Raw genomic sequence first — 57671 nt, forward strand, 5'->3', positions numbered from 1 at the left:
GTCCGCGCGCAGTGGGCGGGGGCGCCGATGCTCTGGCACATCTATGTGCAGGAAGAAAACGCCCACTGGGAAAAACTCGAAGCGTTTCTTGGCCATTATCGTCGCGGCTTGTCGGACGCTGCCGCAGGGGCTCTGAGCGATTTGTGGCGCGCCTGGAACATGGATCAAGACATGGCCCAGGCCTGGCAAGCGCTGCAACCGCACTGGCCGCAGTTGCGCCAGCATGCCCGTGACTGGGCCGCAGAACAGGCCACTCGGCCGGACCTTGCCACGGCGCTAGTACACTTTTACCGAAATTCGCTATGATACGCGGCCTCGATTTTTATAAATCCATCCAGATTCGGATACTTCGCAATGAAAACTGGTAAAGAAATCAAACCTGGTACCGTTCTGCGCATCGATAACGATCCGTGGTTGGTTCAGAAAGCTGAATTCACCAAATCGGGCCGTAACAGCGCGATCATGAAGACCAAGCTGAAGAACCTGCTGACCGGCTACAAGACTGAAACCGTCTACGGTGCCGACGACAAGCTGGACGACGTGATCCTGGATCGCAAAGAAGCCACCCTGTCGTTCATCAGCGGTGACCAGTACACCTTCATGGACACCACCGACTACACCATGTACGAACTGAACGCCGAAGACATCGAGGCCGTTCTGCCGTACATCGAAGAAGGCATGACCGACGTTTGCGAAGCCGTATTCTTCGAAGACCGTCTGGTATCGGTAGAGCTGCCAACTACCATCAGCCGTAAGGTCGTCTACACCGAGAACTCCGCTCGTGGCGACACTTCGGGCAAAGTCATGAAGCCTGCAAAGCTCTCCAACGGCACTGAAGTGCAGGTTGCTGACTTCATCGAAATCGATGAAATGATCGATATCGACACCCGCGACGGTAGCTTCAAGGGCCGCTCCAAGAAGTAATCACTTCTTGCGACCCGCAAAAAAACCCGGCCTTGGCCGGGTTTTTTTGTGCCTGAAACAGTGTGAGGGCTGCTATTTCACACGGTCACATGCAGCCGCACATCAACATTGCCACGGGTGGCGTTGGAATACGGGCAAACCTTGTGCGCCTTCTCTACCAGGCCTTCAGCTTCAGCCTGTTGCAGGCCAGGCAGGTTGATCTGCAGATCGATATCCAAGCCAAAGCCACCTGGGATCTGACCAATGCCAACCTTGGCAGTGATCGAGGCATCGGCCGGCAGTTGTTTCTTCTCTTGCCCGGCCACGAACTTCAGTGCGCCGATGAAGCAGGCCGAATAGCCAGCGGCGAACATTTGCTCGGGGTTGGTGCCTTCACCGCCTGCGCCACCCAGCTCTTTGGGGGTGCTCAGCTTGACTTCCAGCTTACCGTCGCTGGAGCGGGAGGTGCCGTCGCGACCACCGGTGGAGGTTGCCTGGGCGATGTACAGGGGAGTGACCTTTTGCATCTTGAGCCTCGCTTGTGTGCTGTGCGCCGTGGCGCAGGGTGAGTACGGGATTTAAGTTAGCGCGCAATTATTTAGTGCGCAAGATAAATCTTTCACCGTTCATCCGAACGGCCATTTCACAGCATAGTCCTCAGAGGCTCTTTTGCAGGCTGGCGCGCAGCTCCAGCAAGTCGGCTTGCAGCTGTTGCAGGCGCTCCAGGTCTAGCCCGCTGGCTTGCACGATGCACTGCGGTACGCGCTGGGCCTCGTCCTGCAAGGTGCTGCCTTTATCGGTGAGTTGCACCAGCACCACCCGTTCATCCTCGCGGCTGCGGGTGCGCTTGAGCAGACCCTCGCTCTCCAGCCGCTTGAGCAGCGGGGTCAGTGAGCCGGGGTCGGTGAGCAGGCGCTGGCTGATTTCACCCACGGTCAGGCCGTCCTGCTCCCACAACACGAGCATCGCCAAATACTGCGGGTAGGTCAGGCCCAGGGCCTGCAGCAAGGGCTTGTAGACCTTGGTCATCAGCAACGAGGTGGAGTGCAGGGCGAAGCAGACCTGGTTGTCCAGCAGCAGCTCGGTGCAAGGGGCTTTATTGTCGGCGTTCATGCAGGTCCTTGAATTAATTCTGGTGAAAATTTAGCACGCTGATGGTTAGCGCGCTCATGACCAGCGTAATCCACTGCGCAACGCCTGATCCCAAGGTGGAACCGGGCTGAAGCGGCTCTTGAGAAATTCGAGCAGCAATCGACTGCGAGAGTTCGTTTCATGTTCCAGGCGTAGTGCATAGACGCCACTGGTTTCCGGCTGCGGCAAGCCGTTTTGGCAGAACAGCGGCAGCAATTCTCCGCGCAGCAGGTAGTCGCTGATCAGCCAGGTGGGCAGGTGCGCGATGCCTAAGCCGGCGAGCGCGCCGAACAGCAGGGTTTCGGCGTTGTTGGCCGACATGCGCATGCGTGCCGGGCGATACAGGCGGGTCTGGCCGTCCACGGCGAAGCGCCAGGCGAACGGCGGCGCCAGGCCGTCCCAGTCCAAGCCATCGTGTTCTGGCAGTTCGCTGGGGCAGGCCGGTACGCCGCGGCTGGCCAGATACCCCGGGCTGGCGCAGGCAATGCGCACCATGTAGGCCAACGGCGTGGCGACCAGGCGCGTATCGGCCAGCGGGCCTGCCCGCAGCACCAGGTCGACTTCGCCTAAGTGGCTGCCATGCAGGTCGACGAAGCTGTCGATCAGCCGCAGTTGCACGTCCAGGCCCGGGTAGGCCACGAGGAAGTCGGCGATCGCTGGGGCCAGGTGGCGCCGGCCAAATGCTGCTGGGGCATCGATACGGATCAAACCTTCCGGGGCGTTGCTCAGTGACACCGCCTCGGCGCGTGCCAGGCGTAATTCTTCAACGATGCGCCGGGCGCGTTCGGCGAAAGCCTTGCCAGCCGGGGTCGCGCGCACCGCGTGGGTACTGCGTACGAACAGCCGGCTGCCTACGGCGCTTTCCAGGTTATCGATGCGTCGCGCCACCGCTGAGGGGGTCAGCGGATGGCGGCGGGCGGCCGCGGAAAAGCTGCCTGACTCCAGCACATCGAGGAACAGGTTCAATTGTTCGGTCAGGGTATCGGGGCTCATGCTTGGTCTGCTTATGCGAGTTACGCATAGCCATTGTGCGTTGCTGTGCGTTTCCCCGCTAGCCTAGTGTGGGTAGCATGCGCGCATCGTGTAACCGGCGGATGAGGCCCTGATGATCGAGTGGTTGATGTATATCGTGTTGGGCGCCGCACTAGGCACCCTGGGTGGTTTGTTCGGGATTGGCGGCGGCTTGATCGCCATTCCGGCCCTCGGCGTGTTGTTTGGCCTGGATCAGCAACTGGCCCAAGGCACGGCGCTGGTGATGGTGGTGCCGAATGTGTTGTTGGCGCTGTGGCGCTACAACCAACGCAACCGCATCGAACTGCGCCATGCGCTGCCGTTATCGTTGTGCAGCTTGCTGTTTGCCTGGTTGGGCTCGATCTGGGCGGTGGGGATCGACGCTCACTCGATGCGCCTGGGCTTTGTCGGCTTCCTGGTGGCGTTGGCGGTGTGGAACGTTGCGCGGATGTTCATGCGCGTTACCCCGCCGAGCAGTGCGTTGCGCTATGCCTGGCCATGGCTTGGGGTGCTGGGCAGCTTTGCCGGAACCATGGGCGGGCTGTTCGGCGTAGGTGGGGCCGTGGTGGCGACGCCGATTCTGACCAGTGTGTTCGGTACTACCCAGGTGGTCGCGCAAGGGCTGTCGCTGGCACTGGCGGCGCCCAGCACGATGGTCACGCTGCTGACCTATGGGCTGCACCAGAGTGTGGTCTGGCAGGTGGGTGTGCCGCTGGCGGTCGGCGGGTTGCTCAGCATCAGCTGGGGGGTGAAGTTGGCGCATGCCCTGCCGGAAAAAGTCCTGCGCACGATGTTCTGCGTGTTCTTGGTGGTGTGCGCGGTGATGCTGGCTTACGAGCTCTAGAATTGATTGTGCTGTCAGTGCTGGCCCTATCGCGGGGCAAGCCCGCTCCCACGCGAGAAATGAACTGCGCCCCGCGATAGGGCAGTACTACACCGCAAACCCTTCGGTGATGTAGTCAGCCATGCAGTCAGTGATCGGCGACTGAGTCTGCGCATTGCGCAGCAACATCACATTGGCCAGCGGCAGCTGGGGTAGGCCGTCGGCTTCACCGAGAATGCGGATGTTGCCGCCGACCAGGCTCTGCAACTGCGCCGTCACCGCCAGGCCGGCCGTGACAATGGCAAAAATTGCCGCAAGGCTGGGGCTGGTATAGGCGATGCGATAATCGATGCCCTGGCTCTCCAGCGCATTGCAGGTCCAGGCCCGGCAGAAACAATCGGTGTTGAACAGCGCCAACGGCATCGGCCGCTGCTCCTGCGGACAAAAGCCCTGTGCCGCGGCCCAGACCAAGCGCTCCTGGCGCAGCAGCTGGCCTATCTCATTACCCGGCTCGCGGGTGACGATGGTCAGGTCCAGGTCCTGGCGCAGCATCAGCTGTTTCGACGAGTCGCAATGCACCTCGACCTGAATCAACGGATAGGCCTGGGCGAAGCTGGAAAGGATGCTCGGCAGAAAGCGCATGGCGTAGTCGTCAGGCGTGCCGATGCGCACCACCCCGACCATGTGCGGCATGCGCAAGGTGTTGAACACTTCGCCATGCAACTTGAGGATGCGCCGGGCATAGCCAAGCAGCACCTGGCCTTCGGCGGTCAGGCGCACCTGGCGGCCGTCGCGCTCGAACAGCTGGCGCTGGAGGATGTCTTCCTCAAGGCGCTTCATCTGCATGCTGACCGCCGACTGGGTGCGATTGACCACTTCGCCTGCGCGGGTGAAGCCGCCTTGCTCGGCGATGGCGACGAAGGTGCGTAGGACGTCCGAATCGAGGCTCTGGTACTGGGACATTGCATCAATCTCCGAGATGCATGGCATCAGAAACATTCGTTGGATTGATCGTATGCCTGGCGCGAGACTGAAGCCATCAACACGGAGGGCTTCACGATGAAAGGTCATGTCAGCATTACCCAGCAACCTGTCTTTTCTGTCGGCCACCTGCTGCATGAGGTGGGGCACCGGTTGGCGCGGTGGCATCAGCTGTATCGTCAGCGCCAGGAGCTGGCCGGGCTAAGTGATGCGACGCTTGCCGATCTGGGGTTGAGCCGGGCGGATATCCAGCGCGAGGCCGAGCGGCCGTTCTGGGATGATCCGCTGCGTAAGTAAGTGTCAGTACCGGCCTCGTCGCGGGGCAAGCCCGCGCCTGCACCCGCGATGAGGGCCGAACAATCGCTACAAAGATGATTGCCAGGCCTTAGCTCAGCGGCGCACCTGCTTCAGCGTCTCGGCAATCAAGAACGCCAGCTCCAGCGACTGATCAGCATTGAGCCGCGGATCGCAATGGGTGTGGTAGCGATCCGACAGCCCATCCTCGGTAATCGGCCGCGCCCCACCAATGCACTCGGTGACGTTCTGCCCGGTCATCTCGATGTGAATCCCGCCCGCATAAGAGCCTTCGGCCTGATGCACCTGGAAGAACTGCTTGACCTCATCGAGGATCTGGGCGAAGTCGCGGGTCTTGTAGCCGCTGCTGGCCTTGATGGTATTGCCATGCATCGGGTCGGAGCTCCACAGCACCTTGCGCCCCTCGCGCTCGACGCTGCGAATCAGCCCTGGCAGGTGATCGCCGACCTTGCCCGCGCCCATCCGCACGATCAGGTTCAGGCGCCCTGGGTCGTTGTCCGGGTTGAGCGTATCGATCAGGCGGATCAACTCCTCAGGCTTCATGCTCGGCCCAACCTTGACGCCAATCGGGTTATGCACCCCGCGCAGAAACTCCACATGGGCGCCGTCGAGCTGGCGCGTGCGGTCGCCGATCCACAGCATGTGCGCCGAGCAATCGTAGAAATCGCCGGTCAGGCTGTCGCGTCGCACGAAAGCTTCTTCGTAATTGAGCAGCAGCGCTTCGTGGGCGGTGAAGAAGCTGGTTTCACGCAGTTGCGGCGCGCTGTCCAGGCCACAGGCGCGCATGAACGCCAGGGTCTCGTCGATACGGTCGGCCAGCTGGTGGTACTTCTCGGCCAGGGCGGAGTTGGCGATGAAATCCAGGTTCCACTTGTGTACCTGGTGCAAGTCGGCGAAACCACCCTGGGCGAAGGCGCGCAGCAAGTTGAGGCTGGCGGTGGCCTGGTGGTAGGCCTGCAGCAGGCGCTCAGGGTCGGGGATGCGGCTGGGCTCGTCGAAACCAATACCGTTGACGATATCGCCGCGATAGGCCGGCAGGGTCACTTGGCCGATGGTTTCGTCGCCCGCCGAGCGAGGCTTGGCGAACTGACCGGCCATGCGTCCGACTTTCACCACCGGGCAACCGGCGGCGAAAGTCATGACGATGGCCATCTGCAGCAACACCTTGAAGGTGTCGCGGATTTTTGCCGCGGAGAACTCGGCGAAGCTCTCGGCGCAATCACCACCCTGGAGCAGGAATGCGCGGCCCTGGGTGACCTCGGCAAACTGCCGGCGCAACTCCCGCGCCTCGCCCGCGAAAACCAAGGGTGGGTAGCTGGCCAGGGTCTGCTCGACCTTGATCAGGTGCGCAGCGTCTGGGTAGGTCGGTTGCTGCTGGATCGGCAGGGCGCGCCAGCTTTCAGGGCTCCACGGTTGCTTCATCACGGGCTCGGTATGGTCTGTTATGGGCTGTCTGTCATGGTATCAGCTGGCGAGCCGCTTGTTGCACCGGGGGCATTGACGGACAATGGCGGTTTTGTGCGCAGGTCAGGCGGGAGTGGCAATGTCCAACGAGCGGGAAGAACGGCTGCTGGCGCGGGTCGAGGATGCCTTTGGCGTTGTCAGCGTCTACGAAGTCGAGGACTACCGTTTTCTTGAGTTCGGCGATGCCATCGAGCAGAGCTGCGTGTTCACTGCCGACCCCAGCTGGCTGGAGTATGACTACACCCGCGCGATGCTGCTGGGCGCGTTGTGCCATCCGCAGCCGGAGAGTGCGCTGTTTCTTGGGCTGGGCGCCGGCACCCTGACCCAGGCCTGCCTGAAGTTCCTGCCGTTGGAAGACGTCGAGGCCATCGAACTGCGCCCGGATGTGCCGCGCCTGGCCATGGAGTACCTGGGGCTGGATGACGATCCGCGCCTGTACGTGCGGGTGGGCGATGCGCTCGAACTGCTGGCGAGTGCAGAAAAGGCCGACCTGATCTTCGTTGACCTGTATACCGACCATGGTCCGGGTGTCGGGCATCTGGCCTGGGGGTTTCTGGAAAACTGCCAGAAGCAGCTCAACCCCGGCGGTTGGCTGGTGATCAACCAATGGGCCGGCGATGACGGCAAGCCGCTGGGTGCGGCGCTGTTGCGTGGGTTGTATCACCGCCATTACTGGGAGCTGCCGGTCAAGGAGGGCAACGTGATCCTGTTCGTGCCGGCCGAGCTTGAGCAGCAGCTGGATATCGATCAACTGCGCGGGCGGGCCGAGGCGCTGGCGCCGCAGCTGGGATACAGCCTTGAGTACCTGATCAAAGAGGTGCGGCCGGCGACCTGATGCTGGCTTCGAAACCCCACGATCACTGTGGCAGCGGGCTTGCCCGCGAAGAAAGCACCACAACCTGAAGGGGAAACGTTTCAGCCATTATCCGATGATGGCTGCATACTGGCCGCTATTCCCGAAAAAAATCTAACTGCCCGAAACGATTTCAGGTATAGTACGCGCCGGTCTTTTAGCGGGCCGCAAAATCAGGTGGTGCAAATCCTCCGAGTCCAGCTTCGGCTGCACGTCCGCTAGGCGGACCTTCCCAAGTTTTTCTTTTTCAATCGTTTTCGCAAATCCCCGCCGCCAAAGCTGCCTGGGTGACCCTCGGGTCTTTCAAGGCATGTGCAGCTTTGGAGCATGGGTCTTTGCGGATGCACATAGAGGCAGACCCATGACCCAGGAAACCGGCGGATTCGCCGCTCTCGGACTTAACCCGAACATTGTTGCTGCCGTACTGGCCACCGGCTACGAAGAACCGTCCGCCATTCAGCAACAATCGATTCCGATCATCCTCGACGGTCATGACATGATCGGCCAGGCGCAGACCGGCACCGGTAAAACCGCTGCCTTCGCTCTGCCGATCCTCAATCGTATCGATGTGAGCAAGCGCGAACCGCAAGCCCTGATCCTGGCGCCAACCCGTGAGTTGGCGCTGCAAGTTGCAACCGCTTTCGAAACCTACGCCAAGCAAACGCCGGGCGTTAACGTCGTAGCTGTCTACGGTGGTGCCCCAATGGGCCCACAGCTGCGTGCCATTCGCAACGGCGCGCAAATCGTCGTAGCTACCCCAGGCCGTCTGTGCGACCACCTGCGTCGTGACGAGAAAGTCCTGTCGACCGTTCAGTACCTGGTGCTGGACGAAGCCGACGAGATGCTCAAGCTGGGCTTCATGGATGACCTCGAAGTGATCTTCGATGCCATTCCGGCCACGCGCCAGACCGTGCTGTTCTCGGCGACCCTGCCGTCGTCGATCCGCAGCATCGCCGAGCGTCACCTGCGCGAGCCGAAGCACGTCAAGATCCAGAGCAAGACCCAGACCGTTACCGCGATCGACCAGGCGCACCTGATGGTCCACGCCGACCAGAAGATCCCGGCTGTGCTGCGTCTGCTGGAAGTCGAAGAGTTCGATGCCTTGATCGCCTTCGTGCGTACCAAGCAAGCCACCCTGGACCTGGCCGCTGCCCTGGAAGCCAAAGGCTACAAGGCTGCCGCGCTGAACGGCGACATCGCCCAGAACCAGCGTGAGCGCGTGATCGACTCGCTCAAGGATGGTCGCCTGGACATCGTCGTCGCCACCGACGTCGCTGCCCGTGGTCTGGACGTACCGCGTATCACCCACGTGTTCAACGTCGACATGCCGTACGACCCAGAGTCCTACGTGCACCGTATCGGCCGTACTGGCCGTGCGGGTCGCGAAGGCCGTGCACTGCTGCTGGTCACTCCGCGTGAGCGCCGCATGCTGCAGGTCATCGAGCGAGTAACCGGTCAGAAGGTTGCTGAAGCCCGCCTGCCTGGCCCACAAGCTGTACTGGATGCGCGGATCAAGAAATTGACCGCAAGCCTGGCGCCGCTGGTGGCCGAAGCAGAAGCCAGCCATGGCGACCTGTTCGACCGTCTGACCGCTTCGCTGGAATGCACGCCACGTGCCCTGGCCTCGGCCCTGCTGCGCAAGGCCACCAATGGCCAGCCGCTGGACCTGGCTTCGGTTGAGCGCGAGCAGCCACTGGTGCCGACTAGCGGCCCACGTGGTGAGCGTGCCGAGCGCGGTGAGCGCAGCGATCGTGGCGAGCGTAGCGACCGTGGTGACCGCGAACGTCGCGCGCCAATGCCACTGGCTGAAGGCCGTGTGCGTTGCCGTACCGCCCTGGGTGCCCGTGACGGCATCGCCGCCAAGAACCTGTTGGGTGCGATCCTCAACGAAGGCGGCCTGGCCCGCGACGCTATCGGCCGCATCCAGGTGCGCGACAGCTTCAGCCTGGTCGAGCTGCCGGAGGATGGTCTGGAGCGTCTGCTGACCAAACTCAAGGACACCCGCGTAGCCGGTAAGCAGCTCAAGCTGCGCCGCTATCGCGAGGATTGATCCTGGCGCAATGAAAAAATCCCCGGCCTAGGTCGGGGATTTTTTTTATCTGTCGGGCTAAGCGTTGTCGGATGCGCTGGCCTCTTCGCGGGCAAGCCCACAGGGTTCGATGCGATCGCTGTGGGAGCGGGCTTGCCCGCGAAGAGGCCGCTGATATCAGCACAAGGCCTCAGTCAAACCGATAGATATCCATCCCCAGCGCACCGAGGGTGAACCCCTGGTGCACCACGCCAAACTTGTCACCCGCGCCCAGGGCAAAGAACAGCGGCAGCAAATGCTCATCACTGGGATGATTGCGCAGCGCATGCGGCGCCTGCTGGCGGTAGTCGAGCAGGGCAGGGCGGTCATCTTCCTTGAGTCTGTCGACTATCCAATCACGAAACGCCAGTGCCCAAGGCTCGATCGCATCGGGCCCGGCGTGCCAGTCCAACTCGCCCAGGTTGTGCGTGATGCTGCCCGAGCCGATCAGCAGAATATCTTCGTGGCGCAGCGGCTCCAGGGCCTGGCCCACCTCCAGTTGCAGGCGAGGCCCGCCCTGGCTTGGCAGAGAAACCTGCACGACTGGGATGCCTGCATTGCGGTACATCAGCGACAACGGCACCCAGGCACCATGATCGAATGGGCGCTGCTCATCCAGACGCGCCGGCAGGCCCGCAGCGATCAATTGCGCGCTGATCTTGCGAGCCAGTTCAGGTTCGCCTGGCGCTGGGTATTGCACTGCGTACAGCGCCGGGGGAAAACCGTGGAAGTCATGCCAGGTGTGCGGCTGCGGGTTACTCATCACCAGCAGCTCACGGCTCTCCCAGTGCGCCGAGACCACCACGATGGCTTTCGGCCGGGGTAAGGCGTTGGCCAATGCCGCCAAGGCCGGCCCACTGGCGCCAGGTTGCAGGGCGAGCATGGGCGATCCATGAGAAATGAACAGGCTGGGCAGCATGGCGGGGTCCTGACAGTTAAGATGCAGCCATCTTCGATCAGTTGAAGATCGAGATCCAATATAAGTTTTCACCGCGAACTATCGAAAAATCGGGAGCGAACATGCAGCCGGCGTTCTGGCACAAAAAGTGGGCAGACAACCAGATTGGCTTTCACCAGGCCGAGGTCAACCCCTATCTGCAAGCGCACTGGCCGCTCGCTGAGCTAGCGCCGGGCAGTCGGGTGCTGGTGCCGTTGTGTGGCAAGAGCCTGGATATGATCTGGCTTGCGGCCCAAGGCTATCGGGTGTTGGGCGTGGAATTGTCGAGGCGGGCGGTAGAGGACTTCTTTGCTGAGCATGGCTTGCAGGCGCAGGTGTCGCAACAGGGCGCCTTCGAAGTCTGGCGCAGTGCTGAGGTGGAACTATGGTGTGGCGATTTCTTTGCCTTGCAGCCTGACGATGTTGTCGATTGCGCAGGCCTTTATGACCGCGCTGCGCTGATCGCCTTGCCCCGGGAGATGCGCCATCGCTACATGGCGCTGCTGTCCGAACTGCTACCAGCAGGCTGCCGGGGCGTGCTGGTGACACTCGACTACGAGCAGGCCCGTGTGGACGGGCCGCCGTTTTCGGTGGCCGATAGAGAGGTGCGCGCTGGCCTGCGCGGCTGGCAGGTCGAGCAGGTGCAGCAGGCGCAGATTATCGGGCAGAGCCCGAAGTTTCAGCAGGCTGGGGTGATGAGTCTGTTCGAGCGGGTTTATCGGCTTCACCACTGAGCCACAAAAAAGGGCGACCGAAGTCGCCCTTTCTAATTGCTGGTGGGGGATCAGCCGCGGCGACGCAGCGCCTCGATCCGCTCTTCCAGCGGCGGGTGGCTCATCAGCAGGCCCGCCAGGCCTTGCTTGAGGCCGCCATTGATGCCGAACGCCTTGAGGGTGTCGGGCATGTGCACCGGCATGCCTTGCTCTACGCGCAGGCGCTGCAGGGCGCCGATCATTGCGGCGGTGCCGGCCAGCTGGGCGCCGGCTTCGTCGGCACGGTACTCGCGGCGACGCGAGAACCACATGACGATCATGCTGGCCAGGATGCCCAGGATCAGCTCGGCGACGATGGTCGCTACGTAGTAGGCGATGCCTTGGCCTTCTTCGTTCTTGAAGATCACCTTGTCGACGAAGTTGCCAATGATGCGCGCGAAGAACATCACGAAGGTGTTCACCACGCCTTGCACCAGTGCCAGGGTGACCATGTCGCCGTTGGCTACGTGGCCGATTTCGTGAGCCAGGACCGCGCGCACTTCATCGGGCGAGAAACGCTCCAGCAGGCCTTGGGACACTGCCACCAGCGCGTCGTTACGGTTCCAGCCGGTGGCGAAGGCGTTGGCCTCGTAAGCCGGGAAGATACCCACTTCGGGCATCTTGATGCCGGCTTCGCGCGACAGCTCCTCGACCGTTTGCAGCAGCCACTGTTCGTGGCGGGTGCGCGGCTGGGTGATGATTTGCGTGCCGGTGCTCATCTTCGCCATCCACTTGGAGATGAACAGCGAGATCAGCGAGCCAGCGAAGCCGAACACGGCGCAGAACACCAGCAGCTGGCTGAGGTCGAGATCAACCCCGTTGGCCGCCATGAACCCATTGAAGCCAAACAGGCTCAGGGTAATGCTTGCAACCAGCACCACCGCAAGGTTGGTGGCTACAAACAACAAGATGCGCATCATGGTTGTTACGTTCTCCTGACGGATAAAAATGTTGCGTACTGCGGGGTATATAAGGGGGAGGTGACGCCGATTCAACCGGTCGACTATTTCAAACTGTGTAGCGCGGAGTATGGCAGAGGAAACTGACCGGCTTGTGGGATAGAGCGTTGCAGGATGTAAGAAGATTCTCAGTGTTAGACAAGCATTGAATGGGGCCACAAGGCGGCCCCAAGCTCAATTACTGCTGATAGGTACGCAAGAAGTTGCCAATCCGCCCGATCGCCTGCTCCAGGTCATCCACCCGCGGCAAGGTCACCACGCGGAAGTGGTCCGGCCACGGCCAGTTGAACGCGGTGCCTTGAACGATCAGCAGCTTCTCCGACAGCAGCAAATCCAGCGCGAACTTTTCGTCATTGAGGATCGGGCACACCTTCGGATCGATCCGTGGGAAGGCATACAGCGCGCCCATCGGCTTGACGCAGCTCACCCCAGGGATGGCATTGAGCAGTTCATATGTGCGGTTACGCTGCTCCAGCAGGCGGCCAGGCGGCAGGACCAGGTCATTGATGCTCTGGTAGCCGCCCAGGGCGGTCTGGATCGCGTGCTGGGCCGGCACGTTGGCGCACAGGCGCATGTTGGCCAGCATGTCGATGCCTTCGATGTAGCTCTGGGCGTGATGCTTGGGCCCGGAGATGATCAGCCAGCCGGAGCGGAAGCCCGCCACCCGGTACGACTTGGACAAGCCGTTGAAGGTCAGGCAGAGCAGGTCAGGCGCCAGCGAGGCGGTGCTGATGTGCACGGCTTCGTCGTAGAGGATCTTGTCGTAGATCTCGTCGGAGAACACCACCAGGTTGTGCTGGCGAGCCAGCTCGAGCATGCCCAGCAGCAGCTCCTTGGAGTACACCGCGCCCGTTGGGTTGTTCGGGTTGATGATCACCAGCGCCTTGGTGTTGGGGGTGATCTTGGCCTTGATGTCTTCGAGGTCAGGGAACCAGTCGGCCTGCTCGTCGCACAGGTAGTGCACAGGCTTGCCGCCCGCCAGGCTCACCGCAGCGGTCCACAGTGGGTAGTCAGGCGCCGGGATCAACACCTCGTCGCCATTGTTGAGCAGGGCCTGCATCGACATCACGATCAGCTCGGAGACGCCGTTGCCGAGGTAGATGTCCTCGATGGTCACGCCTTCGATTTCTTTTTGCTGGCAGTACTGCATGACGGCCTTGCGTGCGCTGAACAGGCCTTTGGAGTCGCTGTAGCCCTGGGCGGTCGGCAGGTTGCGGATTACGTCCTGGAGGATCTCGTCCGGCGCCTCGAAGCCAAACGGCGCCGGGTTGCCGATGTTCAGCTTGAGGATGCGGTGGCCTTCCTCTTCCAGGCGTTTGGCGTGCTTGAGCACTGGGCCGCGAATGTCGTAGCAGACATTGGCGAGCTTGTTCGATTTACTGAACTGCATGATGTGATCCCGATTGAGAAGTCGCAGGCGCCGCCGTCGAAAGGTTTGAAAGGGCGTGGCGCGGGTGCCAGACTTGAGGCCTGGCACACGAAGCCAACTAATATACGTGCCACCCGCGCCCTGGAAAAGACGGCGCGGCGTGAAATTCAGCCTGCCGAGGTTCCTACATGCAAAAGATCGACAAAACCCTGGAAGAATGGCGCGAGATGCTCGACCCTGCGCAGTATCAGGTCTGTCGTCTGAAGGGCACCGAGCGGCCCTTCAGTGGCAAGTACAACAGCGAGAAGCGCGCTGGCGTCTACCATTGCATCTGCTGCGACCTGGCGCTGTTCGATGCGCAGGCCAAGTTCGATTCCGGCTGTGGCTGGCCAAGCTTCTATGAGCCGATCGCGCAGAGCGCGATGATCGAGATTCGCGATACCTCCCACGGCATGATTCGCACCGAGGTCACCTGCGCCCAGTGCGATGCCCACCTGGGGCATGTCTTCCCTGATGGCCCGCCACCGACCGGGCTGCGCTATTGCATCAACTCGGTGTGCCTGGATTTCAAACCGCGTGACTGACCGGAGAGCGCCAATGGCTGACTCGTTGCTGGATATTCCCTGCGTTACCCTGACCGGCGAGCACAAGCTGCTGGGCGATTTCCAGGGCAAGGCTGTGCTGGTGGTGAACACTGCCAGCCAATGCGGCTTCACCCCGCAGTACAAAGGCCTGGAGCAGCTGTGGCAGGACTACCGCGAGCGTGGCCTGGTGATCGTCGGGTTCCCCTGCAACCAGTTCGGCAAGCAGGAACCCGGCGATGCGCGCGAGATCGCCACGTTCTGCGAAACGCGCTTTGGTGTGAGCTTCCCGTTGATGCGCAAGATCGAGGTCAACGGCCCCGGCGCCCACCCGCTGTTCGTCGAGCTGAAAAAACGCGCCCCTGGCCTGCTGGGCACGCAGAAGATCAAGTGGAATTTCACCAAGTTCCTGCTCGACCCGGTCAGTGGCAAGGTCACCCGCTTTGCTCCAGCGACCAAGCCTGAAGCGCTCAAGGCCGCCATCGAACCGCTGCTCAACCGCTGACCGGCACCCAGTGCTCGATCAGTGCCAGTAGTTCTTCACGGCGAAACGGTTTGGCCAGGTAGTCATCCATGCCCGCCGCGCGGCAGCGTTCGCGCTCCTCGGGCATGGCATTGGCGGTCAGGGCGACGATTGGCAACTGCGGCCAACGACCGCTCTGGCGAATTCGCCGGCTGGCTTCATAGCCGTCCATGATCGGCATGTTGCAGTCCATCAGCACCATGTCGACATCTTCCTGCTCCAGCACCTCCAACGCTTGCGCGCCTTGGGTGGCGAGCAGTACATCGCAACCGAGCTTGCCCAGCATGCCCTTGGCCACCAGCTGGTTGACCGGGTTGTCCTCTACCAGCAGGATGCGCGCCCGGCGCTCGTGCAGCTTGGGGAATTCGTGTGGCAGTGGGGCGTCTGGCGCGCCCCCTTGAAGCATTCGCCGCAGCGTCTGATACAGCGCATTGCGCGCCAACGGCCGCGCCAGTTGCACCAACGGTGCCAAGCGCTGAGCCTCTTCGCCGGGAAGGAAATTGCCGTAGGCAGTTACCAGCAGAATCGGCATTGTGACCGCAGGGCGCAGATCCAGCAGATGCTCCACGTCATCGGTGATCAGCAGATCCAAGGCGCTGTGATGCAGCTCAGCGGCATCGTCCAGCCGGGTGAAAGCCAGGCCCCAGCCAGGCAGCAGCCCGGACAATAGCTCCGACAAGCCGCTGCCAGGCTTGCTCAGCGCCACCACCTGGCCGCGCAGCGGCGCCGGCGCAATCGCCTCGGTGTGGGTCGGTAGCGGCAGGTCGGCACTGAAACGGCTGCCAAAGCCAGTTTGCGAATGAATGTGCAAGTGACCCTGCATGGCTTTGCACAGGTTGCGTGTCAGCGCCAGGCCAAGGCCCGTGCCGCCGTATTGGCGGGTGATGCCAGCGCCGGCCTGGGTGAAGGGCTGGAAAATGCGCACCTGGGCTTCTTCGGGGATGCCGATGCCGGTATCGCTGACTTCCAGGCGTACGCCACCGATGATAGGCATCAGGCGCACATCGACCCGGCCAAAGCGGGTGAACTTGAGCGCGTTGGACAGCAGGTTACTGACGATCTGCCGTACCCGGGTCGGGTCGCCCAGCACCGTGCTGGGGAAGTCTGGAGCGATCAGGCAAGTCAGCTCGACACTGCTCGCGGCGTTCTGCGACAGCAGGTTGGCGGTGTCTTCGACCATCGCTCCCATATCGAAGGCAATTCGCTCCAGCTCCAGCTGGCCAGCGTCGAACTTGGACAGATCGAGGATATCGTTGAGCAGTTCCACCAGCACCTTGCCCGAGTCGTGGGCTATCGACAGCTGTTGGCGCTGCTCGGCCGCCAGCGGGCTGTCCAGGGCCAGCGCGATCATGCCCAGCATGCCGTTGAGCGGGGTGCGGATCTCGTGGCTCATGTTGGCCAGGAACGCCGCCCGTGCCTGGGCCATTTCCAGGGCGCGGCGGCGCGCCTCTTCCAGGTCCTGGTTGGTCTGGCTGAGCCGGTCGTTGCTGGACTTGAGTTCGTTGGTGCGCGCCGAAACGATGTTTTCCAGCTCGTTGAGGTACTGCGTCAGGCGGTTTTCCGCAGCGCGCCGTTGCTGGATTTCAGTGGCCATGCTGACGAACTGTTGGTTGGCCACTTTGACCAGCACGCCAATTTCGTCGAGCTCATGGCCGTGCGGGCAGTCCAGGCGGGTCTGCTGTGGCTGGCGCGGGTCGCTGTTGCTCAGCGCGGCGATCACCGTGACCAGCGGTTTGGTCAGCATCATGTAGAAAAGTGCCAGCAGGATCCCGGTCAGCACCAGGCTGCGGGCAAAGCCATTGAACAGGGTGACCCCGGCGCGGTCGAGGAAGCGGCTGCCGAAGGTATAGGTGTCGACATCCAGGTACAAGGTACCGAGGTATTCGTGGGGCATGTGCGCCAGGTACAGGCGATCCTGGAACTGGCGAAACTCGCCGAAGAGAAAGTCGCTCAGTGGCCGGTAGCGGTCTTCCAGGCGCGGGCGCTTAACGTCTGCCAGCACCGTGTCGTTGTTGTCGATCAGGCGCGCGCGGATCACCGCTGGCGACTGCAGCAGCCCGCCCGTCAGCTCCTGGGCAAGCTCGGCATCGATGTTATAGGCGATGCGCGAGGCCGGATTGTGGCTGATTTGCAGCAATGCCTGCACTTCGCGGTTGATGGACGCGTCTTCGCTGGCATAATCGATGCCGATCTGGATGAGACTGAGCAATGTTCCCAGGATGAAGCCGACCAGGACTGTCAACCGGGCTTGCTTGTATGACAGGCGATTGGTGAACTTGATATCCATGTGTCCCGAGCCGGTTCCTCGCTCCTGCGCTGCGCAAGCATAGCCGATCAACCTCGGCTGCTGGCGGGTCTGTCGAACATTCAGCTGGAAGATTGCTGTTGGCACTGCCAGCCCTATCGCGGGGCAAGCCCGCTCCCACGCCTGCGCCCTGTTGAAGATAGGCCGGCGTGGGAGCGGGCTTGCCCCGCGATAGGGCCGGTACTGCCAACCAAAACCTCAAAGCCTCGCCTTGCCAGGAGTCACCATGGACCCCCGCTTGAACGCCTTCCTCGAACGTGCCGAATCCGTCCTCGCCCGTCTCGAGCCGCTGCTGCCGGTGCCGCGCCCGCAGATCGACTGGAATACTACCCTGGCCGCGCGCTGGCAGCGCGATGGCCGCAGCGGCTACTTGATGCCGCTGCACGTCAGCCTGGATATCCGCCTGAGCGACCTGATCGGCGTCGACAAGCAACGCGATCAGCTAGGCCGCAACACCCATCAGTTCATCAACGGCCTGCCGGCCAACCACGCGTTGCTGTGGGGTTCGCGTGGCACAGGCAAGTCATCGCTGGTGCGCGCCTTGCTGGCCGAGCACGCCGGTGCCGGGCTGCGCTTGATCGAGATCGAACGCGATCACCTGGCCGACTTGCCGCGGGTAGTCGAGCAGCTGCAAAAGCTTGAGCAGCGCTTCATTCTGTTCTGCGATGACCTCTCGTTCGAAGCCGGGGAGGGCGACTACCGGGTACTCAAGAGCGTGCTCGATGGCTCGCTGGAGCAGGCGCCGGACAACGTCTTGCTGTACGCCACCTCCAACCGTCGCCACCTGGTGCCGGAGAAGCAGAGCGACAACGAAAACTGGAAGATGGTCGACGGTGAGCTGCATCCCAATGAAGCGGTAGAAGACAAGATCGCGTTGTCCGACCGCTTCGGCCTGTGGCTGTCGTTCTACCCCTTCTCCCAAGAACACTTCCTCAACGTGGTCGAACACTGGATCGGCCAGTTGGCCAGCGCCGCCGGGCTCGACTGGCAGCGTGACGAGGCCCTGGAAATACTCGCCGTGCGCTGGGCAACCGGGCGCGGTAACCGAAATGGCCGTTGTGCCTATCAGTTCGCCCGCTACTGGGTCGGGCTGCAATTGCTGGAGCAGAAATAAATGATCGACCTCAATGCCAGTGGCGCAGGCCTAAACGGCTATGACTTGCTGGCTGCGCAAGTGCAGGCACTGTTCGCCGACGAGCGCGACTTCATCGCCAATGCCGCGCAGTTCTCGGCCTTTCTCTATAGCCAGTTGGATGACCTGAACTGGGCCGGCTTGTATATCAATCGCAACGAGGAGCTGGTGCTCGGCCCGTTCCAGGGGCAAGTGGCCTGCGTGCGCATTCCGTTCAGCAAGGGTGTGTGCGGGGCAGCGGCGGCGACCCGGCAGACTCAGCGGGTGGACGATGTGCATGCCTTCCCTGGGCATATCGCCTGTGACAGTGCGTCCAACAGCGAATTGGTGATTCCGTTGGTCAAAGAGGGCAGGCTGATTGGGGTGCTCGATCTGGATAGCCCGAAGCTGGCGCGGTTCAGTGAGGCCGACCAGCAAGGGTTGGAACAGTTGGCGGCGATCTTTCTTCAACTGACCGACTGCTGAGCATGACAAAGGGGCCTGACAAGGCCCCTTTTTTTGATCAATCGTAGATGACCTTTTTCTTCCAGGTCTCATCTTCGTCAGTCTTGAGCCCCGCCGTCAGTTCATTCTGATCATTCTCCGCCGGCTCCATCTGATCGAGCACCATCGCGTTGGCCCGTGCCAGCAGCTTCTCCAGATAGGTCAGCTGCTCTTCATACTGTTTCGGCTCAGGCTGCTTGCGCAGATACTGCACCCCCCGCTCGAATGCTAACCGCGCATGCCCTGGCTGATTCTGCTGCAGCGCCTGCTGCCCCAGGTTGTTGAAGAACTCGATATGCAGCAACACCAGGATATGGCGGATTTCCTTGACCCAGTACTTGCCCTCATTGGTTGCCAGGAAGCCTTCCTGGGTGGCGCGCACGATCTGGTTATGCAGCGCTTCGAGCAAGAAGCGCACATCCTTGGCCTTGACCTCGGTTTGAATCGGGCTGGGTGGATTGTTCACGGGCAGCTTGTCGCCCTGGGCAACCAAACCTTCAAGTTCAGCCAGGCGGCCTTTGAGGTCACCGTTGTGCTTGTCCACCGCCAACTGACGTTGGGTGACGTTCAGTTCCAGGCGAGTCATCAGCAGCTTGAGGGCAGGGGTCATCAGCTGGCCGGGGAAGGTTTCGTTGATTTCCCCGCAGCGGCGCGCGCGTTCGGCCAGTTCGATCTTCAGCCGGGCACGTTCAAGCTTATTGTTCTCGACCACATTATTGAGGTAGCCGATCACGATCAGTAACGCGATACCGGCCACGATGAGCAGGGTGATCAGAAGTGGTGTCACCGTTAACGCCTCATGAAGAAGTTTTGCATCATTGAGTGTAGTGAGTTCGCCAACAGGCGAACAGTGCAGCCTGGCGGACTGAACCGCGCCGCTTCCTTCGCAGCAATCCTGTGGGAGCGGGCTTGCCCGCGAAGAGGCCGGTGCAGTTGGCGCTTTCTATATGTCGGCCCACTTCTCGATTTCTCGAGGTAGTGGCAATATGCTGCGAGCTTGCCGGGCCATCGTCAGAAAATCAACGCCAATAGCCAGACACATCCTGCGCGTAGCGCTGACAACCAGGGAAGTCATTGATTTAAATAAATTTATACAAAGGGGTTGACGGCTTTCCATCGCGTCCCTAGAATGCGCGCCACTTGCAGCGTAAAGCACACAGCGATACGCCGCAGGGAGTGAAAGCAGGCAGTAATGCCAGCAGCGTGTCCCCTTCGTCTAGTGGCCTAGGACACCGCCCTTTCACGGCGGTAACAGGGGTTCGAGTCCCCTAGGGGACGCCATTGCGGGAATAGCTCAGTTGGTAGAGCACGACCTTGCCAAGGTCGGGGTCGCGAGTTCGAGTCTCGTTTCCCGCTCCAGTTTTCAGGGTTTTGCCTTCGGGCAGGGCTCGAAAAAGAAATCCAGGTCTTGTACCTGGTGCGCTGAAAAGCGCTGGGTATGTCCCCTTCGTCTAGTGGCCTAGGACACCGCCCTTTCACGGCGGTAACAGGGGTTCGAGTCCCCTAGGGGACGCCATTTGCGGGAATAGCTCAGTTGGTAGAGCACGACCTTGCCAAGGTCGGGGTCGCGAGTTCGAGTCTCGTTTCCCGCTCCAGTTTAAAAGCTGTGGCGTTCATTGACGGTACAGGGGGGTGAAGGGCGCAATGCTGCTTCACGCCATAGCAGTAAAGCTTCACATTGCGGGAATAGCTCAGTTGGTAGAGCACGACCTTGCCAAGGTCGGGGTCGCGAGTTCGAGTCTCGTTTCCCGCTCCAAATTAAAAGCGCCACTTCGTTTGAAGTGGCGTTTTTTTATTTATGCAATTGAATAGCGCCTAAACGCATGAACATCGCTGCTCCCTTGAGTTGGCATGGAGTTGCTTCTGGCGCGGATGCTGCTAGAAAGGGCGGGCGAGGATGCTTTCAAAGCTTTCTGAGCCATCATGGCGGCTTTAGTTGCTTTTGCTGTTGCGAGAGTTAATGACAAATCTAAGGCTGCAGTACCCAGTGATACGTAATCTAGAATGTCTGCAGCGTGCATCATTCCCTCGTCATTCTTTGCAAAACCCACAGCGCTGACTGCAGTGCTAGCGATGGTCAAGCTGGTGGATACTACGTTCATCAGTGTCATGACAGACACCAGGCCGGTAAAATAAACACCGATGCCGAGGCTGACCACTGACAAAATGACCGATGCGATACCCACGCCAATTATTTTCTGAAGAATACCCTGCTTCGCCTTTTGCATTTCTTCTTCCGCACGTTTCACAGCGGCTTCATATTCATATCGGCGGTAGCGATAGTAACGCTCACTCTCAGTCTCATAAACAGAGGTCAGTGCGATACCTTGGGCGCCAGCGTTGTATGCGATCCTCTCATATGCCCTGGTTAACGCGATACCTTGGGCGAAGTGCCCCGTCGGATCGCGGAACGCAATGGGGTTTCCTTGGGCGTAACCGTAGTCATTTATGCCACCCTTGCCGAAAGGGCTGAGCGAGTCGGGGCTATGGAAGCGCATGAGGGTCGGATTGTAGGTACGATAGCCGCTGCCCAGCAGATACCAGCCGGTGGCAGGGTCGATGAGTTCTCCATTGAAGCCCAACAGGCTTGACCACTGCTCAGCATCTGACGAAAGCGCTCCATAGGACGAGTAGCTGGCATCGTGCCGAGTAGCATCCGTAGCTTCAGTAATGATGCTGCCATTGGCATTGCAGTGCAGTAACAGGGGGGATTCCGAGCTTGCTGGACCTTGCTGAGCCAGGGGCATGTCCAGGGCATGCAGCCACTGTATTTTATGGGCGCCACGAATAGCGAAACGCAGGCGATTTTCTTCGAATATCAGACGCGTTTCTTCGCCTTCGGCGCCACGTTTGGTGTACAGCAGTTGCCCGAGTGCATCATACCGGTAAGTGCTGTGTGGTGGCTGATCGGTGTTCCCGTTGGTGACTTGCAGCAGGTGCCCAATTGCGTCGTATGCCAGCAGTCGACCCTGTTCATCTTGCTCTAAGTGGCCGTCCGGGGTGTAGCGTAATGGGGGTATAGGGTTTTTACGGGCGGGATGATGGATAATTGATTCCAGTTGGGTAGGGTTGCTCACATTTGCAATGTGCTCAGTGAGCTCATCTTCGCCGTTGTCGAAATCATTGCGATAACAAATAATATTATCGAAAGCATCGAAGATAAAACTTTGCTTTATGATGTTCCGCCCCAGTGTGTCTTTCGGCAGAAGGGAGCCTCTGTACTCATGGGTCGATAACCGTTTGTGGGTGTCGTAACCAAACGATTCACCGAGTAGCAATGAAGTACCCTCCTTGAGTTCTCGTCGTCGAAGCAAATCGTCAAGGCCCCAGGTTTGAGTCAGCGTTCGTATGGTTTGGTTGTCCAGCGTTAGCGTGCGAAGAACTTCGCGGTCATGCTCGTCATACTCGATGGTGGTCTTGTTGAGCGGCCCGGCCTTTGCGGTATTTTTTAGCTCGAACGAGTCTGGGCGCCCCAGCGAGTCGTAACCGATCTCAACGGTGAGCGGCGTCTGCTCGATGCGGGTGACTCGCCCTTTCTCGTCATAGTGCCAGCGTGTGGGGGCAAAGTCGGTTGCTGCTTCACTGAGCACGAGTCCTCTAAGGGAGTGGCGTTTCTCGCTATTGAAAACGGCCTTGTCCTTTTCTTCCCAGGTCTCGCTCTTCTGTCGGTTGTTCCAGTCGTAACCGAAGCGTCTTACGCCGTGTTGGTTGGTGGCGCTCAGCAGATTCGCGCTGACTTTATCGAAAGTCAACTCACTCTGAAATTCTGCTTTGGCTTCGCCCATCAGCGTGGTGTTGAGGGGGAGGTCAGTAAGCGTGGGCAGGTAGTCGAACTTCAGTGTTCTTTCAGCGGCGGTAATCCGATGCTTGGGCAGGCGCTTGCCTTCATCATAATCAAGTTTCTGCGTGCGTGTACCTGTCGTGATCTGCGTAACACGGTCAACTCCATCATAGGTTTTGCTGCCCAACTCAATGAGCGGATCGGGTTGCCCCGCAGTGCCGGCGTAGGTGATTTGGACTTTGGTGGGCAGATCCTCGCTGCTGTGCATCGCGTAGGCACGCTTGACCTTGGCGTTGTCCGGCAATTGGATCTGAGTGACACGCTCCCAAGGATCGTAAGTGAAGCGCGTGCTATTGCGGTGTTCATCTGTTTCTTTTACGCACTGCCCCAGCCCATTGTATTCATAGTGCTGGGTCCCTGCGCTCACACCGTGACGGTTGAGTCTTTCAATTTTATCCGGTTTGCCAAATACGTTGAACCAGGTTTTACGCCTGCTGCTGATCTGGGGCGCGACGCCCGGCGCCTGGCGCCATGTTTCCACTGTGCGGGTTTGGGCGGCATTGGCGCCCACCATGTCGTTAAGCGTGTGCTCTTGGACACCGTCTGGTTGTTCGACCCAATTCTGTTGGCCCCAGTGATCATAGGCGTAACGATGCCGGAGCGTTGGTAGTGACTTAGCCCCATCGAAATCGTATTTAAGTGTCTCTGTGACTCTGCCGAAATTGTCGTATTCGATTGTCTGGATAACGAATGATTTCTTCAGGTCTATCTCATCGATATGATCACGTTGTTCTTTTACCGGATGCCCCAGCCCGTCCAGGTGGGTCACCGTGGCTAAGCCGTGCGCAGTAATAAACGTCTGTTGTGCCCTGTCACTATCATTGGCGCACAGCGCGTAGCGGTAGTGGCGTGTTGCCGCGTGGTCAGTGCCTGGCGCTACTGCTTCTGTGCTGATGCGGCGCAAAAGATCGTATTGATAGCTGACGCGTACACCTTCCTCATCTTCGTTAAGTAATAATTCTCCAGTGAGCAGCGAGTGTTCGCTGGTCGTGGTTTTTTTGATGATGTTCGTGGCGCTGTTGTCGTGCCCGGTGACCGTCTGGGTGGTCACCAGCACCGTTTCTTTATTGTCATCGTTGGCAACGTTGGCAAAGGTCGACAGCCGAGTGGCGTAGGTGTAACTGGTCGTGGTGGCCAGGCCGTTCATGGTGAGCGTGTGCTCCTTGAAACGGCCATAGGTGAGAGGCTGCTCGATGCTCTCGAAATACCTGTACTGGGTGCTCTGCAGGGGCTGGATCACTGCCCCTTGCTCATCGATCTCATCCAGCGTCTCTACGTCTACGACATGCCAAGCGGTGGTGCTCGCATTGCCTTCATACGCCGGCAGCGTGCGGTAGCGATAACCTTGGGAGAGGATCTGTGCATCGAGCTTTTGCCCAGGCTTGGCCGGTGTCACGGCCTTGCTCTTGAGGTGGCGTACGAAGCCACTCGGATCTGGCGGGCACGCGCCTTGCTCTCCGCCAGCGGGATACCAGAGACTGGTCTCGACCACACCGCTGGGGTGCTCTTCGGTATGCAGGTTGCCGTCTTCGTGATAGGTACGCTTGAGCACCTCTGTTCGGGCAGTGTCGGTTTTAGCTTTGCGCCAGGTGGTAGTGGTGGTCAGCGGGAGCTGGCAATAGGCACGCTGGTCCTTGAAAGGCTTGCCTTCCTCATAGGCATAGCTGGTCTCCACGGTCTGGATGTGCAGGTCATCCGCAGGCCCTTGGCTGGTGATCTCTCGGGTCAGCAGGTGGAACTTGTTGAAGTGCCGCTCGATAGTGCGCAATTTTGTTTCGCCATCGGCGCTTAGCAACGCTTCAACCGAGCCATAGCGATAAGCGCTGAGGTGCTTGTACAGGATATCCAACCCCGGCGTGGGCTCGCCGAGCGCGAGGTTGGCCCCCAGGAAGTTATTGTCAGCCTGGTATCCGTCTTCTTGGGTGACCACTGTGTACTCATAGCTGACGATTTGATTGCAACTGGCGCCGGCCTTGGGCGCCTCGTCGGCGTTACCAGGCCGAACCTCATGCTTGGAAACCCTGGGCAGGGTGCCGGAGAGGTTGTTACTGCGCTTATGCCCAACCGAATCATAGGTGATGAGCTCCCAAGCACCGGTAGGGGTCCGTACCTCTGCAAGACAGTTGTAGGTATGGCTGACGATATACGTGAAGCGCCACTTGGCCTGATTGCCATCGACCGTCGGTAATTGCAGTTCAATCACCCGCCCTTGCGTATCCAATTGCATGACGAAGAGCACCTGGGTGGCGGCAGCGCCCTGGGGATTGAGGGTGATCTGCACTTGGCGCTTGCTTTCATCACGCTTGATTTCGAGCAGCGGGGCATAGACGCCTTCGACGTCACTGCCCTCGATGCTGGCCAGCCGGTCGTAGGTATCGCCATCAGACACGAAGGGCGCATAGGTGACCTTCAGCGGCCGGGTTTGCCGGGTCCAGACCTCGACAGGCAGCGCTACAGGCTTGCTGGCAGCCTGGGTTTGGAGCTTTTCGAGCAGCCCGGAGCTATGCTCGACGAGGTAGTGGGTCGATGCGCCATTGGTTATTTCGTCCATGTGGAAGCTGTCGAGCTTCTTCTCTTCCATCAGCATTTTCGCGCCGTTACGGCTGGTGACCTTGAAGCTTTCGCCGGTATGTAGAGCCACCACCTGGGTATCGGGAGTGAATTGCGACAGCTGCAGGTTCCAGCCCTTGCCGTAGCCTGTGTCTTGCTGATTGAGCGGGTTGAAGAACAGCGCCAGGGGCAGGCTTGGGCCAAGCAGGGCGTTGGCTTCGACCTGCGGCAAGGTTAGCGACACCGTGTACTGGCCAGTGCGCGGGTCGACGCCGCTTTGCAGGAAACTCATGAAGTTGAAGGCGTTGGAATGCAGGGCGGTCGTGGCGGTCATAGTTTTACCCGTCGCTTAGTGTAGTAAGCCAGGAAATGTACTAATTCACTATTTGTAAATAAAACATTGAAGGGCTTACGTTATTTTGATAAGGCCTGGGGCGACTAAACCAGGGTCGGCTGTTTTTAGATCGCCCCACTTCAGCCAGCCGGTGGTGGTGATGTGCAGGACACTTTTGAAGGTGTAGGTTGTGTCCTTGCCGGGAACGGTAAATTGTTCTGTGGCGCGCAAGTCCATAATTTTAATATAACGATCATCTTTGTCATCGACATAAACAGTTCCGTCATCATAATAAGGGTACGTTAGACGTGAGGTCGGGTCAGGCAAGGAGTCAGCTCGATAGATTCGCATGTGTGAGCCTCTAAAATATTAATGTGTCACGGTGGCGGCTTTGGTTTTTCGGGATGAAGCCAAATACTTTTGTGAACCGATTGCCGTCGTTGTCGTAAAAGTCAAGCAGGAGGTTTTTGGCGTAGCCCTCAAAAAGCAACGCGCGCTGTTCCTGGCTTAGCTTGTTTATTGCGAGGCTGGATAAGCGGTGCACAGAAATAATGACAGAATCATCGTCAGGTTTACGTTCGACTTTCAAGTTATGCAGTGAAGAAAATACCGGGATTTTTAGTAGCTCGCTGTCGAAAATGACATTGGGTTGGTCTTTTGTGAGTATAACTCCTGTTACACTGCAAACAGAATCGGCTGGTATGTCGCGTTCAAATCGAACAATGGATCTGCGTGGTTCCTGTTTCGGTGGTTCGTCCTCGTCTTTGACGGTGCAGAACTTGAAGCCGCCCTTTACCGTGATCTGGTAGTATTCGTATGTGTCGAGATTCATCTCGTAATCATAGCGAACACTGTTGTTGATAAAGCCAAATCGTAAAATTGGCTCCGTGGACATTATTAGTTGAGGCGTATTAAATGGTAATACGGCAACTTCAAATGTGTTGGTTTGTTCGGTGAAGAAGTGCCACCAGCCATACTGGTCTTGTAAGCCGGCGTATAGTTTTTTTCGCGAAGCTGGCGGTGCGAGGCTGTGCAAGTAAAAAGTGCGTGAGTCGTCGGAGGTTTTTTTGTGGTGTTCGCTCGTTCTTGGTCGGTCGCTCGCTGGATTAAAATCTGAATTTCGCGCAGTGGCCAGCGCCCAGCCTGTACTGAGTGATTCTAATATGGGGCGTGGCGTTGTGTACTCGAGAGAAGGGATGGCCTGGTGACTATAGTAGTCAAATAAAGATAATGTTTTCCATTCATCTTCAGTGACTTTTTCCTCTCCATCCATTTTGATCTGAACCTTCATGGCCAGTTGTTGAGCGCCATTACCAAACATATAGGCTCTGAGGGGGAGGGGGGCGCAAAATCTGGAAGATCAATTGTCCCGGATTGTACGGCTTCTTGTCCGAATTGGAAATCATGATGATGATGATTTAAAGTCGCTTGGCCAACAGGCGGATAAGTTACATTGTTGTGCCGAAGGTGACAAGAAACCTTCGAGCTGCCAGACGCTTTATTCGATTCATAGAGGCCGCCAGCAGTGATCGTGCCTGAGTCACAGGTCCAAACTCGCGTTGCCTCTGGAATAAACTCCGGGTCTGCCAAGAAGTGAACCTTATCGTTGAGTGAAAGGCTGGAAACCACGTCTGGTAAGATGAAAACGCCCCCACTCAGGTTGGCTTGCTGTCCAAAGCTTGGATTCATTTTAGACTCCTGCTGACTGAAAGTGGTCGCAAAATTATAAGCGTAGTTGGAAGAATTCTATTTCTTTTGTGTGTTTTATTTTTTGAGTAAACTTGGCATGTTAGGTTTAAAGTTTTCGAGATGCGCAAAAATTTTCTGAGTTGGGTGTGTCAATGGGTTTACAGGGTGTTGTATTTCGTACGCACGGCGTTAATGTGTAACATGTTGAAATCTGCATTATGTAGACTGCTGATACTGAGAAGCCCTGCTGTGAGTACGCGATGAGTGTGTATTCGGGCTGATAAGTATTCAATGACGCCAGTACTTGTTTTGAAGTTGGTAGTTCTCAGTTTAACCCAGGTAAGAGGGATCTCCATAGCTCCATTGGCTATTAATTCGATCTCACAGGACGAAGGTATATCCACAAGCCTGAAGTATTTGGCACCGTAGCGGCCGGTCCAAGACTCAATGGAATGATATGATTGGCCTGGCTTGATTTCGTAAGCCCAGGGGGATGAGATAAAGTCAGGGTCGTTCGAAAATAAGATTTTCATAGTGCGCTCTCGCCGATGACATTTCTATGGTAATTTTGTTCTTTCGGAATGAATGAAATTGTTTTTTCAAATTCGTTTCCTTGCTGATTACGAAAAGTCAAAGTCAAGCCATCACCCCAGTCAGTGAAAATGCTTTCACGAACTGGTTGTGGAATTAAATGTGCAAAAATATCATCAAAACGGTGAACCGAAATGATGATAGTTTGGTCATCTAGCGGCCCGTGGATGGGGAGTTCTAATAGACGACTGCCAAAGGCTGGGCTTAGATCAGAAGAGTAAAGGTTCTGGTCAAAAGATATATATTTTTGGTCTTTGTGTGTTACTGCGCCAGTGACTGTGCATAGCCTTTCGTAGGCATGGTCTCGCTCGAAACGTACAATGGAACAACGTCCCTTCAAGCCACTATCGCGAAGCCCTTTTACATTGCAGGTGATAAACCCTCCCGGCACGTGCACTATAAAATACTCTATGGTCGTGAGGTTGTAATCGTACTTGTATGTTTCTGTGTGTCCGACTTCGTATGGGGTAAGGGTGTAATCAAATCCTGCTATATTTTTTGAAGTGATTGTGATTTTTGGTGGGGTTGGGCGGCGTGTAATCGATATATTAATTGACTGATTAGTTATGATATGTTTCTTTCTATCGGCATCGGTCACGCACACATAAAAAACTGTTGCGCCAGTGGTCTCGGCAACTGTGCTGTGAAGGTACAAAACTCTATATGTCCAGGCGTTTGAATATTCCTCTGCGTTCATCAGGGTGGATGCGTCATGCGCCTGCTCGTAGACAGCGCTTCTGATCGGCGTACAGGCCCATTTGCCAGAGACCTCTAGAAGCGGTGGTTCATCGTCTTTGATCGGTAAAATCTCGACTTCAGTTTCTTTATCGCTGTGAAGCAGGGTGAGCGAGTCCCATTCTTCAGGTGAAACCACACCGCCCGCTCGCCAGAGTTTCACGCGTATAGCCAGTTGTTGCGCACCGTTGGCATACATGCTGCCGCGGCGCTCAGATGCGTTTGCCGAGGGGAAACCGTCAAGTGTGATTTCGTAATTTAGGGTTTGCGTATTCGCGAGGAGGTGTGCCTCGGCTGATGTATTGTGCTGGGAGGTAGGTGATACATTTTCCATGGGCGAATCCTCTGCCGAAGCGGCCTGGAGTCAATCAATCAGTTGCAAGGTCACCGATCTAAAAGGCTGAGCAGGGCCGCCGTTTTTAAATTCGAATTGGCCAGTAATCACCATATGGCTACCCCGTTGTACTTTAATGAGTTCTTCGCGCGGCAGTGTTTTGATTACGGCCTGCCGTTGGACATCCTGCGCGCTAACGGTATGTTCCAGCGTGTAATTTTTTCGCTCTTTTTCATATTTCAATGAAACATTTAAGGTGACGATCTGCCCCTGTTTCATGAATGGCCAGCGGTTGAGTTTAAGGGTGGCACCGCTCACGGCAGGCGTCAGGTTTTTCAGCGCCAATGTGCCCTCTCCATAGGTTTCGACACACTGAATCGCTGGCATTGAACTCAGTGGAACGTTGTTGAGCTTAATGTTTAGTAGCGGGGAACGTTCGTATGTGATTCCATCGCATACTTCGTAGTACCAGTTCAGCGATTCCCCGATGTAGGAAGAGAATATGGCTTCCGGAAACGGAATCACGTTGTCTTGCTCTTCGGTCGGAGGTTTCATCACCACGCTGGCGAGTAATGTGCCTTGCTCGGTACTTACGCAACCCAGGACGGTCGCATCCTGTATTTCGGCGTCTTTGGGGATCTCCAGGACAGCGGCCTGGCGTATGACAATCGCGGCGATTTCACGGTTAACAGCACCTGCCAGGACGGGAGCGGAAAGGAATCGAGATTTTTTCACAGTGAGTTCGCCTGTCTTGGAGCTGAGGGCGAATGACGTGTTTGCAACCTGGGCGCTGAGTTTAAGCTGGTGGCCAAGTAACTGCTCAAACCAGGCCTTCTCGATGGTGAAGTTTAACCGCTTGTTGGTTACATCATGGGTGTTGGCCCTGCGCCATTGTTGAGTGCTGGCAACGGTTGAATCTGCTTCGTTGAATGCCTGAATCAACAGCACCCCTTCATCATTTTCCTCAACATCATCGTAGCGAAGCGTTACTGTCGCTCCCTCGGCGCCAATCAATGCTGGATTCAGAAATCCATTTTCAGTGCCGGGGATAGTCGGTGGCTCGAGGTGGTTGTCTGACTCATGTGTTTCTAAAATATCGAAGCGTTGTTCAGAGGAGCTGAATTTTAGCTCGTTTGAGTCCTTAGCCAAAACGGTATAATTGGCCTTGATGTAGTTGTTTTTCCAGGCTGAAAATTCACTGTCGGCTAGTCTAAATTCGATGAGTGTGCCGGTTTCTTCTATCGTGATTGACCAATGTTTTGTTCTGATCGGACGGTCATCTCGGAAGCCCTGCCAGGTGAGCTTAACGATGTCGCCGAGTCCCATGCTTGAATGCGGTAATATAAACACCCTTGCAGGCTGTTGCTTCAGCTGATCTATAGCAACGACGGATTCATTTGATGGGTAAATATGCACTCGCGCTAGTTCATTATCGGTTATGCCAATGCGCTCGAGATCCGGGGGGGCAGCGAGCGGATCAGTGGATTTCATTGCCATGTCCTCGTTATTTGCGCAGTAGTGCGGTCATCGTTTACCCAACTTTTACAGCACGGGTTCACGCGATGAAACTGGCAAAAATGCTAGGTGTGGATCGATCGGGTCGTTGCTAGCGTGTGGGGTAGCTCTTCATAGCCCGAACTTCACGAGGCCGACTGACCATGACCGCCACGACCGCTCTCCATTCCAACGCCTTCAACTTCATGAGTTTCCTGCAAAGCGGCGTCGACCCGCGCACTGGCCAGTACACGGTGTCGCTCACCTTGCCGCAGGTCGCAGCCAACGCCCTGCTTGGCCCAAGCCTGCCCCTGGCGCTGTTCTTCAACCCGCTCAATCAGCAAGACACAGGCTACGGCAAGGGCTGGAACCTGCAGCTGTCGCAATTCACTCCCGATACCCAGGTGGTGGCTCTACATACCGGCGAAAGCTTCAAGGTCACCAGCCGTAACGGCGTGAAAATGCTGATGGAAGAGAAGAAGCTCGACAGCTTCCACATGGACGAAATAACCAATGGCGCATCGACCCACTACCTCGTCGAGCATAGCTCCGGGCTGCTCGAAAAGCTCCAAACCCACGCTGCCAACCAGCCTGTAGCGCTGCCTGTCGAGGTCTGGACCCGGCAAACCCGGCCGCTGAAGGTCACCTATGCGCCCTTCGTGTCTGATGGCGATACCTACGACCGGCTGGCCAGCATCGAGGGCAGTGACGTCGAAGGCGTCTATGCCCCGCTGCTCGAAATCAAGCGTGATGAAAGCAAGCGCCAAGTGCAGATCACCCTCAATCCCCAGGGCGCTGCCGCCACCCAGGTGCTCTTCGTCATGCAATTGGATACGCAAGGCCGGGTGATTGAACTGCAATTACCGACGGTCGATGGCAATCAGGCCAAGTGGCGCTTCACGTATACCGTCAGCCATACCTACAACTGTCTTGCAGAGGTACGGACCCCTACCGGTGCTTGGGAGCTCATCACCTATGATTCGGTTGGGCATAAGCGCAGTAACAACCTCTCCGGCACCCTGCCCAGGGTTTCCAAGCATGAGGTTCGGCCTGGTAACGCCGACGAGGCGCCCAAGCTCGGCGCCACTTGCAATCAAATCGTCAGCTATGAGTACACAGTGGTCACCCAAGAAGACGGATACCAGGCTGACAATAACTTCCTGGGGGCCAACCTCGCGCTCGGCGAGCCCACGCCGGGGTTGGATATCCTGTACAAGCACCCCAGCGCTTATCGCTATGGCTCGGTTGAAACGTTGCTAAGCGCCGATGGCGAAACAAAATTGCGCACTATCGAGCGGCACTTCAACAAGTTCCACCTGCTGACCCGAGAGATCACCAGCCAAGGGCCTGCGGATGACCTGCACATCCAGACCGTGGAGACCAGCTATGCCTATGAGGAAGGCAAGCCTTTCAAGGACCAGCCTGCCTCTTGCCAGCTCCCGCTGACCACCACTACCACCTGGCGCAAAGCTAAAACCGACACCGCCCGAACAGAGGTGCTCAAGCGTACCTATCACGAAGACGGCAACCTGCATACCGTAGAGCACCCCAGCGGGGTGGTCGAGACCAGTCTCTGGTATCCCGCTGGCGGAGAGCAAGGCGCGTGCCCGCCAGATCCGAGTGGCTTCGTACGCCACCTCAAGAGCAAGGCCACTAAACCGGCGCCTAGTGCGCTAACGCCGATCGCACCCATACTGCGCCAAGGGTATCGCTATAGCGCGCTGCCTGCATATGACGGTAATGCAAGTACCACCGACTGGCCGGTAATCGAGATAGAGACGCTGGAGGAAGTCGATGCGCAAGCGCAGGTGCTCCAAGAGCTGCAGAGCACCCAATACACGTACTTCAAGAACCAGCAACAGCCTCTTACCTACGGTCGCGTGGAGGAGTACACGCTCACCATGAACGGCCTGGCCACCACGACCAGTTACACCTACGCCACTCGGCTGTCGACCTTTGCCAACCATGACAATAAAGAAACGGTGCTGGTGACCACCCAGACGGTCACCGGGCACGACAACAGCGCCACGAACATCATCAAAAAAACCACGACCAGCGAACACTCGCTGCTCACAGGACAGAACCTACTTAACGAAGACGACAATGGCGTCAGGATTAACTACCGATATGATGTGCTGCGCCGGGTCATCCAGGAAGTCGTCGCCCCCGAATCCCCCTATCAGGCTGACCGTAGCTACACGTATCGGCTCTGTGCAAACGATGATGACCGAGCCAGCCAGAAACGCACCGATGTGAATGGTGTTTTGACACACACCATCCTTGACGGACTGAACAGGCCGGTCAAAGAACAGCGGAATGACCTCGACAATGCCACGTCGCGGCAGGAGGGGAAGGAGGAGCCGCTCCGTGCGCTATACCTAGCCACATACGATGCGTTTGGAAGGCTGCAAAGCGAAACTGAGACTGATTGGCGCAGCGCGCAAGCAGCGGACGACCTAACGCTGATTCACAGGTATGACTACGATTATTGGGGCCAACAACGCGCAGTCACCGGACCCGATGGGGTCAAGGTGATAGAGGAAGACGATCCTGTTGGCGAAAGCAACCCTGGGCAACCGGTAGACGCCCCCAAACAACGTATCGTCAAACGTTGGCGGGAAAGCACTGGCGGCGAGAGCAGTGGTATTAGCAAAACCTGGTTGAACCTCTTCAACCAGCCTGCGCGCACAGAGCGTCTGCAATGGTCTAGGGCGGAGGGAAACTACCAAGAAACACGGATTAGCCTGCAGCAAAACCAATACGATGGCCTGGGCCGCACACTTAGCGAAGCGGTTGGCCTCGTGGGAGAGAGAGTCAACAGGTATGTCTACGATGTATTCGGCCGTCTGATCGAGCATACCTTGGCCGACGGCGCAAAAGTGGTGCGCACATACGCTGAGCACAGTAGCGCGGACTTGCCAATTTCCATCGGTGTCGCGGGTAAAGAGCTGGGGCTGCAGGAGTACGACGGTCTGGATCGCCTGAAAAGTACCACGACAGGCAAGCGTAAACAGACCTACAAGTACAAAGGCAGTGAGCGTAAACCCAGCGAAGTGGTTACGCCGATCGGGCAGGTCATCCGCTATACCTATGAGTTCAGACTGACCGAAGAACCTGTGACAAGAGAATTCATCGACATTACACCTGGTGATGCTGAAGAGGTTGTTCAGAAAACAACCTTTGGATACCATGAAAAAAATGCTCGCTTGCATATGTGCTCCGTGGCGGATCAGGACTTTGAGCGCACCCATTATATTAACGGTACAGTCAAATGGGAGAAGCGTAAGCAAGCAGGCGTGACCTATGAAGTGAATTATCAGCACAGTCAGCGTGGACGTATAACGTCATATATCGATGCTAAAGGTCTGCAGCAATCGTACGGTTACGACAAAGAAAGTGGTCAGTTAACAGGCACTGGTTTGGGGGACGACCTGAACAGTGAATTGTTTTACGACAGCTTTGGTCGGCTGTCTTCTTTCTGTATAGATAACAAACAACAGTCCTTGAATACCCAGTTGGAATATGATCAGTTTGATCGTGAGTCGAAGCGTACGTTCGTACCCGACAGTGGCGATGGCCAATGCCTTGAACATACTTATAACGATGTCGATGCGTTGATCAAGCGCACGCTGCGTAATACAAAGACACAAGCGGTCCTGCGGGAGGAAACGTATGGTTATGACGACAGGCAGCGTCTGACCAGCTACGAGTGCACAGGCTCCGAGCTGCCTGTAGACCCCTCTGGCGCAGCGATCAAAGTCCAATACTTCACCTACGACGAACTTGATAATATCGATATGTGTATAACGGAATATCAGGAAGGTGGGGATCAATTAATATTATATTCATTCTCTGATGACGACCCTGCCCAGCTGGTGGGCTTGGACGTTGTCAGTCACCATGGTGGCTTAAAAGCACTTGATCTTGCCGGCGCACGTTTACTGGTCAAGGCACTGAAGCTTATCAAGCCCCTTGATCTAAGCGTGCTCTGGGATCTTCCTGCCCTGCACGAAATAATCTTGACCTACGACGGTAATGGCAATATGACCTGCGACGAGCAAGGGCATCTGCTTGAATATGATCGTGTCAACCGCTTGATCAAGGTTAGCCGGCCATCTGCCGAGGGTGACATCGTGTTGGCTGAATATCATTACGATGGCAAAGACCTTCTCACGGGTATGAGCCGGGATGGGGTAGGCACACAAAATCGTCTCTACCAGGGGGGCAGGCTCGCAAGTCTTCAACAGGCCGGTAACTCCATTACCTTTTTTGGAACAGAGGGGCTGATTCTCGGCGAGCTGCAGGACGAGAATGGCCTTGAACCCGAACAGGGAGATGCAGCCCGTTGAGGGACGGGCTGCTGAGCGGTGATCAGTGCTGGCTATCTTCTTCAGGCTGAGCCAGCAGCCGCTTTTGCTGGTGCCAGTCGAACGCTTCGCCATTTTGTTCGGCTTGGTACCGACGCTCTTCCAATGTTTGGTAAAGATCGAGCTCTTCATCCGGCATGAAGTGCAGGCAGTCGCCGCCAAAGAACCACAGCAGATCGCGTGGCACCAAATGGGCGATTTGCGGGTAGCGTTGAATGACCTGGCAGATAAGGTCCTGACCCAGGTATTGGCTTTCCAGTGGGTCTTTGGGGAGCAACGTCAGCAATTCGTCGAAGCGCTCAAGGAACAGGGCGTGACTCTCCTCGGGCACCTGCTCGGCCTCGCCCAGTGCGGCCAATATGGTACGCAGGTGCTGCAGTAGATGCAGGTGATAGTCAAGTTGGGCAGTGGCCATGGTGGTGTCCTTGGTATTGAAAAACAGGGTGCAGTATACGCCGCTTGCAGTGATCGCTTCACGCCGCCAGGAATATTTTTGATGAAGGTCGCCGAGCTAAGGAATAAGTGCTTGACGACGCAACTGGTAAATTTGCCAGTTTTGCCCGCCGAGAATAATGCGTAAAACAAGGAAATGCCCCCGGCCTAAATACAGTGAGGGATTTACCATGGCGCTCGATAAACAGCAGTTGATCAAATGGCTGGAAGGCGGGGTGCGCGCGCCAGCTTGGGATGTAGTGGTGAGCCTTGATCAGTCAACGGTTAACGAAGTCTTCGCTCAAGAATATGTCAAGCGCTTTGCGGAAAATACATACTTTGAGCCGTTCTCTAGTGATCCAGAAAAGGCAGACGATAGCGATGCCATTTATCTGCTGCATGGCGCGCTTCTCGACAGGCCGCGGCTGACCTTCATCAAACCGGATGATTCGAAGGACAGTATTGCCCGGCTGAGCATGGCATTGCTTGCCGGGGGGGATGTCGGCTTGACGCGGCGCGCGGAACGCTGGTTGGTGCATCGCGTGGAATGGATAAAGCCCCTGCATGCGCCGCTGTTAACGATGGACCTTAAATTAGATGACAACGTTATAAAGGTGGGCGATGAACGGAGGCTATTGGTTGATTTGAGTGAAAGTACAAATTTCCAGCTGGTGTTTGGCGAGGATTCCTCCGTTCAAAAGTTGCACGGGGAGAGTTTTGAGGACTGGTTTCTCGGGTTGGACGCTAAACACCAAACGTTCGAGTTCGGGCAAATTGCACTCGACTTGCCGGTTGGGTTTGCACCGCAGACTTACCGGTTACGAGCGCGTGCAGATAAAGATGTAGAGGGGCAGGGGGCAGTCGAGGTATTTATTAGCTCAACAGGGCAGGAATCAACTGAATTGCCCGGCGATAACTCTGGCTTCAAATATTTGCTCCCTTCAGGTGTCGAGGCCTACACGGGTACTGTGCTGTTCCATCCACAGTATGCGATATTTGTTTCGATTGTCGAAAGCATTACACGGCATTCTGCCGCTGTAACGCCCTATGATCTGGTGTATGGTGCTGACGGTAGAATTCAGTCTTTCAGACTGAAAAATCTTGAATTAATTATCATGGATGGAGTGGTTGAATCTGAGCATTCAGAGGGCCCGCCTATTGCGATCCCCTTCCATGATTTTTCGATGTGGGAAGTCCCAGGCGGTGAGTTTAGCGTATCCGCAGATGAACATGGGGGAGCTGATGTCAGCTGGGAGGTCGAGGGGCAGGTTAAATTCCCCAATAGAGATGCAATAACGACGTGGGGGCCGTATAAATTTCATAAACGGGTCGTCGGCAAGCTATCTGGGGAGCCGCCACAATATGACCTTGAGCTTGAGGTTATAGATCTCGATACGGAAGATTACCCATGGTTGACCCCCATCTGGGTGAGGTTTTTGGTGGCGCTCTCGAAAGCGTGTGTCAATGAAGTATTTAAGGGCCTGATCGCGCACGTCTCGCGTCCCGCAGTGGAACGGCTTATTAAAATGAGCTTTGGTAATAACTTTTTGATCGGCGAGTCGCCCTTTACCCCCAATATTGCTCTCCTAGGGTGGTTTAGTTCGCACCTTGAATTACCCCGGTTGAATGTCGAAGAGCTGATCATCATGGCGGGAGCTACTCATGCGTTTAGTGTGTCTAATGGCGTGCCCATCGCCAAGTGGGAGATAGAACCGCTGCATAAAGACGACCCGAACATCGGTACTATCGATGCAAAAACGGGCAGATATACTGCGCCCGCAGATGCTGCATTCAGTGGCGATTTCATGCGTCATCGGGTCAAGGCCACAACGGCTGGCGGTGCCAGCGGCTATGCGTTGCTAACGGTAGTGCGTGAAGCGCTCAGTTTAACCCCCCTGGCGTACCATCTCGGCACGGAGGGCAGCGGTGTCGACCTGATGGCAGGTACAACTGAAGACGCCTCGAAATTAATCTGGTCGTTCAAGGACGAAGACAATGCGAAAGGCACTTTAAGCGCTCGCAGCGGTGCCAAGGTTCGGTATACCGCAGGCAAAGTTGGGACCTTTCATGTTGATGTAGTGTTGGTGCATGACCCCAAGACCAAACTGACCCGAGATACCTGTCTGGTTTCTGGCAGTAATTTTGCCACGATCTACGTCACCCACGTTGAGGAGGGTGATAAAGAGCACTCGGTGCATCTGATGGTTGCGCATGCGCGTGTAGCAGAACCTGAGCCTCCGACCTGGGAGGTTAGGTTTGGACCGGGGCAGATAAGCGCTGAAGGTACAACGAGTGTGTACAAGGTTGACCCTAAAGCGAGTGAGCACTTCGCGCTGATTGTTTACAAGGGGACTCACCCGGAGCTCGGTGTAGAGGAAGAGGGCTTTATCCTCCTTCCTTTGCCGCTCACCCAATACAAAACAGCCTATGGCAAACTTCTGGAAAATAAGGCTACCGCTGCATCCCTGGGAGGACATTGATATGAGCATGTCCCCCCCTGAAGCGCTGGTGGCGTGGATGGGTAAAAACCCGTCAATGCTCAACTGGGACATGATCGCCTCCCAACCGCTTTCGCTACTTCAATACACCGTGCAACAGCAAGAGTTGCAGCGATTGGCGGAGCAGACTGTCGCAATCATCAGTGGCCAAGCGTTACGTCAAGAAGATGACTCTCTGCATGAGTTGGATAACTACATTGTCCGCCTCACGGATGTACATATTAAGGCGAACGGCTATGAGCGGCCTATGCTCCGTGTCCAGTTGAGCCTGGAGGGCGGTAGCTATGTGAAGTCCAGTTATCTGGGGGAGGTGATGAGTATAGCGGTGCATGACTCGGTGAGTCGGCTGCAGGCCACGATGAACTTGCCGGTGCGCTTCGAGAACGGTCAAGTGGTGCTAGATCTTGGCCAGGGTCAGGACCATACCCTGGTGTTGAACAGCACTGCGGATCTTGAATCGCTAGGCCCCAAAATGCTCAAGGCCGGCCTCGATGCCTTGGAGCCTGAGCAGCAGGTGCTAGCGCTTGCCGATGTTATAAGTAGCAAAGACAACCCGTTTCGCCAGGTATCGCGGGCCTTGCCTGCGGTGCAAGGGAGCGATGGGCTGACACCGGCGTTGCTGTTTTTCGTCAACTTTACTCACGGGGGACAGGGGAGCGTGCCACAAGATGGCCTTGATTTCCCCTCATTGCTGGCGAACACTGCCGATGACAGGTATGCGAGCACTGCCATTCTCTCTTGGCGACTTTTGCATCGGGATGCCTACGCGCAAAGCATTTTGGGCGTCTTGCAAGGAGGAGAGTATCGCTATGTCCGGAGCGACCCCCCAGAGAAAGGCCTGGACAGTATGGAGGCACTGAAAGGGCAACTTTCGATCCCGGTAGGAAGCTGCGAGGGCTTGGGGTTGGAGGTGTTGTTCGATGAAATTGTAGTGCCGGGGAGCGGCGGTAAGGCTGCACTCAAGATAGCATTCGCTGAGGGGCGCATCAGTCAAACGTGGCAGCCCAGCTGTACAGTGGGATATAGATACCGGCGTGTGGGTGCAACAGAAGAGTGGAAGAGGAGCCAGATTACGCTTGAGCCTCGACTGGATTACGCATTTGAACTTGCAGCCGACGCCACGGCTACGTTGACGGGGCGGCTGGACAGCATGGTAAAGCAAGCCGCTGCGAGCATAGATGACCAGTCCATCCCGCCATCTACTCATGAAGACGCCATGAAAGCCTTGGCGGATTATGCGGTGCGAAGGGGGTTTTTTACCGCGCTATCCACCCGCCTGACCGCTAATATCGATAGCCAAATCCTACCGTGCCTGCGCCAGCCTGATGGGCGTTTTATTCAGCCTCTCGTCAGAAACAGAACGAACAATCTGTTGCTGATGGGCGGATTCAAGTCAACGGATAGTTCGTTCCGAATAGTTGAGCAGAACGTAGAGTTATCAGCTGCGGCTGAAACTACATTCAGCGTTGAACCGCCAAGCAATGGCGTGAAATGGAGCATCGAACCCTTGCCGGGAACTACAGGTGAGATGGGTAAAATCAATGAAGCCACAGGTCATTACCAGGCGCCAACGGCTGCGGCGCTGGGGGGTAAAAACCTGATGGTTCGGGTCGTTGCAGACTCTGCCGGTGCCGTTGAGCGTAGCGAGTCACTGGTCATGGTGATAGGGCATTCGCTGGATTTCAATCCGAAGTTCGCCACCTGTTTTAGCGGCACTTCGCTCCAGTTGCGTGCGGATCTGCTTGAAGGCCCCAGCATGGCCGCTGAAGAGCTGGAGTGGCAGGTGCTGACGGACGGTGCGGGCAGTGGAACCATCTCAAGCTCGGGGGCTGGCAGCCTTATCGCTGACTACCTGGCGGCGCCAGCCCCTGGTGATGTGAGGTATGTAATCGACCAAATACAGGTCACGGGTAAAACTTCAGGGCGTACTGCTACCGGGTATGTCTTGGTAACGCATAAGGAACCCGATTTGCATTTGTCCGTGGATGAGCAATGGACAGGAGCGGGGTTGAAAATCCAAGCGAGAGTGCAAGGGAGTACAACGCCACTCGAAGTGGAGTGGATACTGCCCCTGGCAGGAACCGGCCAGATAGATTCAACGGGAGTCTACACCCCACAGGGAGACGCACGTTTCGTCGTCATCCTGGCGAAAAAACAAACATCTACCAAAACCTATGAGGGCAGCCTGACCCTTCCTTTGCCCTTGAGTAGTTTTGCTGAATTACGCAAAGCTCAAGTATCACGGGCCACCCTCAAATGGGAGGCAAAAGATGAAGAAGGCGTTTAGTCGAGCAAGCGTGATGGCGACCGGTTGAAGTGATCATTGCAACTGCTGGATCGAAACGAGGGCCGCTAAGCGGCCCACTGCGATCAGCGTATCTTATCCGTCCCTGGTAATAACTGATCTTTATCGAAGGCATCCACATCAATGACCGCACGTCGAGCGGTTTCAGCATCGCTTAGCTGCTGTCCTTGCGTCTCCTGCAACACGCCAGCCTCGATTGCAGCCTCGATCACCGAGCGCCCGGCTGGAGCCTGCACTGTTCCCTCTCGAGTAGCCTGATGCAGGGTCTTGCGAAGCGGCGCAGTCTCGTCCAACAAATCACAGGCCCTTTGCAACGCCGCCACCGGATCACCTTCGGCCTGAGGCCGGAAGCAGCCTGCCAACAGCTCTTCCAACGCCGGATCCCCTTTACTGCGCCCTATCAACTGTGCAACCTCGGCATCCAACTCATCACTTGGCCCGGTATGCCGGCGCCCAAACGGGAACACCAGCACACGCAGCGCACAGCCGATAAACCGGTTGGGGAAGTTGTCGAGCAGCTTGTCCAGCGCCTGTTCGGCTTTACCCAGGCTCTCTTCCATGGCCCAGCGCAACAACGGCTGCATGTGCTCCGGCGACCCCAGATCGTGGTAACGCTTGAGCGCGGCCGAGGACAAGTACAGGTAACTCAGCACATCCCCCAGGCGCGCGCTGAGGCGTTCACGCCGTTTCAGTGCGCCGCCCAGCAGCATCATCGACAGGTCTGCCAACAAGGCGAAAGCCGCGGCCTGGCGGTTCAATGAGCGGAAGTAACCTTGACTCAGCGCATCACCCGGCACCCGTTCGAAGTGGCCCAGGCCCAAGCCCAGTACCAGGGTGCTGGCGGCGTTACCGGCGGCGAACATGATGTGCTTGAGCAGCAGCTCGTCAAACTCCTTGAGGGCCTGATCGCGGTCTTCGCGCCCGGCCAGGGCCATTTCCTTGAGCACGAAGGGGTGGCAGCGGATCGCGCCCTGGCCGAAGATCATCAGGTTGCGCGACAGGATGTTTGCACCCTCGACAGTGATGAAGATCGGCGCCCCTTGCCAGTTGCGGCCCAGATAGTTGTTCGGCCCCATGATGATGCCCTTGCCGCCATGCACGTCCATGGCGTGTTGGATGCACTCGCGGCCCCGTTCGGTCAGGTGGTACTTGAGGATCGCCGACAGCACCGAGGGCTTCTCGCCCAGGTCCACCGCCTTGGCGGTGAGCAGGCGGGCGCTGTCCATCAACCAGGCATTGCCGCCGATACGGGCGAGCGATTCCTGGATGCCTTCGAAAGCGGCCAGCGGTACGTTGAACTGTTCGCGGATATTGGCGTATTGGCCGGTCACTAGGCTGGTGTACTTGGCCGCACCCGTGCCAACTGCCGGCAGGGAGATCGAGCGGCCCACCGACAGGCAGTTCATCAGCATCATCCAGCCTTTGCCGAGCATTTCCTGGCCGCCAATCAGAAAGCTCAGCGGCACGAACACGTCCTTGCCGCTGTTGGGGCCGTTCATGAACGCCGCACCCAGCGGCAGGTGGCGTTTGCCGATCTCGACGCCAGGTGTGTCGGTGGGGATCAGCGCCAGGCTGATGCCCAGCTCTTCTTGTTCGCCCAGCAGGTGCTCGGGGTCGTAGGCCTTGAATGCCAGGCCCAGCAGGGTGGCGATGGGGCCCAGGGTGATGTAGCGCTTCTCCCAGTTCAGGCGCAGGCCGATCACTTCTTCGCCTTGCCATTGGCCTTTGCAGATGATGCCGGTATCGGGCATGGCACCCGCGTCGGAGCCGGCCAGCGGACCGGTGAGGGCAAAGCAGGGAATCTCATCGCCACGGGCCAGGCGCGGCAGGTAATGGTTGCGCTGCTCATCGGTGCCGTAGTGCAGGAGCAGCTCGGCCGGGCCGAGGGAGTTGGGCACCATGACCGTGGAGGCCAGGTCACCGCTGCGGGTGGCCAGCTTCATGGCGACTTGGGAGTGGGCATACGCCGAGAAGCCCTTGCCGCCGTATTCCTTGGGGATGATCAGGGCGAAGAAGCCGTGCTCTTTGATGAACTGCCAGGCTTCTGCCGGCAGGTCCATGTCCTGGCCGATCTGCCAGTCGCTGACCATGGCGCAGAGTTGCTCGGTGGGGCCGTCGATGAACGCGTGTTCTTCGTCAGTGAGCTTGGGCGCGGGGTAGTCGAGCAGGGTGTTCCAGGCGGGACGGCCGCTGAACAGCTCGCCATCCCACCACACGGTGCCGGCCTCGATCGCCTCGCGCTCGGTCTGTGACATCGGCGGCAAGGTGCGCTGGAACCATTTGAAGATCGGCCCGGTGAAGACCTTGCGGCGCCAGTCGGGCAGCACCAGCAGCGCGGCCTTGGCGGCCAGTACCAGCCAGATCAGCGTCAGCAGCCAGCCTGGGGCGCTGCTGAAAATGCCCATCAGCAGCGTGTAGGCGGCGATGATGCCAAGTATCTGCAAGGGCGGCAGGCGCCGATGGGTGAGATACGCCGCGCCGATCACCAGAACCACCAACCACAACAGCAACATAATCCTTCCTCCTTGGAACCTTGGCCGTGGGCCGGACCCACAGAGCTTAGACGGCATCCGGCGAACGGCCTTGTCAGATCAGTGACAGGGTGTGGCGGCAGGAGTTCGCCGGGGGTTGTCAGGGTATGTGTCTGGATTGCCTGGGCTGGCCCTGCGATCAGGCCGGTACAGACGATCGGGCTCTGGAGTAAACTGCCGAATTCGCGCATTCATAAGGACGTTGTCATGCTGAAGATCTGGGGTCGCAAGAATTCGAGCAATGTACGCAAGGCGTTGTGGATCGCCCACGAGCTGGGCCTGGACTTTGAGTCGATCAACGCCGGCGGCGCCTTCGGTGTGGTCAACGACCCCGAGTACCGCTCGCGCAACCCCAACGGCCTGGTGCCGATGCTCGAAGATGGCGACCTGGTGCTGTGGGAGTCGAACGCCATCGTGCGCTACCTCTGCGCCGAGTACGGCCGCGAGCAGGGCTGGTATCTGGACGACCCGCGCCAGCGCGCCCTGGCCGATAAATGGATGGACTGGACCACTTCATCCTTTGCCACGCCTTTCCGCCCGCTGTTCTGGGGCCTGCTCCGCACCCCCGAGCAGCAGCGCGACTGGATCGCGATCAATGCTGCGCAAAAGGCCTGCGCCGAGCTGCTGTCGATTGCCGACCAGACCCTGGCCAGGCAACCCTACCTCTCCGGTGAGCAGATCGGCATGGGTGACATTCCGCTGGGCAGCTTCGTCTACGCCTGGTTCGAAATGCCTATCGAGCGTCCGGACATGCACCACCTACAAGCCTGGTACCAGCGTTTGCAAGAGCGCCCGGCGTACCAGGCGGCGGTGATGACTGCGCTGACCTGATCGAACACCTGGACTATTTCGATAGTCACTATCAATACACATGACTGTACTTGTGCGGCCAGGCCTTGCACCATGGCCGCACTCACTGCGCCAGTGACCTGATCTGGCGTGTCCTGAACCTCTTCGCATGGTACGTGACCCGCTATGAGTTCTGCCCTGTCCATAAGACAGCTGACCAAGACCTACGGCAATGGCTTCCAGGCCCTCAAGGGCATCGATCTGGATGTCGCCGAAGGTGACTTCTTCGCTTTGCTCGGCCCCAACGGTGCCGGCAAATCCACCACCATCGGCATTCTCTCGACCCTGGTCAACAAGACCAGCGGCACGGTGAATGTGTTTGGCCATGACCTGGACCGCGAGCCAGCCGCGCTCAAGCGCTGCCTGGGCGTGGTGCCGCAGGAATTCAACTTCAACCAGTTCGAGAAGACCTTCGACATCGTCGTCACCCAGGCAGGTTACTACGGCATCCCGCCCAAGCTTGCCAAGGAGCGCGCCGAGCAGTACCTGACCCAGTTGGGGTTGTGGGACAAGCGTGATGTGCAGTCGCGTTCGCTGTCCGGTGGCATGAAGCGCCGCTTGATGATCGCCCGCGCGCTGATCCACGAGCCGCGCTTGCTGATTCTCGATGAGCCAACCGCAGGGGTGGACATCGAGCTGCGTCGCTCGATGTGGAGCTTCCTGACCGAGCTGAACCAGAAAGGCATCACCATCATCCTCACCACCCACTACCTCGAGGAAGCCGAGCAATTGTGCCGCCACATCGGCATCATCGACCACGGCACCATCGTCGAGAACACCAGCATGCGTAAGCTGCTGAGCAAGTTGCATGTGGAAACCTTCGTGCTCGACCTCAAGCAGGATCTGGCCGTTGCTCCCACCTTGCAGGGCTACCCGTGCCGGCTGATCACGCCGCATACCCTGGAGGTGCAGGTGGATAAGGATATTGGTATCACCGCGCTGTTCGGCCAGTTGGCCCTGCAGAACATCGAGGTGCAGAGCCTGCGCAACAAGACCAACCGACTTGAGGAGCTGTTCGTGTCCCTGGTGGAGAAGAACCTGTCGAAGGTGGCGGTATGAATGTGGAGCTGCGCACCAACTGGGTGGCCCTCAATACCATCGTCTACCGCGAAGTCCGGCGCTTCCTGCGCATCTGGCCGCAGACCTTGCTGCCGCCGGCGATCACCATGGTCTTGTACTTCGTGATCTTCGGCAACCTGATCGGCCGGCAGATCGGCGATATGGGTGGCTTCACCTACATGGAGTACATCGTCCCCGGGCTGATCATGATGTCGGTGATCACCAACTCCTATGGCAACGTGGTATCTAGCTTCTTCGGCAGCAAGTTCCAGCGTTCGATCGAGGAGTTGATGGTTTCGCCGGTGTCACCGCACACCATTCTCATCGGTTATGTGCTGGGCGGGGTATTGCGTGGCCTGGCAGTGGGGGTGATCGTGACCATCCTGTCGCTGTTCTTTACCCATCTGCAAGTTCATCACTTGGGCGTTACCGTGGTGGTGGTGTTGCTCACGGCAACCATCTTCTCGCTGCTGGGCTTCGTCAACGCGGTGTTCGCGCGCAACTTCGATGACATATCGATCATCCCGACCTTCGTGCTGACGCCGCTGACCTACCTGGGCGGGGTGTTCTATTCGATCAACCTGCTGCCGCCCTTCTGGCAAACCGTGTCGTTGGCCAACCCGGTGCTGCACATGGTCAACTCGTTCCGCTACGGCATCCTAGGGGTGTCGGATATCAGCATTGGTACGGCGATCACCTTCATGCTGGTTGCTACCGCAGTGCTGTATACCCTGTGTATCCGCTTGCTGGTCAGCGGCCGCGGCATGCGTGCATGAAGCCTTGAGTTTGCGCCGGCGCCACTGCCGGCCAACCCACCAGCGCCAATAGAACATGGTGATGAAGTAGGCGGCGATGCCGAGTACCACGCCGCAGACGACCGAGCCGAGCAGAAACGGCTGCCACAAGGTCGACAGCTGGTCGGTGATCCATTCGAAGGTCAGGTCGTCGGGCAAGGTGCGCGGTGGCGTCTGCAACAGCCAGGCGCCGGTCATGTAGGTGACGAAGAATACCGGTGGCATGGTCAGCGGATTGGTCAGCCAGACCAGGCTGACTGCGATTGGCAAGTTGCCGCGCAGCGGAATGGCCAGGCTGGCGGCCAGCAGCATTTGCATCGGGATAGGGATCAACGCCGCGAACAGGCCTACCCCCATGGCCCGCGCCACTGAATGGCGGTTCAGGTGCCAGAGGTTGGGATCGTGCAGCAATTTTCCGAAGAAGCGTAAGGATTTGTGTTCCCGAATGCTGGTCGGATCCGGCATGTACCGTTTGAAGAGGCGGCGCGGCATGTAGGCTCCCCGGGTTTGAAGGGGGTCAGTATGCCTTGATTCCCTGACCGGCTTGTTCAGAGTTTGTGACAATTGTTGAGCAAGATTAGGCGCCAATTGCGCTATTGCTGTGCAGGCTTATCGGCTTGCGGAGCTCTACCTCATGCGCACAGGGATGTTTGCGCTCGCCGCGGGGTTGCTGGCCCTGCGTTTTCTTCCGGTTTTGCCATCGGTCGGATGGCTGTTGATCCTGCTTTTGCTTGGGCTGGGCTGCTTGTGCACGCGCGTTTGGCCGCTGGGTTGGCTGCTGCTGGGCTTTTGCTGGGCGTGTTGGTCGGCGCAGCAAGCGCTGGATGACCGTCTGGCGGCCAATCTGGATGGCCGCACCTTGTGGCTGGAGGGCAGGGTGGTGGGGCTGCCAGCACAAACTGGCCGAGGCGTGCGCTTTGAGCTGGATGAGGCAGCGTCGCGCCGCGCTGATCTGCCCAAGCGCCTGCAGTTGAGCTGGTTTGCCGGGCCGCACGTGCAGGCCGGCGAGCGTTGGCGCCTGGCGGTCACACTCAAGCGCCCGCACGGCCTGCTCAACCCCCACGGGCCAGACCGCGAAGCGACGCTGTTGGCTCGCAGGATCGGTGCGACCGGTACGGTCAAGGCCGGGCAACTGCTGACGCCAGTCTCCGGCGGCTGGCGCGACAGTCTGCGTCAGCGCTTGCTGGCGGTGGATGGCCAGGGCCGCGAAGCCGCTTTGGTCGCACTGGTACTCGGGGATGGCTCGGGGCTGGCGCGCGAAGACTGGCAGACCCTGCAGGCCAGCGGCACAGTGCACTTGCTGGTGATCTCCGGGCAGCACATCGGCCTGGCTGCGGGGCTGATGTATGGGCTGGTGGCGTTCATGGCTCGTTGTGGCGCCTGGCCGCATCGCTGGCCGTGGTTGCCCTGGGCCTGTGGCCTGGCAATGGCGGCAGGATTGGCGTATGGCTGGCTGGCGGGGTTCGCCGTGCCGGTGCAGCGCGCTTGCCTGATGCTGGCGGTAGTGCTGGCCTGGCGCTTGCGTTTTCGTCATCTGGGCACCGGCGTGCCGCTATTGCTGGCGTTGGGCGGCGTGTTGCTGATCGAGCCGTTGGCCAGCCTGTTGCCAGGGTTTTGGTTGTCGTTTGCGGCGGTGGCGGTGCTGGTCTACTGCTTCGCCCACCGGCTCGGTGGCTGGCGGCCTTGGCAGGCCTGGACCCGGGCGCAGTGGGTGATCGCTGTCGGCCTGCTCCCGGTGTTGCTAGCGGTGGGGCTGCCGATCAGTGTCAGCGCACCTGTGGCCAATTTGCTGGCTGTGCCCTGGATCAGTCTGCTGGTCCTGCCTTTGGCATTGCTTGGCACTGTTCTGCTGCCTGTGGCGGGGGTAGGCGAGTCGCTTTTGTGGCTGGCGGGCGGGGCGCTGGATTGGCTGTTTCGCGCGCTCGGCCACTTGGCCCACTGGCAGCCCGCCTGGATACCTCGGCCTTTGCCGTTGGTCGCTTGGCTGCTGGTCGCCAGCGGCGCCTGGCTGGTGCTGCTGCCTCGTGGCTTGCCGCTACGAGGCTTGGGGGCCGTGATGCTGCTGGCGTTGTGGGCGCCGAAAGAGTCAGTGCCGCATGGCCAGGTGCAAGTGCTGCAACTGGATGTCGGGCAAGGGCTGGCGATACTGCTGCGTACCCGCCTGCACAACCTGCTCTACGACGCAGGTCCCGCGCAAGGTGACAGTGATCTGGGGCAGACGGTAGTGCTGCCCACCCTGCGCAAGCTGGGGGTGAATCAGCTGGACGCCATGCTGATTAGCCATGCCCATGCCGATCATGCTGGGGGTGCGTTGGCTGTTCACCGCGTTCTACCGATTGCCCGGGTGCTGGCCGGGGAGCCCGCTGAACTGCCAGCGGTATTGCAAGCGGACACGTGCCTGACAGGCGAGAGCTGGGAGTGGGATGGGGTGAGTTTTTCGCTCTGGCATTGGCCCGAGGGGCCAGGGAGCAATGAGCGCTCTTGCGTGCTACTGGTCGAGGCCAATGGCGAGCGGCTGCTACTGGCCGGGGATATTGAAGCCGGGGCCGAACGGGCCTGGCTGGCGGCCAATGGCCAGACGCGGATCGACTGGCTGCAATCGCCGCATCATGGCAGTCGCAGTTCTTCCACTGAACCGTTCATCCGCGCCACGGCGCCGCGTGGGGTATTGATTTCGCGGGGGCGGTACAACGGTTTTGGGCATCCGCATGCGCAGGTGATCGAGCGTTATCAGCGGCATGGGATGGTGATTCACGACACGGCGATCGAGGGGGCCTTGAGTTTGCGCCTGGGTAGCTTTGGCGGTGTAGAGGGGCAGCGGGGGCAGCGGCGGTTCTGGCGTACTGGGGATTGAGTAGAGCATAGGCTGGGCCGACCTCTTCGCGGGGCAAGCCCGCTCCCACGGTGTGGACGGCCCCCGAGAAGTTGGATACCAATCCAGCTTCTCGGGGGTAGCCCAGTGCCTGTGGCCTGTCAGCGAATTTGGAGCGATGCGCTGCTGCGCATTGCGACCTCCGGCAGATGAGGCGACCTGCGTCCTATGTTAGAGTGGCGGCCTTTTTCCGAGGGGATGCTTACTGTGTGGGAATTGGTCAAGTCCGGTGGTTGGATGATGCTGCCGATCATTCTGAGCTCCATCGCCGCCATGGCGATCGTCGCCGAACGCCTGTGGACCCTGCGCGCCAGTCGCGTGACCCCGCCGCACCTGCTCGGCCAGGTGTGGATGTGGATCAAGGACAAGCAGCTCACCAGTGACAAGCTCAAGGCCCTGCGCGCCGATTCGCCACTGGGCGAGATCCTTGCCGCAGGCCTGGCCAACTCGCGCCATGGCCGCGAGATCATGAAAGAGTGCATCGAAGAGGCCGCCTCGCGCGTCATTCATGAGCTGGAGCGCTACATCAGCACCCTGGGCACCATCGCTGCGATGGCGCCGCTGCTCGGCCTGCTCGGCACGGTGCTGGGCATGATCGATATCTTCAGCGCCTTCATGGGCTCGCAGATGACGGCCAACGCCTCGGTGCTCGCCGGCGGTATTTCCAAGGCCCTGGTCACCACGGCCGCAGGCCTGATGGTCGGTATCCCGGCGGTATTCTTCCACCGTTTCCTGCTGCGTCGTATCGATGAGCTGGTGGTGGGCATGGAGCAAGAGGCGATCAAGCTGGTCGAGGTCGTGCAGGGTGACCGCGAAGTGGAAGTGGCTGGAGGCAAGGCGTGAAGTTTCGGCGCAATCGCCAGCGCGAGAACGTCGACATCAACCTGGCGTCGTTGATCGACGTGGTGTTCGTGCTGCTGCTGTTTTTCGTCGTCACCACCACCTTCACCCGCGAGAACCAGCTGCGCGTCGAGCTGCCGGAGGCCACCACGGCCGCGCCGCCTAGCGCCGACGAGGGTAAGCGGGTGGACATCACCATCAGCGCCGACGGCGTGTATTCGGTGAACAACCACCTGCTGCCCAAGAGCGACCTGGCGACCCTGACCGAGGCGCTGCAGCAGGAGTCCGGTGGCGACACCCAGTTGCCGCTGTCGATCAGTGCTGATGGCAAGACGCCGCACCAGGCTGTGGTTACCGCAATGGATGCTGCCGGCAAGCTCGGTTTCAGCCAACTGCGCATAACCACCGTCGAGGCGGCGCCGGGGACGCCCTGATGGCTTTCGCCGATCGTCTGCTGGAGGCCTGGTATGCCGGGCATCCGGCCTTGGCCCTGTTGCGCCCGCTGGAGGCGCTGTACCGGCGCGTTGTGCTGCGCAAGCGTGCGCGCTTTCTCAGCGGCGAGAGTGCCAGCTACCGCGCCCCCGTACCGGTGATCGTGGTGGGCAATATCACTGTTGGCGGTACCGGCAAGACGCCGATGATCCTCTGGCTGATCGAGCACTGCCGCCGTCAGGGGCTGCGGGTGGGCGTGGTCAGTCGCGGTTATGGCGCCAAGCCTGCGCAGTTGCCCTGGCGGGTCGAGGCGACTCACAGTGCAGAGCAGGCAGGCGACGAGCCGTTGCTGATCGTCCAGCGCACCGGCGTGCCGCTGATGATCGACCCTGATCGCTCCCGCGCCGTGCAGGCGCTGTTGGCCAGCGAGCCGCTGGACCTGATCTTATGTGACGACGGCATGCAGCATTATCGCCTGGCCCGCGACCTTGAGCTGGTGCTGATCGATGCTGCGCGTGGACTGGGCAATCGCCGCTGCCTGCCGGCAGGCCCGCTGCGTGAGCCGGTCGAGCGTCTCCAAGACGCGGATGCCGTTCTGTACAACGGCGCGAGCGGCGACCGTGATGGCGGTTTTGCTTTCCAGTTGCAGCCCTCAGCGCTGATCAACCTGCGCAGCGGCGAGCGCCATTCGCTTGAGCATTTTCCGCCCGGCCAGGCCCTGCACGCGGTGGCTGGTATTGGTAACCCACAACGTTTCTTCAATACCCTGCTGGGGCTAAACTGGCAGCCTGTGCCGCATCCTTTCGCCGACCATGCGCAGTTCTCTGCCCAGGCGCTGACGTTCAGCCCGGCTTTGCCGCTGGTAATGACTGAAAAAGATGCGGTGAAGTGCCGCGCGTTCGCCGCTGACGACTGGTGGTACCTGGCGGTCGAAGCGCAGCCTTCGCCAGCCTTCGTCGGCTGGTTCGACGCTCAGCTCGAGCGCCTGCTGCCTGCGCGCCGTCAGCCCTGAGCCCTATTCATTTTTCCGGCCACTGGCCTCAAGGAAGCTTCCATGGACACCAAACTGCTCGACATCCTGGCCTGCCCGATCACTAAAGGCCCGCTCAAGCTCAGCGCCGACAAGACCGAGCTGATCAGTAAAGGCGCAGGCCTGGCTTATCCAGTGCGTGACGGCATCCCGGTCATGCTGGAAAGCGAAGCGCGCACCCTGACTGACGACGAGCGTCTGGACAAATGAGCCTGAATTTCACCGTGGTGATCCCCGCTCGCCTGCGCTCGACGCGCTTGCCGGGCAAGCCATTGCTGCCGATCGCCGGCAAGCCGATGGTCCAGCACGTGTGGGAACAGGCGCGTAAGAGCGGTGCCAGCCGCGTGGTCATCGCCACTGACGATGCCAGCATCGTCGAGGCGTGCCAGGCGTTCGGCGCCGAAGTGCTGCTGACGCGCGCCGATCATGAATCCGGCACCGACCGTTTGGCCGAAGTTGCCGCGCACCTGGGTCTGCCCAGCGATGCCATCGTGGTCAATGTGCAAGGTGACGAGCCGCTGATTCCGCCAGTGATCATCGATCAGGTGGCGGCCAACCTGGCGGCGCACCCTGAGGCGGGCATCGCCACCCTGGCCGAGCCGATCCATGAGCCGCAGACGGTGTTCAACCCCAATGCGGTCAAAGTCGTCAGCGACAAGCATGGCCTTGCCTTGACGTTCAGCCGCGCGCCGCTGCCCTGGGCGCGTGACGCCTTCGCCAAGGATCGTGAGCAACTGCCGAATGCAGTGCCTTATCGTCGCCACATCGGCATGTACGCCTACCGCGTGGGCTTCCTGCAAGACTTCGTCAGCTGGGGCCCGTGCTGGCTCGAGCAAACCGAGGCGCTGGAGCAGCTGCGGGCGTTGTGGCATGGCGTGCGCATTCATGTCGAGGACGCCATCGAGGCGCCTGCCGTGGGTGTCGATACCCCTGAAGACCTGGAGCGCGTTCGGCGCTTGCTGGAGGTTTGATGCGCGTTCTGTTCGTCTGCCTGGGCAATATCTGCCGTTCGCCAACGGCCGAGGGTGTGTTGCGCCATCAATTGCAGGTTGCCGGCCTGGCTGACCAGGTCCATGTAGCGTCTGCCGGGACGGGCGACTGGCACGTGGGCAAGGCGCCCGACGCGCGTACCTGCCGTGCAGCGCTAAGCCGCGGCTACGACCTGTCGGCGCAGCGTGCCCAGCAGGTCAGTGCTGGCCATTTCGCCGAGTACGATCTGGTGCTGGCCATGGACAAGAGCAACCTTGCCCATTTGCAGGCGTTGCGCCCGCACGCGGCAAGCGCTGAGCTCGATCTGTTCCTGCGCCGCTATGGCGCGGCGCTGGACGAAGTGCCCGACCCGTATTACGGCGGCGCCGGCGGCTTCGAGCAGGTCCTGGACCTGATCGAGGCGGCCTGCCAGGAGCTGGTTGTGGAAATCAAGGGGCGGCTATGACGGCGCAGTGGCAGGAGCGGGTCTCGCTCAAGCCGTTCAACACCTTCGGCATCGACGTCAAGGCGCGCTATTTCACTCAAGCGCGCAATGACGATGACGTGCGTGCGGCGCTGGCCGATGCGGCGCAGCGGCATGTTGCAGTGCTGGTGATTGGTGGTGGCAGCAACCTGTTACTCACCCATGACATCGATGCCCTGGTACTGCATATGGCCAGCCGAGGTCGCCGGGTGCTGAGCGAGCAGGGCGGTCGGGTGGTGGTCGAGGCCGAGGCTGGCGAGCCCTGGCATGGCTTCGTCCAGTGGAGCCTGGAGCAAGGTCTGAGCGGCCTGGAAAATCTCAGTTTGATCCCTGGCACCGTAGGCGCTGCGCCGATGCAGAACGTGGGTGCCTATGGGGTGGAGATCAAGGATGTATTCGCAGGGCTGACGGCGCTGGATCGCCAGACCGGCGAGCTACGTGATTTTGGCCTTGAAGAGTGCGCATTCGGCTATCGCGACAGCCTGTTCAAGCGCGAGCCGGGGCGTTGGCTGATTCTGCGGGTGCGCTTTGCCCTCGATCGCACGCTGCGGGCGCACCTGGACTACGGGCCGGTGCGTCAGCGTCTGAGTGAGCAGGGCATCGAGCAGCCCACTGCCCAGGCGATCAGTGATGCGATTTGCAGTATTCGCCGCGAGAAGCTGCCGGATCCGCTCGAACTGGGCAATGCCGGCAGTTTCTTCAAGAACCCGGTGGTCAGTGCTGCCCTGACTGAACAGATCCGTGCGCGCTATCCGAGTGTGGTGGCATATCCCCAGGCCAATGGCCAGGTGAAGCTGGCTGCGGGCTGGTTGATCGAGCAGGCGGGTTGGAAGGGGCATCGTGAGGGTGATGCGGGCGTGCATCGTTTGCAGTCGCTGGTGCTGGTCAATTATGGCCAGGCGACCGGGGTGCAGCTGCATGAGCTGGCGCGCAAGATCCAGGCGGATATTCTCGAGCGGTTTGGGGTTGAGCTGGAGATGGAGCCAAATCTGTATTGAGGGCCTGCCTGTGATGGCCTGATCGCGGGGCAAGCCCGCTCCCACGTACCCCAGGTAATCGAATCTATTGCGTGGGAGCGGGCTTGCCCCGCGATAAGGCTTGTACAGGCCGCACATTACCAAAAGCCATGAAAAAGCCCCGCCAGTTCACACTGGCGGGGCTTTTTCATTCAGCCGTTGCAATCAACCGTGATGAGGCTTCTGCTCTTCGGTTGTTTCCAGGGCTTCAGGTTGCGCAGCTTCAGCAGCCTGTGCTGCGGCTGCGGCAGCAGCGGCGGCCTCGGCTTCACGCTTGCGACGACGCACTTCACGTGGGTCGTTTGGCGCGCGGCCGTTAGGCAGCATGACCGGTGCAGGTTCAGCGGCAACCGGTGCTGGCTCGACAACCTCAGGCTTGGCTTCGACAGCCGGAGCAGCAGGTTGCTCAGCTACTGGCGCCTCGACCGGTGCGACCGGTGCAGCTTCGGCAACTTCCGGCGCTTTCTCGGCTTCACCCGATTCAACCGCTGGAGTTTCGCTGGCTACTGCCTCGACAGCAACTTGTGGCTCAGCAGCTTCAGCGACAGGCGCTTCAACGACAGCTTGCGGCACCACTTCGACAACTGGCTCGGCGCTTGGCTCGACCACGGCTACCGGCTCGCTGAACGGCTGCTCGACCACAGGTGCGGCGGCAACGGTTTGTTCTACCTGGGCGTTAGGCTCAGATGGCAGGGCGATGACTTCGCCTGTCGCAGTCTCTGGGGCCTCGGCAGTGGCGATTTCAGCCTGTTGATTGGCCTGGGCCTCAGCTTCAGCGCTGATGTTGCTGGTGGCAACGGCAGCGGTGACGGCCAGGCCAGCTGCCAGTTCGGCACCCAGTTCGGTCGCTTGGTGCTGCTGTGGCTGCTGCTCATCAGTGGCTTCTTCATCGCCATCGATCAGCTCGCCATTGGCGTTACGCTGACGCTCGCGACGGTTGCTGCGACGACGCTGGCCACGGGAACGACGACGTGGACGCTCGCCATCGGCGCCTTCCAGTTGCTCGTCCTGCAGCAGCTCTTCGTTTGGCAGTTGCTCGTCGGCGATTTCCGCTGCCTGCTCGGCGGCCTGTTCGGCAGCGCGTGGCTGGCGTTCTTCACGAGGAGCGCGTTCTTCACGCGGTGCACGCTCTTCACGAGGAGCGCGTTCTTCGCGTGGCGCGCGCTCTTCGCGAGGAGCACGTTCTTCACGCGGTGCGCGCTCTTCACGAGGGGCGCGTTCTTCGCGTGGTGCGCGCTCTTCACGAGGAGCACGTTCTTCGCGTGGTGCGCGCTCTTCACGAGGAGCACGTTCTTCGCGTGGTGTGCGCTCTTCACGAGGGGCGCGTTCTTCGCGTGGTGCGCGCTCCTCACGAGGTGCACGCTCTTCACGAGGAGCACGTTCTTCGCGGGCAGCCGGTGCGGCGTCCAGAGGTTCGCGCAGTTCGCGAACTGGGCGTTCCTCACGGTTGCCGCGGCGGTCCTGGCGTGGAGCGCGTTCTTCGCGTGGTGCACGCTCTTCACGTGGAGCGCGTTCTTCACGCGGTTGACGCTCTTCGCGCGGCTTGCGGTCTTCATCGCGGCGGCCGTTGCGGTTGCGGCTCTGCTGGCGACCGTTGCGCCGCTCTTCGTTGCGCTGTGGGCGCTCGGTAGCAGGCTTCTCGGTGGTAGCAGCGGGTGCAGCGACAGGCTCGTCCTTGCCGGCGAACAGGCTGACCAGCGACTTGACCAGGCCTTTGAACAGGCTTGGCTCAGGCGCATTGGCAGCTGCTGCGGCAGGGGCAGCGGGCTGTTCTGGTGCTGCGGCAGGAACCGGAGCGTTGGTGCGCGCCGGGGCCGTCTTGACCGCTGCTTCCTGGCGAACCAGGGTGCGAGTGGCGGCGGTCGGTTGCGGCGCTTCCTCGGTTTCGGTGGCAGCGATTTCGTAGCTGGACTGGTTGGTCAGCACGTCCGGATTGTCGTCGCGCAGGCGCTGGACTTCGAAGTGCGGGGTTTCCAGGTGATCGTTCGGCAGGATGATGATCCGTGCGCGCGTACGCAGTTCGATCTTGGTGATCGAGTTGCGTTTCTCGTTGAGCAAGAACGCGGCCACCGGGATTGGCACTTGGGCACGCACTTCAGCAGTGCGGTCCTTCAGGGCTTCTTCTTCGATCAGACGCAGGATTGCCAGCGACAGCGACTCGACGTCACGGATGATACCGGTGCCCGAGCAGCGTGGGCAGACGATGCCGCTGCTCTCGCCCAGCGATGGGCGCAGGCGCTGACGGGACATTTCCAGCAGGCCGAAGCGCGAGATCCGGCCAACCTGGACACGGGCGCGGTCAGCTTCCAGGCACTCGCGCACGCGCTCTTCGACGGCGCGCTGGTTCTTGGCTGGGGTCATGTCGATGAAGTCGATGACGATCAGGCCGCCGATATCACGCAGACGCAGTTGGCGGGCGATTTCCTCGGCCGCTTCCAGGTTGGTCTGCAGGGCGGTTTCTTCGATGTCGCTGCCTTTGGTGGCACGCGCCGAGTTGATGTCGATTGACACCAGGGCTTCGGTCGGGTCGATCACGATCGAGCCGCCGGAAGGCAGGTCGACCACGCGCTGGAAGGCGGTCTCGTTCTGGCTTTCGATCTGGAAGCGGTTGAACAGCGGTACGCTGTCTTCGTACAGCTTGACCTTGCTGGCGTACTGCGGCATCACCTGGCGGATGAAGGTCAGGGCTTCTTCCTGGGCATCGATGCTGTCGATCAGCACTTCGCCGATGTCCTGGCGCAGGTAGTCGCGGATCGCGCGGATGATGACGTTGCTTTCCTGGTAGATCAGGAACGGCGCAGTGCGGTCCAGCGAGGCTTCTTTAATTGCGGTCCACAGTTGCAGCAGGTAGTCCAGGTCCCACTGCATCTCTTCGCTGCTGCGGCCAAGGCCGGCAGTGCGCACGATCAGGCCCATGTCGCCCGGCACGGTCAGGCCATTGAGGGCTTCGCGCAGTTCGTTGCGCTCTTCGCCTTCGATGCGACGGGAAATACCGCCTGCACGGGGGTTGTTAGGCATCAGTACCAGGTAGCGGCCAGCCAGGCTGATGAAGGTGGTCAGGGCGGCGCCTTTGTTGCCGCGCTCTTCCTTCTCGACCTGGACGATGACTTCCTGGCCTTCGCTGAGCACTTCCTTGATGTTGACGCGGCCCTCAGGGGCCTTTTTGAAGTACTCGCGGGAGATTTCCTTCAGCGGCAGGAAGCCGTGACGGTCGGAGCCGAAGTCGACGAAGGCGGCTTCGAGGCTGGGCTCGATCCGGGTGATCTTGCCTTTGTAGATGTTGGCCTTTTTCTGCTCACGGGCGCCGGATTCGATATCCAGGTCGTAGAGGCGTTGGCCATCCACCAGGGCTACACGCAACTCTTCGGGTTGAGTTGCGTTAATCAGCATTCTTTTCATGTTGTACCGTCGGTTTCCGGGCTGCCGGAAACGGCGTTCGGCACACACGACTTCTCATGGTCGGTGCCAAGGTGCGCAAAGGGTAGCGAGCCACCCCCGTGTCGGCGACATTCGGCACCAGCCGGTTGCCCAGCCTGCCGTGGTCGCGACGACGCGTCCTGTTGCTGCGGTGCCAAGTGCACTCAGTCAGGAGGAGGAATCAGCCAGTGAATCGTGGACGCCCGTAGGCATCTGGAGAACATCGAGGCTCGCTCGCCGGGCCATTACAGAGGGCCGGTGGCCGAACGCCGTGCTACACGATCCGGGAGGCTGTACATCTCCACCCTGCACGTATCCCTGAAAATTCGGGTGCTGCCGCGCGCTGAATCCGCAACGGGTTGCATTTTTCGCCAGCTTCGATTCAGAAGCTGACGCCATTCATGTCCAAGGCAGGTATTTCCGAAGCATTCGCCGGGTGTGACGCGGAAGCGACGGTGGCGGGGCAGAGGTCCAGCGAAAAGAAGCGGGAAAGCAGGTGAAACACCGCGCTTGTCGTTTTTTTTCGGTCTTCTCTACTCGGCGCTGGTGGCGATTCCAGGCATTTCGGTAAACTGGCGAAAACCCCGTAGGACGGCCTCGCGTCCTCGAGAATTGCGATGGTCAGGGCCCGGCGTAGAGCCAGGTGCCGCTGGCCTGCCGCTTTTGGCGGCGTTCGCGACTATAGCAGTAATGATTAAGTGCTTCAATTCCATAAAAAATTGTTATGATCGAGCAATGACGACCAATACCCCTCCGACTTCCGGCGTTCAGCTGATCGAAGTCGCGCCGGAGCTTGCCGGCCAACGTATCGACAATTTCCTTATCACGGCCCTCAAGGGCGTGCCCAAGACCCTGGTCTACCGCATCCTGCGCAAGGGTGAGGTGCGGGTCAACAAGGGGCGGGTCAAGCCTGAGTACAAGATCCAGGCCGGCGACATCGTGCGGGTACCGCCCGTCCGACTGCCTGAGCGCGACGAGCCGGTACCGGTTGCCCAGGCGCTGTTGCAGCGCCTGGAGGCAGCGATTGTCTATGAAGACAAGGCGCTGATCGTGCTCAACAAGCCAGCCGGTATCGCCGTGCATGGCGGCAGCGGCCTGAGCTTTGGGGTGATCGAGGCGCTGCGTCAGCTGCGCCCGGATGCCAAGGAGCTGGAGCTGGTCCATCGCCTGGATCGCGACACTTCCGGCCTGTTGATGATCGCCAAGAAGCGCAGCATGTTGCGCCACCTGCATGCCGCCCTGCGCGGCGATGGTGTCGACAAGCGCTACATGGCGCTGGTGCGCGGTCACTGGCCGACATCGAAGAAGCAGGTCAATGCGCCGCTGCAAAAGAGCAACTTGCGCTCGGGCGAGCGCATGGTCGAAATCAATGACGAAGGCAAGGACGCGCTGACCCTGTTCCGCGTGCTGCGCCGCTTCGGCGAGTTCGCCACCATGGTCGAGGCGCGGCCGATTACCGGTCGTACGCACCAGATCCGCGTGCACACCCTGCATGCCGGTCACATGATCGCCGGCGACAGCAAGTACGGTGACGAGGACTTCACTCGCGAGATCCGTGAGCTGGGGGGCAAGCGCCTGTTCTTGCATGCCTATGCCCTGACGGTGCCGCTGCCCGATG

Annotated in this window: 44 protein-coding genes, 5 tRNA genes and 2 pseudogenes (2 of these 51 cut by a window edge); 31 read left to right on the forward strand and 20 right to left on the reverse strand. The window is 59.2% G+C overall.

Annotation, left to right across the window (positions count from 1 at the left end; genetic code table 11):
- Both earP and efp read left to right on the forward strand, forming a co-directional pair.
- A protein-coding gene (gene earP / locus ACI2JX_RS01100) for an elongation factor P maturation arginine rhamnosyltransferase EarP (RefSeq protein WP_404689166.1) crosses the window boundary here: on the forward strand, positions 1–306 show its final stretch. Its footprint begins 828 nt before the window's first position; the window shows 306 of its 1134 coding nt (coding positions 829–1134); its start codon lies off the left edge, out of view; it ends in the stop codon at positions 304–306.
- 48 nt (positions 307–354) lie between these two features.
- Entirely contained in the window at positions 355–924 is a 570-nt protein-coding gene (gene efp, locus ACI2JX_RS01105; RefSeq protein WP_119139903.1) for an elongation factor P, read from the forward strand.
- Between the two features lie 77 nt (positions 925–1001).
- Here efp and ACI2JX_RS01110 read toward each other — a convergent pair whose 3' ends face one another.
- From ACI2JX_RS01110 to ACI2JX_RS01120, 3 genes are all read right to left on the reverse strand, one after another.
- Positions 1002–1430, reverse strand: a complete 429-nt coding sequence (locus ACI2JX_RS01110; protein WP_186557650.1) for an organic hydroperoxide resistance protein — start codon at positions 1428–1430, stop codon at positions 1002–1004.
- Positions 1431–1560: 130 nt separating this feature from the next.
- Positions 1561–2016, reverse strand: coding sequence for a MarR family winged helix-turn-helix transcriptional regulator (locus ACI2JX_RS01115; protein ID WP_404689167.1), 456 nt, complete (start codon positions 2014–2016; stop codon positions 1561–1563).
- 54 nt (positions 2017–2070) lie between these two features.
- Positions 2071–3027 carry a LysR family transcriptional regulator gene (locus ACI2JX_RS01120; protein WP_264237140.1) on the reverse strand — a complete coding sequence of 319 codons (957 nt, stop codon included), beginning with the start codon at positions 3025–3027 and terminating at the stop codon, positions 2071–2073.
- 112 nt (positions 3028–3139) lie between these two features.
- Between ACI2JX_RS01120 and ACI2JX_RS01125 the strand changes: the two genes are divergently transcribed.
- Positions 3140–3889, forward strand: coding sequence for a sulfite exporter TauE/SafE family protein (locus ACI2JX_RS01125; RefSeq protein WP_404689168.1), 750 nt, complete (start codon positions 3140–3142; stop codon positions 3887–3889).
- A gap of 87 nt (positions 3890–3976) precedes the next feature.
- Here the strand turns inward: ACI2JX_RS01125 and ACI2JX_RS01130 are convergent, their stop codons facing one another.
- Positions 3977–4831, reverse strand: coding sequence for a LysR substrate-binding domain-containing protein (locus ACI2JX_RS01130; RefSeq protein ID WP_186557654.1), 855 nt, complete (start codon positions 4829–4831; stop codon positions 3977–3979).
- A gap of 96 nt (positions 4832–4927) precedes the next feature.
- Between ACI2JX_RS01130 and ACI2JX_RS01135 the strand changes: the two genes are divergently transcribed.
- On the forward strand, positions 4928–5146 hold the full coding sequence (locus ACI2JX_RS01135; RefSeq protein WP_264237143.1) for a DUF1127 domain-containing protein: 219 nt from the start codon (positions 4928–4930) through the stop codon (positions 5144–5146).
- Between the two features lie 93 nt (positions 5147–5239).
- Here ACI2JX_RS01135 and ACI2JX_RS01140 read toward each other — a convergent pair whose 3' ends face one another.
- Complete coding sequence (locus ACI2JX_RS01140; RefSeq protein WP_404689169.1) at positions 5240–6586, reverse strand: class II 3-deoxy-7-phosphoheptulonate synthase; 1347 nt, start codon at positions 6584–6586, stop codon at positions 5240–5242.
- Between the two features lie 121 nt (positions 6587–6707).
- Between ACI2JX_RS01140 and ACI2JX_RS01145 the strand changes: the two genes are divergently transcribed.
- Both ACI2JX_RS01145 and ACI2JX_RS01150 read left to right on the forward strand, forming a co-directional pair.
- On the forward strand, positions 6708–7463 hold the full coding sequence (locus ACI2JX_RS01145) for a spermidine synthase (RefSeq protein WP_368972881.1): 756 nt from the start codon (positions 6708–6710) through the stop codon (positions 7461–7463).
- A gap of 345 nt (positions 7464–7808) precedes the next feature.
- Positions 7809–9531, forward strand: a pseudogene (locus ACI2JX_RS01150) (DEAD/DEAH box helicase).
- A 169-nt stretch (positions 9532–9700) separates the two neighbouring features.
- On the opposite strand, the gene ACI2JX_RS01155 reads toward ACI2JX_RS01150, so the two are convergent.
- Positions 9701–10468 (reverse strand): class III extradiol ring-cleavage dioxygenase, encoded by a 768-nt coding sequence (locus ACI2JX_RS01155; RefSeq protein ID WP_264237146.1) that lies wholly within the window; start codon positions 10466–10468, stop codon positions 9701–9703.
- 101 nt (positions 10469–10569) lie between these two features.
- Here ACI2JX_RS01155 and ACI2JX_RS01160 point away from each other — a divergent pair, with 101 nt between their 5' ends.
- Positions 10570–11220, forward strand: coding sequence for a thiopurine S-methyltransferase (locus ACI2JX_RS01160; RefSeq protein ID WP_404689170.1), 651 nt, complete (start codon positions 10570–10572; stop codon positions 11218–11220).
- Between the two features lie 50 nt (positions 11221–11270).
- On the opposite strand, the gene htpX is transcribed toward ACI2JX_RS01160, so the two are convergent.
- The gene (gene htpX / locus ACI2JX_RS01165; protein ID WP_186557661.1) at positions 11271–12158 is read right to left on the reverse strand and encodes a protease HtpX; all 888 of its coding nucleotides are present in this window, start codon (positions 12156–12158) and stop codon (positions 11271–11273) included.
- Positions 12159–12375: 217 nt separating this feature from the next.
- A complete protein-coding gene (locus tag ACI2JX_RS01170) occupies positions 12376–13587 on the reverse strand; it encodes a pyridoxal phosphate-dependent aminotransferase (protein WP_186557662.1) in 1212 nt (403 codons plus the stop codon).
- A 167-nt stretch (positions 13588–13754) separates the two neighbouring features.
- Here ACI2JX_RS01170 and msrB point away from each other — a divergent pair, with 167 nt between their 5' ends.
- Positions 13755–14150: a peptide-methionine (R)-S-oxide reductase MsrB gene (gene msrB, locus ACI2JX_RS01175; RefSeq protein ID WP_186557663.1), complete on the forward strand. Its 396-nt coding sequence runs from the start codon at positions 13755–13757 to the stop codon at positions 14148–14150.
- Positions 14151–14163: 13 nt separating this feature from the next.
- The gene (locus tag ACI2JX_RS01180) at positions 14164–14652 is read left to right on the forward strand and encodes a glutathione peroxidase (protein WP_368972876.1); all 489 of its coding nucleotides are present in this window, start codon (positions 14164–14166) and stop codon (positions 14650–14652) included.
- On the opposite strand, the pseudogene ACI2JX_RS01185 reads toward ACI2JX_RS01180, so the two are convergent.
- Positions 14642–16998 (reverse strand): annotated as a pseudogene (locus ACI2JX_RS01185) (response regulator). The gene ACI2JX_RS01180 and the pseudogene ACI2JX_RS01185 overlap by 11 nt on opposite strands.
- Positions 16999–17201: 203 nt before the next feature.
- On the opposite strand from ACI2JX_RS01185, the gene ACI2JX_RS01190 reads away from it, so the two are divergent.
- Both ACI2JX_RS01190 and ACI2JX_RS01195 read left to right on the forward strand, forming a co-directional pair.
- A complete protein-coding gene (locus ACI2JX_RS01190) occupies positions 17202–18089 on the forward strand; it encodes an ATP-binding protein (protein WP_264237150.1) in 888 nt (295 codons plus the stop codon).
- Positions 18090–18572 carry a GAF domain-containing protein gene (locus ACI2JX_RS01195; protein WP_264237151.1) on the forward strand — a complete coding sequence of 161 codons (483 nt, stop codon included), beginning with the start codon at positions 18090–18092 and terminating at the stop codon, positions 18570–18572.
- 37 nt (positions 18573–18609) lie between these two features.
- Here the strand turns inward: ACI2JX_RS01195 and ACI2JX_RS01200 are convergent, their stop codons facing one another.
- Positions 18610–19377 carry a hypothetical protein gene (locus ACI2JX_RS01200; RefSeq protein WP_186557668.1) on the reverse strand — a complete coding sequence of 256 codons (768 nt, stop codon included), beginning with the start codon at positions 19375–19377 and terminating at the stop codon, positions 18610–18612.
- A 418-nt stretch (positions 19378–19795) separates the two neighbouring features.
- Here ACI2JX_RS01200 and ACI2JX_RS01205 point away from each other — a divergent pair.
- From ACI2JX_RS01205 to ACI2JX_RS01225, 5 genes are all read left to right on the forward strand, one after another.
- Positions 19796–19871 (forward strand) — tRNA-Glu (locus ACI2JX_RS01205).
- Positions 19872–19873: 2 nt separating this feature from the next.
- A tRNA-Gly gene (locus ACI2JX_RS01210) sits at positions 19874–19949 on the forward strand.
- A gap of 81 nt (positions 19950–20030) precedes the next feature.
- A tRNA-Glu gene (locus ACI2JX_RS01215) sits at positions 20031–20106 on the forward strand.
- A 3-nt stretch (positions 20107–20109) separates the two neighbouring features.
- Positions 20110–20185 (forward strand) — tRNA-Gly (locus tag ACI2JX_RS01220).
- An 85-nt stretch (positions 20186–20270) separates the two neighbouring features.
- A tRNA-Gly gene (locus ACI2JX_RS01225) sits at positions 20271–20346 on the forward strand.
- A 40-nt stretch (positions 20347–20386) separates the two neighbouring features.
- On the opposite strand, the gene ACI2JX_RS01230 is transcribed toward ACI2JX_RS01225, so the two are convergent.
- From ACI2JX_RS01230 to ACI2JX_RS01255, 6 genes are all read right to left on the reverse strand, one after another.
- Positions 20387–25315, reverse strand: a complete 4929-nt coding sequence (locus tag ACI2JX_RS01230) for an RHS repeat-associated core domain-containing protein (protein WP_404689171.1) — start codon at positions 25313–25315, stop codon at positions 20387–20389.
- Positions 25316–25390: 75 nt separating this feature from the next.
- A complete protein-coding gene (locus ACI2JX_RS01235) occupies positions 25391–25642 on the reverse strand; it encodes a hypothetical protein (RefSeq protein ID WP_404689172.1) in 252 nt (83 codons plus the stop codon).
- Between the two features lie 34 nt (positions 25643–25676).
- Positions 25677–26606, reverse strand: coding sequence for a hypothetical protein (locus ACI2JX_RS01240; protein ID WP_404689173.1), 930 nt, complete (start codon positions 26604–26606; stop codon positions 25677–25679).
- Positions 26603–27004: a hypothetical protein gene (locus tag ACI2JX_RS01245; protein WP_404689174.1), complete on the reverse strand. Its 402-nt coding sequence runs from the start codon at positions 27002–27004 to the stop codon at positions 26603–26605. The genes ACI2JX_RS01240 and ACI2JX_RS01245 overlap by 4 nt, the downstream gene beginning before the upstream one ends.
- 529 nt (positions 27005–27533) lie before the next feature.
- Positions 27534–28664, reverse strand: a complete 1131-nt coding sequence (locus ACI2JX_RS01250) for a hypothetical protein (protein WP_404689175.1) — start codon at positions 28662–28664, stop codon at positions 27534–27536.
- Between the two features lie 30 nt (positions 28665–28694).
- Positions 28695–30155, reverse strand: a complete 1461-nt coding sequence (locus tag ACI2JX_RS01255) for a hypothetical protein (RefSeq protein WP_404689176.1) — start codon at positions 30153–30155, stop codon at positions 28695–28697.
- A 167-nt stretch (positions 30156–30322) separates the two neighbouring features.
- On the opposite strand from ACI2JX_RS01255, the gene ACI2JX_RS01260 reads away from it, so the two are divergent.
- The gene (locus ACI2JX_RS01260) at positions 30323–34507 is read left to right on the forward strand and encodes a sugar-binding protein (RefSeq protein WP_404689177.1); all 4185 of its coding nucleotides are present in this window, start codon (positions 30323–30325) and stop codon (positions 34505–34507) included.
- A 22-nt stretch (positions 34508–34529) separates the two neighbouring features.
- Here the strand turns inward: ACI2JX_RS01260 and ACI2JX_RS01265 are convergent, their stop codons facing one another.
- Positions 34530–34940 carry a PA2817 family protein gene (locus ACI2JX_RS01265; protein WP_404689178.1) on the reverse strand — a complete coding sequence of 137 codons (411 nt, stop codon included), beginning with the start codon at positions 34938–34940 and terminating at the stop codon, positions 34530–34532.
- Positions 34941–35148: 208 nt separating this feature from the next.
- Here ACI2JX_RS01265 and ACI2JX_RS01270 point away from each other — a divergent pair, with 208 nt between their 5' ends.
- Positions 35149–37437: a hypothetical protein gene (locus ACI2JX_RS01270; protein WP_404689179.1), complete on the forward strand. Its 2289-nt coding sequence runs from the start codon at positions 35149–35151 to the stop codon at positions 37435–37437.
- 1 nt (position 37438) lies between these two features.
- Positions 37439–39742, forward strand: coding sequence for a hypothetical protein (locus ACI2JX_RS01275; protein WP_404689180.1), 2304 nt, complete (start codon positions 37439–37441; stop codon positions 39740–39742).
- An 83-nt stretch (positions 39743–39825) separates the two neighbouring features.
- Here the strand turns inward: ACI2JX_RS01275 and ACI2JX_RS01280 are convergent, their stop codons facing one another.
- Positions 39826–42273 (reverse strand): acyl-CoA dehydrogenase, encoded by a 2448-nt coding sequence (locus ACI2JX_RS01280; protein WP_404689181.1) that lies wholly within the window; start codon positions 42271–42273, stop codon positions 39826–39828.
- 225 nt (positions 42274–42498) lie between these two features.
- On the opposite strand from ACI2JX_RS01280, the gene ACI2JX_RS01285 reads away from it, so the two are divergent.
- From ACI2JX_RS01285 to ACI2JX_RS01295, 3 genes are all read left to right on the forward strand, one after another.
- Entirely contained in the window at positions 42499–43122 is a 624-nt protein-coding gene (locus tag ACI2JX_RS01285) for a glutathione S-transferase (RefSeq protein WP_264236935.1), read from the forward strand.
- Between the two features lie 144 nt (positions 43123–43266).
- A complete protein-coding gene (locus tag ACI2JX_RS01290; RefSeq protein WP_264236936.1) occupies positions 43267–44199 on the forward strand; it encodes an ABC transporter ATP-binding protein in 933 nt (310 codons plus the stop codon).
- The gene (locus tag ACI2JX_RS01295; RefSeq protein ID WP_264236937.1) at positions 44196–44975 is read left to right on the forward strand and encodes an ABC transporter permease; all 780 of its coding nucleotides are present in this window, start codon (positions 44196–44198) and stop codon (positions 44973–44975) included. Before ACI2JX_RS01290 ends, ACI2JX_RS01295 begins: the two co-directional genes overlap by 4 nt.
- Here the strand turns inward: ACI2JX_RS01295 and ACI2JX_RS01300 are convergent.
- Positions 44859–45485 carry a DUF2062 domain-containing protein gene (locus ACI2JX_RS01300; protein ID WP_404689182.1) on the reverse strand — a complete coding sequence of 209 codons (627 nt, stop codon included), beginning with the start codon at positions 45483–45485 and terminating at the stop codon, positions 44859–44861. The genes ACI2JX_RS01295 and ACI2JX_RS01300 overlap by 117 nt on opposite strands.
- Positions 45486–45627: 142 nt before the next feature.
- Here ACI2JX_RS01300 and ACI2JX_RS01305 point away from each other — a divergent pair, with 142 nt between their 5' ends.
- The 8 genes from ACI2JX_RS01305 (at position 45628) to murB (ending at position 52618) form a co-directional block, all read left to right on the forward strand.
- On the forward strand, positions 45628–47847 hold the full coding sequence (locus ACI2JX_RS01305) for a DNA internalization-related competence protein ComEC/Rec2 (protein WP_404689183.1): 2220 nt from the start codon (positions 45628–45630) through the stop codon (positions 47845–47847).
- Between the two features lie 225 nt (positions 47848–48072).
- Positions 48073–48708: a MotA/TolQ/ExbB proton channel family protein gene (locus ACI2JX_RS01310; RefSeq protein ID WP_186556935.1), complete on the forward strand. Its 636-nt coding sequence runs from the start codon at positions 48073–48075 to the stop codon at positions 48706–48708.
- Positions 48705–49139, forward strand: coding sequence for a biopolymer transporter ExbD (locus ACI2JX_RS01315; protein ID WP_264236939.1), 435 nt, complete (start codon positions 48705–48707; stop codon positions 49137–49139). Before ACI2JX_RS01310 ends, ACI2JX_RS01315 begins: the two co-directional genes overlap by 4 nt.
- Positions 49139–50149, forward strand: a complete 1011-nt coding sequence (gene lpxK / locus ACI2JX_RS01320; RefSeq protein ID WP_368972595.1) for a tetraacyldisaccharide 4'-kinase — start codon at positions 49139–49141, stop codon at positions 50147–50149. Before ACI2JX_RS01315 ends, lpxK begins: the two co-directional genes overlap by 1 nt.
- A 42-nt stretch (positions 50150–50191) precedes the next feature.
- On the forward strand, positions 50192–50377 hold the full coding sequence (locus tag ACI2JX_RS01325; protein WP_028633616.1) for a Trm112 family protein: 186 nt from the start codon (positions 50192–50194) through the stop codon (positions 50375–50377).
- Entirely contained in the window at positions 50374–51138 is a 765-nt protein-coding gene (kdsB, locus tag ACI2JX_RS01330; protein WP_264236943.1) for a 3-deoxy-manno-octulosonate cytidylyltransferase, read from the forward strand. Before ACI2JX_RS01325 ends, kdsB begins: the two co-directional genes overlap by 4 nt.
- Positions 51138–51602: a low molecular weight protein-tyrosine-phosphatase gene (locus ACI2JX_RS01335; RefSeq protein WP_404689184.1), complete on the forward strand. Its 465-nt coding sequence runs from the start codon at positions 51138–51140 to the stop codon at positions 51600–51602. The genes kdsB and ACI2JX_RS01335 overlap by 1 nt, the downstream gene beginning before the upstream one ends.
- The gene (gene murB / locus ACI2JX_RS01340; RefSeq protein ID WP_404689185.1) at positions 51599–52618 is read left to right on the forward strand and encodes a UDP-N-acetylmuramate dehydrogenase; all 1020 of its coding nucleotides are present in this window, start codon (positions 51599–51601) and stop codon (positions 52616–52618) included. Before ACI2JX_RS01335 ends, murB begins: the two co-directional genes overlap by 4 nt.
- Positions 52619–52801: 183 nt before the next feature.
- Here murB and rne read toward each other — a convergent pair whose 3' ends face one another.
- On the reverse strand, positions 52802–56035 hold the full coding sequence (rne, locus tag ACI2JX_RS01345) for a ribonuclease E (RefSeq protein WP_404689186.1): 3234 nt from the start codon (positions 56033–56035) through the stop codon (positions 52802–52804).
- A gap of 753 nt (positions 56036–56788) precedes the next feature.
- Here rne and rluC point away from each other — a divergent pair.
- Positions 56789–57671 carry the 5' portion of a 23S rRNA pseudouridine(955/2504/2580) synthase RluC gene (rluC, locus tag ACI2JX_RS01350; protein WP_186556922.1) on the forward strand. 74 nt of this gene lie beyond the right edge of the window, so only the first 883 of its 957 coding nucleotides appear in the window; its start codon is at positions 56789–56791; the stop codon falls past the right edge of the window.

This window comes from Pseudomonas sp. NPDC088890 (assembly GCF_044900155.1).
In the GTDB taxonomy this organism is placed as follows: domain Bacteria; phylum Pseudomonadota; class Gammaproteobacteria; order Pseudomonadales; family Pseudomonadaceae; genus Aquipseudomonas; species Aquipseudomonas urmiensis.

Coding starts and splice junctions, on each gene's coding strand:
- efp (WP_119139903.1), top strand. CDS start 355: ATGAAAACTGGTAAAGAAATCAAACCTGGTACCGTTCTGCGCATCGAT.
- ACI2JX_RS01110 (WP_186557650.1), bottom strand. CDS start 1,430: ATGCAAAAGGTCACTCCCCTGTACATCGCCCAGGCAACCTCCACCGGT.
- ACI2JX_RS01115 (WP_404689167.1), bottom strand. CDS start 2,016: ATGAACGCCGACAATAAAGCCCCTTGCACCGAGCTGCTGCTGGACAAC.
- ACI2JX_RS01120 (WP_264237140.1), bottom strand. CDS start 3,027: ATGAGCCCCGATACCCTGACCGAACAATTGAACCTGTTCCTCGATGTG.
- ACI2JX_RS01125 (WP_404689168.1), top strand. CDS start 3,140: ATGATCGAGTGGTTGATGTATATCGTGTTGGGCGCCGCACTAGGCACC.
- ACI2JX_RS01130 (WP_186557654.1), bottom strand. CDS start 4,831: ATGTCCCAGTACCAGAGCCTCGATTCGGACGTCCTACGCACCTTCGTC.
- ACI2JX_RS01135 (WP_264237143.1), top strand. CDS start 4,928: ATGAAAGGTCATGTCAGCATTACCCAGCAACCTGTCTTTTCTGTCGGC.
- ACI2JX_RS01140 (WP_404689169.1), bottom strand. CDS start 6,586: ATGAAGCAACCGTGGAGCCCTGAAAGCTGGCGCGCCCTGCCGATCCAG.
- ACI2JX_RS01145 (WP_368972881.1), top strand. CDS start 6,708: ATGTCCAACGAGCGGGAAGAACGGCTGCTGGCGCGGGTCGAGGATGCC.
- ACI2JX_RS01155 (WP_264237146.1), bottom strand. CDS start 10,468: ATGCTGCCCAGCCTGTTCATTTCTCATGGATCGCCCATGCTCGCCCTG.
- ACI2JX_RS01160 (WP_404689170.1), top strand. CDS start 10,570: ATGCAGCCGGCGTTCTGGCACAAAAAGTGGGCAGACAACCAGATTGGC.
- htpX (WP_186557661.1), bottom strand. CDS start 12,158: ATGATGCGCATCTTGTTGTTTGTAGCCACCAACCTTGCGGTGGTGCTG.
- ACI2JX_RS01170 (WP_186557662.1), bottom strand. CDS start 13,587: ATGCAGTTCAGTAAATCGAACAAGCTCGCCAATGTCTGCTACGACATT.
- msrB (WP_186557663.1), top strand. CDS start 13,755: ATGCAAAAGATCGACAAAACCCTGGAAGAATGGCGCGAGATGCTCGAC.
- ACI2JX_RS01180 (WP_368972876.1), top strand. CDS start 14,164: ATGGCTGACTCGTTGCTGGATATTCCCTGCGTTACCCTGACCGGCGAG.
- ACI2JX_RS01190 (WP_264237150.1), top strand. CDS start 17,202: ATGGACCCCCGCTTGAACGCCTTCCTCGAACGTGCCGAATCCGTCCTC.
- ACI2JX_RS01195 (WP_264237151.1), top strand. CDS start 18,090: ATGATCGACCTCAATGCCAGTGGCGCAGGCCTAAACGGCTATGACTTG.
- ACI2JX_RS01230 (WP_404689171.1), bottom strand. CDS start 25,315: ATGACCGCCACGACCGCCCTGCATTCCAACGCCTTCAACTTCATGAGT.
- ACI2JX_RS01240 (WP_404689173.1), bottom strand. CDS start 26,606: ATGAAGGTTCAGATCAAAATGGATGGAGAGGAAAAAGTCACTGAAGAT.
- ACI2JX_RS01245 (WP_404689174.1), bottom strand. CDS start 27,004: ATGAATCCAAGCTTTGGACAGCAAGCCAACCTGAGTGGGGGCGTTTTC.
- ACI2JX_RS01250 (WP_404689175.1), bottom strand. CDS start 28,664: ATGGAAAATGTATCACCTACCTCCCAGCACAATACATCAGCCGAGGCA.
- ACI2JX_RS01255 (WP_404689176.1), bottom strand. CDS start 30,155: ATGAAATCCACTGATCCGCTCGCTGCCCCCCCGGATCTCGAGCGCATT.
- ACI2JX_RS01260 (WP_404689177.1), top strand. CDS start 30,323: ATGACCGCCACGACCGCTCTCCATTCCAACGCCTTCAACTTCATGAGT.
- ACI2JX_RS01265 (WP_404689178.1), bottom strand. CDS start 34,940: ATGGCCACTGCCCAACTTGACTATCACCTGCATCTACTGCAGCACCTG.
- ACI2JX_RS01270 (WP_404689179.1), top strand. CDS start 35,149: ATGGCGCTCGATAAACAGCAGTTGATCAAATGGCTGGAAGGCGGGGTG.
- ACI2JX_RS01275 (WP_404689180.1), top strand. CDS start 37,439: ATGAGCATGTCCCCCCCTGAAGCGCTGGTGGCGTGGATGGGTAAAAAC.
- ACI2JX_RS01280 (WP_404689181.1), bottom strand. CDS start 42,273: ATGTTGCTGTTGTGGTTGGTGGTTCTGGTGATCGGCGCGGCGTATCTC.
- ACI2JX_RS01285 (WP_264236935.1), top strand. CDS start 42,499: ATGCTGAAGATCTGGGGTCGCAAGAATTCGAGCAATGTACGCAAGGCG.
- ACI2JX_RS01290 (WP_264236936.1), top strand. CDS start 43,267: ATGAGTTCTGCCCTGTCCATAAGACAGCTGACCAAGACCTACGGCAAT.
- ACI2JX_RS01295 (WP_264236937.1), top strand. CDS start 44,196: ATGAATGTGGAGCTGCGCACCAACTGGGTGGCCCTCAATACCATCGTC.
- ACI2JX_RS01300 (WP_404689182.1), bottom strand. CDS start 45,485: ATGCCGCGCCGCCTCTTCAAACGGTACATGCCGGATCCGACCAGCATT.
- ACI2JX_RS01305 (WP_404689183.1), top strand. CDS start 45,628: ATGCGCACAGGGATGTTTGCGCTCGCCGCGGGGTTGCTGGCCCTGCGT.
- lpxK (WP_368972595.1), top strand. CDS start 49,139: ATGGCTTTCGCCGATCGTCTGCTGGAGGCCTGGTATGCCGGGCATCCG.
- ACI2JX_RS01325 (WP_028633616.1), top strand. CDS start 50,192: ATGGACACCAAACTGCTCGACATCCTGGCCTGCCCGATCACTAAAGGC.
- kdsB (WP_264236943.1), top strand. CDS start 50,374: ATGAGCCTGAATTTCACCGTGGTGATCCCCGCTCGCCTGCGCTCGACG.
- ACI2JX_RS01335 (WP_404689184.1), top strand. CDS start 51,138: ATGCGCGTTCTGTTCGTCTGCCTGGGCAATATCTGCCGTTCGCCAACG.
- murB (WP_404689185.1), top strand. CDS start 51,599: ATGACGGCGCAGTGGCAGGAGCGGGTCTCGCTCAAGCCGTTCAACACC.
- rne (WP_404689186.1), bottom strand. CDS start 56,035: ATGAAAAGAATGCTGATTAACGCAACTCAACCCGAAGAGTTGCGTGTA.